Source organism: Chitinophaga fulva (assembly GCF_012927205.1).
Taxonomy (GTDB): Bacteria; Bacteroidota; Bacteroidia; order Chitinophagales; family Chitinophagaceae; genus Chitinophaga; species Chitinophaga fulva.
The window spans coordinates 1,121,855-1,179,525 of sequence record NZ_JABBGC010000004.1; the positions used below are offsets into that span (position 1 = coordinate 1,121,855).

The window sequence follows — 57,671 nt, forward strand, 5'->3', positions numbered from 1 at the left end:
GTAGTGCACAGGACTTTAACGTGATCAACCCACAGACCGGTACCATGATGTTGCCCGGCGTAAGAGCCAAACCCCGCGTAAATGGTTTTGTGGACAGCAAGCTGACATTCGCGCCGCTGAAAAGTTACCAGCCGGGGGGAGTGTACACCATTGTGGTGGCTGACCAGGCGAATTTCCGTAATCCTACCGGCAGTGACAACGGAGAAACTTATCCCACTAAAAACAATGCTTTCCGCATCATTACCGATGTGGAGCCGCAAAACAATACCTATGCCCAGTTACAGGCCATCAATGTGCTGCCTGGTAAATCTATCAACGTAACGGTAGATGGAAATCCGTTAGGCAATACCCTCGCATTTGCGGCAGCTTCCGCCTTTAAGCCTTGTATAACAGGAACGCATGTACTGAAAGTATCTGATGCTTCCGGCGCTGCGTTGGCAGACAGTACTATTTCGCTGCTTCCCGGCGATAACAGCACCCTATGGATATACGAAAAAGATGGTAAAGCCGCCATCAGCGTAGTGGCCAATAACCTGAGCAACACCTTTTATAACGGCGCCACAGAAGATGGCAGCTACAGTACCACTAAAATCGAATTCCCCAGCTGGATACGTTTCATGAACTTTTGCCCTGATCTGCCGGAAGCCACTTTCACTACAGATGATGGGCAGATGCTGGGTAACTCGAATGCCGGTCAGCGCCTGCAACTGGGTATTCCTCTGGTGAAGAACCCTTATGTGATGCTGGACGCCAACTTTTATCAAAGTGTGCTGGCTTATGCCTCTAAGGAAAACGTGATACCGGGCAACTGGTTGAGGGACGTTACTCCCCTGCGGAGCCGGGATTTTATTGCCCGCCCGGAACTGTATCCTGCGGGACAGTCACCCATCAGCGAAGCTGGCGTATACACGGTGGCGTTAGTAGGTAACCTCAATACCAGCAAGCCGGGAAGCGAAAAAGCCCGGATGATCATCATCAAACATAATCAGTAACATGAATAACAGAATTATCCTTTTGCTTTTACTGTGGATAGCTGTGGGCACGGCCTGCCGGAAAACGGAATATACCACTATCGCGGAGCCGGCCTACCTGCGGATATTCAATAACCTGGATTATAATATCACTGTCGATAATAAAGAAGCGCCGCAACCATTCCTCACGTTCCTGATGGACCCTGAGCTGGACGCGAACGGCATTCCCGTAGCCGCCAAAACTACCGGTGATTTCCTCGACAAACGCGCTGCGTGGGCGCGGCCTTATCCGGACGCTGTCAACACTACGTTGTTCCAGAAAGAGTACCCCGGTAGTGCCAAAGTATTGGCTGGCCCGGTGCTCAACGGCTATGACCTGTCCAGCTGGGCACAGGTACCTGCGGGTAAACACCGCATCATATTTGTGAGCCGTCCCATCAGCGAGGTGCCCTTCTTTCAGCTGCCGAAAGACCTGCGCAGCCAGATCATCATTGATACGGTGCTGGACTTCTCCAGCAGGGAAGTATATACCATGCACGTGCTGGAAAAAGATGTGGACACTAAAACACCGGGTATCTATGTACGAAAGGAAACATTTATCAATCAGCCTTTCTCTGATTCGCTGGTATATGTCAACTTTTACAACCTGAGCTCCAGCGGCTTCTTTGAACGCGCGAAAATACGCAACAGCGCAGAGATCTTTAACCTGAAGATACGGGACACCATGAACGTGTTTTACTCGCTGAGCAAGGTCAATGACAGGAATAATCCGTCACCTGTGGCTGGTCACACCGGTGGGTTGATGGGTGCGGTGGTCCGCTCCCATGATCCGGCCGTACATCCTTACTATAGTTACCCTTTATTCCCCGACACTACTGCCAATAAGATATACGACGGAAGGACTGCACAGACCTTTACGTTCCTGTCGCCGGCTTATACTTATGAGAATAATCCTTTTATACAGTACATGGCTGAATCCAATGGCCGCTTTACCGAATTACGGATAGGGCCGGCCAATATGACGGGCAGTGTGGCTTTTCCCATGCTGGCAGACTTGCTCACGGGCATGGTGGTGACCATCCGTTCCGGCAAATATTTGAACCGGTCGTTTGCTACCATCAATACTGTTGAATATGTCAATGGCAAGTTTTATTTAATGACCATTCAGCGTAAGTACGAACCTCCTGTGTATTAAACAGGTCTTAAAAAATGATGACTATGCGATATTATACTTTGTCCTGCTTGTTTTTCTTTTTCCTGTTGATCATGGCAGGATGTAAGAAAGATGATCTGACGCCACCAAGAGATACTGCTCCGGCCCGTGCTATGGGTGATTTTATCCGTAATAACTATGACCTCAGCCTGTTGGCCGCGGCCATGCAGAAAACGGGTCTGCTGGACAGCCTGAACCAACCCGGCCCTTTCACCTGTTTTGCTCCGGACAACAAAGCCTTCAATGATATAGGCATCACCAGTCCGCGTGATTTTGACGCCATGGACCCGGAAAGTCTGCGTATGCTGGTGAGGTACCACGTGTTCAAAGACCGTAAGTATATCTCTGATTTCCCTTTGCAGATGGGTAACAAATACGTGACGCTGGCTGGTGCGGAAATGTTTGTGTCATCGTCCGGTGATCTCAATGCCACTAATACACCGGCTGAAAAAAGAGAGGTATTTGTGAATGGCTCGATGGTATACCCCGATTCCAAACGGAATGTCGCACTGTCTAATGGCGTGGTACATGTGATCCGCAAGCCGCTCAACTTCAACGCTGTCACTATCCAGGATTACCTCCAGGCCGATACCAGCCTGTCCATTTTTGTGACCGTGATGAAGCGCTGCAAACTGTGGGACGGACTGAAGGACAAGGGGCCATTCACCGTATTTGTACCGGACAACGAAGCTTTCCGAAAATACAATATCACGGCAGATAGTGCGGCACGCCTGGACCCGGAGAAATATGAAGCAATTGCCTTTAACATATATCCGTTGGCGTTAAAATCCAAGCGTGTTTTTTCTACCGACTGGGTACAGATCTCGGGTACCTCTGGCCCTATCTCTTCGATGATCAATGTCGGGAATTTTGCCATCAAACCTTTTTATGAGTACAACTGGTACTACAGTTCGGAAAATGCCATTATCGATATGATGGATGTGATAAAGGAAGGGTTCAGCACCAATGGACCGTCTACCCTGCATTACCGGAATGGTTTCGCCATCGGGGCCGATCAGCTGACCAGCAATGGGTTGGTGCATCGTATCGATGATCTGTTACTGGACCCTGCCACTTTACGCAAATAGAACAAACCGTTTAAAAGCTAATTGAAAATGATCGTGTTTACATCTGTTACCATATCAGGCAGGTTGTTGAGATACTGCTTACCTGTGCTGCTGTTGCTGGCTATCGCCTGCCGCAAGCAGGATATAGAACCGGAACCTGTCGGTGATCCTGTGCCTTACACCGGACCGGTACTGAGTTTGAAAGAGACGTTGGAAAAATCTCCCTATACCTGTTTTAAGACAGCATGGAAACGGGCGAAAATAGATGCCCGCCTCGACGCTGCGGCCACCACATCGTTTACCATTTTTGCGCCTACGGACAAAGCATTTGAACAGGCCGGATGGACGATGGAAAAGATTGCACAGGCTTCGCCGGAACAGCTGGACAGCCTCTTGTCTTTCCATATCAGCGTCAATCAGGTACACCCGGCTTCCCTCGCGGAAGTGGCGGGCAATGTTCCGCTGGCAACACTCCTGAAAGCCGCCCTGCCCGGGTTTGAAGGTTTTCCTCCCTATCAGTATATGCTGTATACCGGCGCATATCATGACAGCCTTTATGTCAACGGTCAGCCGGTAAGCAAATGGGGGCAAGCCCTCGAAAGCACTACGGCCACTATCTATCCGACAGACAAGGTGTTGCAAAAGCCGGTGCAGGATATGTTGTCTTTCCTTCAGTCTGACGAGCGATTCAGCTTTTACCTGGAAGCATGCCGCATCAACGACAGCCTTTACCTTGATAAAAATCCCTGGGAAAATGGGATGTTGAACATGACCGTACTTTCCGCTACAGGGTCTTCAGGTGGCCAGTTTACACTAATTGTTCCCACTAATGAAGCATTCCGTAAAAGCGGTTTTAATACGGTAGAGGATATACGGCAATACAACTATCAGTCATTGCCTATTGGCGAGCCTGACTATGATGATAAATTCTATTACCGTTATCCTACCACGGCGATGGACTCGATATTGTTACCTAATCGTATGGATTATGTGGGGCCTGCTGCCGCCTATAATGGAATAAAGAAAATCTACCCGGTGTATTTCGTGAATGAGCTGATGGTCAACCGGAGTATCTCCGGCCTCTTGCTGAGGCCTGGCGCATCGTATGGCAGTCCGCCACTCATATACAGGCTGGATTTTTCCGCCAGTAATAATGGTTTGGGCATAAAGCGGTTGGGATCTGCTGCCGCAAGGCTGCCATTCGCAGAAACCAATGTCTGCCTGCTGAATGGTGTGGTACATGTTGTGAACGATGGATTGTTCATGCCGTAGTCATTCATCTCCCTAAAACAAACAATCATGAAAAAAACTTTCTATACCGGTTTGCTGCTGTTATTGATAGCTGCCTGCAAAAAAGATGAAAAGGCATCACCCGATCAACAACTGAGTAATCGGATCACTTACGTGATCGCAGATAACATGTTTAACTTCTCCAGCTTCAATGCCGTGATAGACCGTACCGGCTATGGTCCCAAACTGGCCGGGGAAGGGCCGCTCACCGTACTGGTGCCGGATAACAATGCTTTTATCAAAGCTGGTTATGCCAACGCCGCCGCCGTACTGCAGGAAAGAGCATTCACACTGAATAACATGATGTCCTATCATGTACTCAGCGGTACCTGGGAGCTGAATAAACTGCCTTTCGCCTTCAACCAGGAACTGACCACCGCCCTCGGTGCTAAAATGTACGCCACCCGCTGGGTAAAAGGTAAAGACACCGTATTGACCATCAACGGCACGCCTGTTGTTTCCTATAACCTGCCGGCCAGCAACGGCCTGATTCAGGTGATGAGCGAAGTATTGCAACCATTGGTGAACCAGACATTGTCCGATGCTATTGCGGCAGACACCGCGCTTACTTTCCTGAATGTTGCGTTGCAGCAGTCCGGCATGAAAGACCTGGTGGCTTCCAAAACAATCTACACCTTTTTTGCGCCCTCCAACAGTGCTTTCCGCAGCAAAGGTTTTCCCTCCGCGGACAGTGTGGGACAGACAGATCCGGCCGTCCTGAAGCGGATGCTGGGTTATTTCTTTTTTCCCGGCCGCCGTTTTGTATATGACTATGTGCTCACCACCGACGCTACTGACAAAAGTGAACAGGCCATGTATAATGGTAATAATATCACCGTGCAGCTGGTGAAGAATGGTGCGAAATATACCGGCATCACCATACAGGGATCTGGTAATACTTCTCCGATAAATATCCTTAAAAGTAATGTGCTGACAGGAAATGGCGTGTTGCATATTACCAGCAGCGTGCTCAGTGAAAACCAATAAATCCAACAAAAGCTTAAAATGAAGCAGGTATTCTACACTATACTTTTACTCCCTTTGCTGCTACTGTCGGCGCTGGGAGGATATGCACAGGAAACCAACGGTACCTGGAGCGGACGGATCACCAACGGTAAACAGGAACAGTTGCCCGGTGTTACTGTACTGGCGGTGCATCTGCCATCCGGTACCAAATATGGCGCCGTTACCGGCGCCGATGGCCGCTATTATTTACCAGGCCTTCGTATAGGCGGTCCGTATAGCATCACCGTCAGCATGATGGGCATGGAAACACAGTCCCGCGACGGTTTTACCGTTCGCCTCGGTGAACCGCTGCAACTCAATTTTGTACTGGCAGACAAAGGGAAACAACTCTCCGAAATAGAGGTGAAAGCCACCCGCGCAGGCGCCAAAGCCAATACCTTCGGCGCAGGACAGCATATCAGCCGCTTGCAGGTGGCCAATATGCCCACCATCTCCCGCAGCATCACGGATATCACCAAGATGGTACCACAAGGCTCTAAGGACAACTCTTTCGCCGGTACCAACTTCCGCTATAACAACGTCACCATCGATGGCGCCATCAACAACGACGCGATCGGCTTCAGTCCTTCCATGGGAGGCATTACCGGCAGCTCCGGCATGCCTGGCTCCAGCACCCGTACCAATGCGGTGTCTATGGATGCTATTGAAGACATGCAGGTGTACCTGGCCCCCTTCGACGTGAAGATCGGTAACTTCACCGGCGGCAGTATCAATGCCGTTACCCGCAGCGGTACCAACAAAGTGACGGGCAGCATCTACGGCTTCGGCCGCAATGCCGCTATCACCGGGAAAGACAAAGTGGGTCATCTCGGTAAAATGGACAAAGATTTTTATGACTATCAGGCAGGCGTACGTGTAGGTTTTCCTATCATCAAAAATAAATTGTTCTTCTTTACCAATGAAGAAATCACCCATCGCCAGGACCCGGCACAGCTGCTGGCCGGCAGCCAGGAAACAGCCCACATCCTGAGCACAAAAGATGCGGAAGATATCCGTAACGCTACCATCGCTCGCTACGGAAAAGATGTGGACCCCGGTACTGCCGGTGCTTATAACGCCTGGTCTAAATCTGTGAAGTTCTTCAATCGCCTCGACTGGAACATCAATGATCAGAACCAGCTGTCTGTCCGTAACAATACTATCCGTTCTTCCGCTATGAACATGGACCGTGATCAACAGGATTTTCGTTTCAGCAGCATGGCTTACGAACAAACCAACAACCAGACGTCTACGGTGGCGGAGCTGAAAACCCGCTTCAATAACCGTCTCTCTAATAGCCTGATCGTTGGGTATACTACGGTACACGATAAACGTGACCCTACTGCCAATCCTGCACTGCCGCAGGTACAGATCATGGGCCGCGCACCCGGCACTACCATCTACTGGGGCACCGACAGGGAAGCCTCTATCTTCGATATGAAACAACGTACTATCGAGGTGACAGATAACCTCACCCTGCGGAAAGGTAAACACACCCTGCTCTTCGGTACACACAATGAATTTTATCATATCGATTACGGTTTTGTAAACAGCTGGAATGGCCGTGTAGACTATCTCAGCATCGATGACTATCTGAATAACGTTCCTTATCGCGTACGTGGCAGCTACAACTTCAGCAACAACAGCCGCGATTATATACTGGCAAATCCAGAAGCCCGTTTCAATGTAAACATGCTTAGTGCCTATGTACAGGATGAAATTCAGTTGACAGAAAAACTGAAGCTGATACCCGGTGTACGTGCAGACTATACGATGTTGCCCAATGCGCCTGCATTGAGTGAACAAACACGTAATGCCTACACCGATGACTACTTCGGTACTACTTATGCCTATACGCCGTTGAACCGTATCACCAATCATTATCTGAACAAAGTACAGATATCCCCGCGTCTGGGATTCCGGTACGACTGGCTGGGTAATCAGCAGTTGGTGCTGCGCGGCGGTACAGGCCTGTTTACCGGCCGTATCCCTTTCGCATGGCTGGCCTACGCTTATTATAACAACGGTATCAATTACGGCTCTTTCGATCAGAAAACAGATACCAAAGTCTTTGTACCAGGTACCGATGCTGTGAAGCCCGGTCAGAATGGTATCGCTGATTTTATTGCCGGTAACGGTACCGTCATCAATAATCGTATGGCTGGTAAAACCCAGGTGGATGTGATTGACAATAACTTCGTCATGCCGCAGGTATGGCGTACCAGCCTGGCGGTGGATTATACCACCGTGAACAGTTATAAATTCACTGTTGAAGGTATTCTCACTAAAACATTGAAGGACGTAATGTTCCAACAGGTAAATATTAAAGATAATCCGCGTTACTACGGTTACGACAGTACGAAACAACAACCTGTTTTTAGTGGTGCCGTAGATCCGCATTTTTCCAATGCCTATCAGTTGAGCAATACCCGTAAAGGTTACCGGTACAGCCTTACCGGCAGTGTTAACCGTAATTTTCCTTTTGGGCTGTATGCTTCACTGGCATACACCTATGGACAGTCCAAAGACGTGTCCAACGGTATCCGTAACTCCATGGAGAGCAACTGGCAGCTGAACCAGGCGCTCAATCCCAACAATCCGGGACTGGCGTATTCCAACTTTGATATCCGTCACCGTGTGGTGCTGAACCTGCAATATGTACGCCGCTGGAATACCAGCTGGGTGAGCACGTTGAGCCTGTTCGCCACTGCGCAGTCAGGTAGTCCGTTTACCTATGGTATTGTGAACAACAGCATTCAGGGACTGCCGCAGCAGGTGAGCCTCGTATATATTCCTGCCGCAGCCGATGCCGTGAAATTTTTCCAGGACTATACCAATAAAGCCGGAGAGACAGTTACCGCTGCTTCACAGGCGGCTGCTTTCAACGAGTATATTGATGGCGATAAATACCTGCGTACCCGTCGTGGGCAATACACAGAGCGTAATGCCGGTCGCACGCCCTGGAACATTCAGGCCGATCTGCATTTTGCGCAGGAGTTCCACTTCTCGAAAGATCCCAACGGTCAGTTCCTTACGTTTTCTCTTGACGTGATGAACTTCACCAACCTGTTGAATAAAAACTGGGGCAGAGCTTATTTTTCACCCAATACTTTCAACTCTACGGCCAGCGTGGGCCTGACGCCAGCTTTCCCGGCAAAACAAAATCCGGGCAACTATCCCGTATACCTATACGAAAATCCGGGCAAGCCTTACGCGATCGACTTTTTTAACTCCCGCGCACAGGTACAGCTCGGGATGAGATATTCATTCTAAAAATGATGACCATGAAATCATTGCTATATTTTTTATGCGGGCTGCTGTTGTTGACAGCCTGTAAAAGAAACCGGGACGAAGGGATGGACATACCGCCTTCCATCAGCTCTTTCTGGCCTAACAGTGGTAAGGCCGGTACTATCGTTACGATTAACGGTGCTGGTTTTAAGCGGAAAGACAACGAGGTGACCTTTAACGGAACAGCAGCTACCGTGCTGGATGTAAACGATACGGTGATGACCGTATTAGCGCCGGCAAGTGGCAGCAGTGGCAAGCTGTCTGTCAAAACCAATGGCAAAGAATTACAGGCAGGTACCTATACTTATCAGAACCTGAGCATGCGTGGCGCCAACCCGCTCAACGGTCCGGCCGGTACCAATGTGGTGATCGTCGGAGAAGGCTTCAGCAGTATCAATGCGCCGGCTAAAGTGCTGGTCAACGGAAAAGAAGCGACTATCACTTCCGTGAATGACACCACGTTGATAGCTTCCGTACCTGTATCTGCTGGTAGCGGCGCCATCAAGGTAGTAGTGGATGGAAAAGAAGTGACAGGTCCCGCATTCTTGTTTCAGGATATCAGCAAAATCAAACCGCTGAAAGGCGGTAAGGGCACACAGGTGACCATCACCGGGGAAGGTTTTAATATCGCGACAGCCAATAATACCGTTGCTTTTAATGGAGTAGCCGGTACCGTGATCAGCGCTACCGCCACACAGTTGGTAGTAGCTACACCCGATGATGTAGCTACCGGTCCGCTGACAGTTACCATCAACGGACAAAAAACAGTTGGCCCCGTATTCACCGTGATTCCTCCTCCCGTACTGGCTACGGTAGCACCTTTGAGCGGTCCTGCCGGCAAAGACGTGACTATTACCGGCGTCAATTTTAGCGGTGTATTAGATGAAAATAATGTGACTTTTAACGGTGTTGCCGGTGTTGTTAAACAGGCTTCAGATAAGGAGCTGATAGTAACCATCCCGGCAGGGGCAGGTACCGGAAATATGAAAGTATGGGTCAATGGGCAGGAGACCGGCGGCCCTCAGTTTAAGGAGCAGAACCTGGGCGTAGTAAGCCTTTTGCCGGATAATGGACTGGCTGGTACAACCGTTACCGTTACAGGTATAGGCTTCAGTGCCAATCCTGCGGATAACATCGTTACGTTCAACGGGGTGACCGCCAATGTGGTGAGCGCGACCGCCACTACGCTGGAAGTAGTAGCGCCGGTCAATGTGACTACCGGCACAGTAAATGTGAAAGTGAGCAGCCTGGATGCTATCGGGCCTGTATTTAAACGTGCCGGTGTGATGACCCTGGCAGGCGGCCCTGGTACCGGCATGTTTGCAGGCGCCACCGGGCTGACAGGCGACCGGAATGGCAACCTGTATTTTCTGCAGGGACAACAGGTAAAGAAACTATCACCCGATGGCACGGTGAGCACCTATACCGGTGGTACTGTTAGCGCTCACGTAGATGGTCCGCTGGCAACAGCGCTCTTTCAAAATCCACGAACTATCACGGTGGATATCTATGATAACCTGTACGTATTGGATGGTATTGGTCAGCGGAATTATGTCCGTAAAATCACGCCTGCCGGTGATGTCACTACCGCGCTGACGGTACTGGATAATATATCCGGCGCACTGGCTGTGGACAATAACGGAACTATCTACGTGGGTAAGGTGTATCAGGGAGTATTTAAAAGCGAAAAGAACGGATCGCTTACTAAGTTCAGCGGGTTTATCCACACTGTTCCGGATAAAATGGCGGTGGATGCATTGGGCAATCTGTATTATGCGGGTGGTGATTATTACAATCCGTTTGTGGTGGTGGTGCCAACATCCGGTCTGAACAGGGTTCTTGCCGGAAGCTTGTTTGATGTCGGTTTTGTGGATGGTGATGGCAGTATGGCCCGTCTCGGCAGCCCGTTGTGCGTGATGATGGATCCTACCAGTGGCAACATCTTTTTTGTGGATAACATGAACATGTCCATAAGGTATGTCACGCCTTCCGGTACGGTGAAAACAGTCACCGGTGCAGGTGGTACCTTTGAATCCTTCAAATCGGGGTATAAAGACGGCACACTTACAGAAGCCTTGTTCAAAAGCATGAACGGTATTCATGTGGACAGGAACGGAAGCATTTTTGTGCTGGACCAGAGTAATAATGCTGTCAGAAAGATATTCCTGAAGTAAAAGGGGGTTGTTAAGCATGAGCGCCCTGTTGCCTGGTGGCAGCAGGGCTTTTTAGATTTAATCCAGGCTGTTTAGATCTGGAAATAACTTTCCAAACAATTCTGCTTCCCGGCTGTTAACATAGCATAAAACGTTATAGTATGAAACACATCATTCTCCTGTTGCTGCTATGGAGTGCCGGCATGACGGCCGTTTATTCACAGGAAAAAGAGCTGAAACCATTTCCTAAAGCCTGGAAAGGGGTGGAGCGCTTTGTGATCCAATTGCCCGCCAAAGATGCGGAAGACAATTACCAGGTGGAAATTATGGCTGGTAAAACGATGAAAGTAGATTGTAACCATCATGGATTGATTGGCAGTTGGGCCGCCAAAGATGTAAAAGGTTGGGGCTACACTTATTATCAGTATACCTCCGCCGGTAAGATAAGGTCTACGCTGATGGCTTGCCCTGATAAAACATTGCAGGATAAATTTATTGCTGATACCAAACTGGTACGGTACAACAGCAAATTACCGATTGTAGTGTACGTGCCTAAAGGGTTCTCTGTAAAATACAAAATATGGGAAAGAGGCAACCAGGAGATGGATGCTGAAATCAAGTAGATTTCGATATTTAGTTATTTTGATATTTAGAAATTTAAAAAGCGGCGGAGGTCATATTTTATGATCTCCGCCGCTTTTAAATAATCAAATAACCAAATAGGAAAATGGCTAAATTTTAATGGGCGCCGTCCGGGCAGATACTCCATTCTCATTAATCGCCTCAATACTGTAGTAGTACGGCAGCTCTTTGTCCATTCCTTTGAAGAAATAGTCATTGGCATTATGTACCATGATGCAGTTGTACAGCTTGTCCGGTGCAATGCCGAAATAGATATTGTAGGCATAGGCATTGTCTACAGGCTGCCATTTGATCCAGGCGCTGCGTTTATCCTTTTCCGTGCGAAGCACCATAAACGATTTTACCGAATCAGGCGCTGGTCCGTTGCCTTTGCCGAATACGCGTAATCCGCTGATGGCGAATTTACCGCCAGGCATGTGAACGTTTACCAGTTTGATGTACCGGGCTTTTACCGGATGAGGGAGTGCTACATAATCATGCGGCACATCGGTGCGGTTGTTGCTTTTATCGACAAGCGGCTGCCATTTTTTTCCATCCAATGAATAATAGACCAGGTATTGGTGGTAGATGTCGGTCTGTTTGCCCAGAAAAGGTGCATCCTGATCGGCATAGTTGATTTGTATGGCATGGACGGTGCTGACTTCTCCGAGGTCGCTTTGAATCCACTCGCCTTTGTTGCCGGTGGCGGCGCTCCAGTAGGTTTTGATATTTTCATCTACGGCGTTGTTGGAGAGATACCCGCCCAGCGTGGAGGAAACAGTCACCGGTTTGTTGTAGTTCAACAACATCCATCCGGTGAAGGAGCGGCTGTCGGCTTCAAAAGAGCGGGTGTTGCTGCCTCTGTTGAGATAATGTGGGTAGTCGCCGAAGGCAGTGTTGCAATACAGTACATCATCTTTATCAAAACCGGCGGGCCAGAAACCGAGTCTTCTTTCAAAACTGTTTTTTACAGAGATGACCATCGTGGAGACATGCCACCAGTTGCCCTTGTTGTCCTGGAAAGTGCTGCCATGGCCTGCGCCACGGGCGAAGCCACCGGGTTTGAAGGAGAATGGGTTGTGAGCTTGTGGTGTAAAAGGCCCCAGTGGACCATCGGAAACCACCACGCCATCGGCGTAACCGCTGAACTCTGTGCCTGGTGCGCCGTATTGCAGGTAATATTTTCCGTTGTGTTTGGTCATCCAGGCGCCTTCAATAAACGGGTCGAGGAAGGTATTATCCATATATTCCCCGAAACGCTGCCAGCCATAGCGCTGATCTTCGAGCAGATACAGTTCTTTCCGTGCGCCTTTCAGTTGTAATGTTTTGCGGTCCACTTCCCCGCCGTACACCGGGTAGCGGTTGCTGCTGCCGTTGTACTGATACAGTTTACCATCGTCGTCAAGGAAAAAGGCGGGGTCCCAGCCACCGGCCTGAAAGGAATCTACGGCTTCTTTCCACTGGTTGCCTTTGGGATCGGTGCTCATCCAGATGGGGAAATTGCTGCTATAGGTGGAACCGAATACCATCATGGTATCGCCCATGACCCATACGGCGGGTGCGCACAGTTCATCGTATACTTTATGCCACGGCTTCAGGAATTTACGCGATACAAAATGCCACTGGCTGAGGTCCGGGCTCCACCAATAACCCCACTGGTTGGTGGAGAAGAGGTAATAGTCCCCTTTGTAGTTCACGATCACCGGATCGGCGGTAGCCCGGTGTTTTCCCCATTCGGTAAAATTAGGGATGGGACAATAGCCATAGTCCACATTAACAGGATTGCAATAGGTGGTTTGTTGGGCGTAGGCTGACTGTAACAGCAGGCATGACAGCAGCGCTGTCAGTATACGTGGTAAATTCAGCATGACTTGTTATTTCAGATGCGGACTGTTGAAGTCCAGTTTCTTTAATCCTGTTTGCACTTCCGGGCAACTCATAAACAGCTTCCATAATAGCCCGCTGCGATAGTTCTCTATCATTCCCACAATAGGGCCCTGATCGATGGCAAGGTGGGAGGTGGCGTACCATTGCTGCGTTTCATTGAAAGCATCGGTAAAACCGTATTCACTCCAGATTTTATTGCCCAATTGATAGTAGAAGTGTTTGAGTGCCTGCATGGAATATTCCGGCGTATAAGGGAAGGCGGACAAAGCGGCGGTAGGTGTGATGGTGCCGTGATCATTCTCCGGGGAGTGGGCATCGTAGCCGTTATACGTGTCGCTGGCGGTAAGGCCCCAGGCGTTAGCGCCATAACCTTTGAAACCTTTCGGGTTTTGCACGCAATACTCGCGGTTAATGAGCGTATGGTTTTTATTTTGTTCCCAGTAGTCGGCATAACGGTCTTTTAATCCGTGTGGATCGAGGCCCAGGAAAGAGTAGTGCGTAAAGAACAGTGGTCCGCCGTAATCCATTCCCAGCGGCAGTTTGATACCAAAGTAAGTACGGTCGTTGCGGAAATAGTAGTTGTTGGCCCATCCGTGATGGTATACAGATGCCGGTATGGCATAGGTAGGAGAGGAGGCGGACAGGATGTAGGTAATCAGGCATTCGTTATATCCCCTGATTTCGTGGTTCATACTCCAGCCGTTGTTGGGGCTCCAGTGCCAGTACAGTACGTTGCGTCCGTCCTGCGTGTACCAGTTCCATTCTGCTTCTCTCCATGTCCAGTTGATTTTGTTGCGCAGCTCTTCTTCTTTGGGTGTGTTGTGGTCGAAATACTGCCGGGCGGTGAGCAGTCCTTCAAAGAGGAAGGATGTTTCCACGATATCGCCGCCATCATCTTTACGGCTGAAGGGAATCGTTTTGCCGGTGGCGCCGTTGAGCCAGTGGGGGAATATACCGTGATAATGGTCGGCTTTCCGGAGGAAGTCGATCATTTTGAGCAGCCGCTCTACTGCCGCGTCGCGGGTGATCCAGCCTCTTTCGGTAGCGACTACAATGGCCATCACACCGAAGCCGGTGCCGCCGGTGGTCACTACTTCATCACCATAGTCGAATGATTTGTTGCTGCGTTCGCGCGCCATTCCCGAAACCGGATGGGCGAAGTCCCAGAAGTAACGGAAGGTTTGTTTTTGAACAAGGTCCAGCAGGGCGCTGTCGCTCAGGTTTTGCCGGATCTGCAGATCGGCTTTGATGGATTGTTGTTTTACCTGCGCCTGCCCGCCAAAGGCGAGCAGGCATATCAGGCATATGATCGTTGTGAGTTGTTTCATAGCATCCAGCCAATTGTTTAGTAACCAGGGTTCTGTGTCAGTTTGTTGGCACTGAGGTCAATTTCTACCTGTGGGATAGGCATCAGTTCATTTTTGCCTGCTTTGAAGCCTAGTGGTCCGAAGATCTGTGGCGCTCTGCCCTGACGGATAACATCAAAGAAGCGGTCACGCTCCATCGCCAGTTCTATTTGTCTTTCGTGATAGATAGCGAGGCGGAGCTGCGCCTGGTCAGTGGTGGTCACATCCGGCAGGATGGCGTTGTTGCCAGCGCGGGCACGGGCCCTTACTGCGTTGAGGGAGCTGAGCGCCTGACCGCTGTTGCCCAGTTCATTGGCCGCTTCTGCGTTCATCAGCAGTACTTCGGCATAACGGATCACGCGTACGTTCTGATCGGCGCCTTCGTTATAGCCGTCGCGGAACAGGCCAAACGGCACATATGACTTGTAGTTGAAACGACGGTTGATACCTACGTTTCTGATGCTGTCACCTTCAGCGTTTATAGTGCCTCTAAACAGGATGGTCGCGTTTTTACGGGGATCACCAGGTTCGTAGGCATCCACCAGTGCCTGGGTGGGGGTATTGAAGCCCCATCCGCCGCCTTGCTGGCTTTTTACGCCTTGTATCTGGGAGTACTGGGAGTTGGAAGCGTCTTTGTTACCGGGGATGATCTGGCATTGTATTTCAAAGACAGATTCCACGGAGTTTTCGTTTGCGATGCGGAACAGTTTTTCGTAGTCCGGGAAGAGGCTGTAGCCCAGGCCCATTACCTGGTTGGTATAGGTGAGCATGTCCTGCCATTTCTTCTGGTACATGGCTACCTTGGCGTGTAAGGCCAGGGCTGCGCCTTTGGTGGCGCGTCCTGCATCTTTGGCCGGATAAGTGGCGGGCAGTACGGCAGTGGCTTCATTCAGGTCTTTTTCGATGGCTGCCCATACTTCTGCTTTGGAGGTACGCGGCAGGTTATATTCTTCCGGGCCTTTCGGAGTATGAAGCCGCAGCGGAATATCGCCATAGGCACGCACCAGCCGGAAGTAGGCATAGGCACGGACAAATTTGGCTTCTGCCAGGTAGCGGTTTTTCAGCGCATCGTCCATCTGGATCTTCGGTACGCTGTCCAGCACCTGGTTACAGAGGTTGACTTCCTGATATTGACCCTTCCAGAAGTCAGCCACCTGGCCGTCTGAAGCAGTTACCGTAAAGTTGTCGAAGTTGTTGAAGAAGCTGGCATCATTGGGATCGCTGCCTTTCTCGGTTTCTTCGGACCCCAGATCTTCCACGGCCAGCGCCGCAAAAGCTACCTGGCGCCATTCGTGCAGGTTGGCATAGATGGCGTTTACTGCTTTGGTAGCATCGGCTTCTGTTTTCCAGAATTCCTCCGCGGGTTGTTGTCCCTGTGGGGGCACATCGAGAAAACCTTTTCCGCAGCCGGCGGTAATGGCCAGCAGCACCGGCAGTGCATAGCCGGCAATACGTTTTATATGTAGTGTGTGGTTTCTTTTCATGGTCGTCATCGTTTAAGTTAGAAGGTCACGTTTACACCAAAATTGTAGGTAGCATACAGGGGATAAACACTCTTGTCAACGCCCTGGCTGGTAGGTATACCGCCGATTTCAGGTGAGAAACCACGGTAGCGGAAGAAGTTGAACGCGTTTTGTGCGCTCGCAAAGAAACGCAGGTTCTGCATACCCCAGCGGTTAGCGATAGTTTTAGGCATGGTATAACCCAGCTGTATGTTCCTGATACGGAAGTAGGAACCGCTTTCCACAAAGAAGGTGTTAGGCAGGAAGTTCTGTCCGCCGCCTACGTTGGCAGAAGGATAGGTGTTGGAAGTACCTTCACCGTGCCAGCGATTGTCAAAAAACTCCTTGGTGAAGTTTTCGTTGCCATAACGCAAAGCGATGTTGGCATTGTATACGTCTACACCGGCAACACCCTGGAACTCCAGGGCCAGGTCGAAGTTTTTATAGTTGAAGCTGGTGTTGATGCCGTAGGTGTATTTAGGATTCGGATTACCAATAGGTACGCGGTCTTTACCATCTATCAGTCCATCATTATTAACATCGCGGTATTTGAAATCGCCGGGTTGTGCTTTTGGTTGCGCAGAAGCGGCCACCTCTGCTGCATTCTGGAACACGCCTTCTACCTGGTAGCCGAAGTATTGGCCGATAGGTTGACCTACCATGGTGCGGGTAAGCAGACCACCACCGGTGGAAGCGTCACCGCCGCCATAGATAGGATAGTCGGTGTTGGTGACTTCCAGCACTTTATTGTTGTTAACGCTGAAGTTGCCGCCGATGGAGTAGCCAAAGCCGCTGGCAGTCTGGTCTTTCCAGTTAGCTGCAAATTCCCAGCCCTGGTTCCGGAAGGTGGCCTGGTTGGCGGTCATCTTTGAATCTTGTGTACCAAGTGACATGAGTATGGGTACATCGAAAATGGCGGACAGTGTTTTTTTGTTATAGAAACCGGCTTCTATATACAGCCTGTTTTTCAACACGCTGGCTTCAATGGCTGCATCAATACCTTCTGATTTCTCCCAGAAAAGTGCCGGAGGCACCAGTGAGGTGACACTCGCACCTGTATAAACGCCACCACCGAAGATAGCGGTCAGGTAAGGCAATTGATTGATCCGCTGAATAGAGAGGGAAGGGGGAACGGAGGCGTTGCCTACCTGGCCCCAGCTACCGCGCAATTTCAGGTTGTCGAAAATACCGGTGTTTTTAATGAACGGTTCTTCACTGAGTACCCAGCCTAAGCCTACAGAGGGGAAGTAGCCCCACTGGTCGCCGGGAGAGAACTGGGAAGCACCGTCTGCACGGATCGAGGCCGTGAGCAGGTATTTGTCTTTGTACGCATAGTTGACACGACCGAAGTAGGAGGCAATGTTGATCAGCTCACCTTCATCGGTAACGGAACGGCCGTCGGTATTGCCCAGCCGCAGGTATTTGGTGCCTTCGCTGTTGTTGGGCACATTGTCTGCGCTGGCGATCAGTTTGTAGAACCGGCGTTGCTGCGCTGCCTGTCCCAGCAACACTTTCAGGCTGTGGTCACCGAATTTGTTGTCATAAGTGAGGGTGTTTTCCACGATCCAGTTCTGCCGGCTGGCAGTGGTGCGGGTCAGTTTGCTCACTTTGTTGAACTGGTTGGTCGTGGCCCAATATTGTGGTGTATAGTTCCGGATGATACTATCACCATATTCGCCGCCTACGCTGCTGTGAAAAACAAAGTGCTTGGCAAAGCGCAGGTCTGCATATACGTTGCCGGTGATCATGCGGCGTTTGGTGTTCTGGTCATAGAAATCCAGGGACACCTGTGGATTTTTGCCTGCACCGGTACCGAGGTTCAGTTTGTCCGGATCGCCATAGGAGCCATCAGGATTGAATACCGGTACGATCGGAGCGGAGGTGTACAGCTGCAGGAAATAGGCGTCCGGAATATCGCTGCTGTTATAAGCTGCAGCGGTAACGGAATAACCTATTCTCAATGGTTCAAACACCTGGAAATCGTTTTGCAGGCGTGCTGTGATACGGGAGAAGTCATTGGTTTTAACCAGACCATCCTGTTTCATATAACTCAGCGAGAAGTTATAGCTGGATTTCTCTGTACCACCATTGATAGACAGCTGATGGTTGGTGGTCAAGGCATTCCGCAGTTCTTGTTTGAACCAGTCGGTGCCGGCGCCATAAGCGCTGGGATCGAAGCGGAGCGAGTTGTTGTTAATGGCGCTCAGTTCGTTGATGATGGTCGCGTATTCGTTGCCATTGGCCATTTTCACTTTGTTGGTGGCCCGTTGCATGCCTACGTAACCGGTATAGTTGATGCTGGGTTTTCCGGCACGGCCCTTTTTGGTGGTGATGAGCACTACGCCGTTGGCTGCCCGCATACCGTAGATAGCCTCGCTGGAGGCATCTTTCAGGATGCTCATGTTTTCGATGTCGCCCGGGTTGAGGAAGCTGATGTCATCATACCAAACACCATCTACTACATATAGCGGACTGGGAGAACCATATACGGTGGCGGTACCGCGGATTTTGATGGTAGGGGCGGCGCCGGGCTGACCATTGTTGACGATCTGCACACCGGCTACTTTACCTTGCAGGCCGCTCATAGCGTTGGTTACCGGCTGTTTGTTGATTTCTTCTCCTTTCACCTGTGCGATGGAGCCGGTGATGTCTATTTTACGTTGAACGCCATAACCTACTACCACTACCTGTTGCATCTGGCTCACGGATTCTTCCAGTGCAATGTCCAGCTGCTGGCGATTGTTCACCGGCACTTCCTGTGAGGTGAAGCCGATAAAGCTCGCTACCAGGGTGGCGTTGTCGGGCACGTTGAGGGTATAGGAGCCATCGGGGCCGGTTACGGTGCCTTTGGTGGTTCCTTTTATGCTGATGGTAGCGCCGGGGATGGGCGTGCCGTCTTTCTTGCTGGTTACTTTACCGGTGACTTTTATCTCCTGGGACATGATCACCACGAGATTGTTTTCCACCAGTTTGTACCGCAGGGAAGTGCCGGCGAAGAGGGTGTTCATCACCGCGTCCAGCCCTGAATTGGTGACGTCTACATTAACTTTTTTCCTGATTTCGGTCAAGGCATTATTGTACAGAAAACGGTAATTACCCTGCTGTTCAATACTACTCAACACCTGTGAGATCTCCGCTTTTTTCAGCTTAAGAGTGATGGTAGCCTGCCCCTTGACGGCGGCGGATACCTGGAGAAAACACGCCAACAATAATAACGTGGTGAGTTTCATAATAACAAGTGCTTTTTTTAGGGCATAGGAGTACCTGTCCCTAAATTTTAGCGATATTTTCATACTTTTAAATCTAGAGGTGAAAGTGATGGAAGCTTGCGGCTTGGCGTGTTGGCAAGTTTCCTGATAAGGCTGAATCTTCGGCGGGAAATGTTAGCGCATTTCCCGTTTTAGTTTTGGTTGGATCACGAGCTGTTAATTAGGTGTGTGTTCATAACGTTGTCAAATTATTCAGTGGATAATGATGGTGTCGTGCTGTATCTCATAACGGAAAGCGGCCGTCAGCTGTAATGCGCTCAGCGCCTGCTGCACGGTTTCCTGTTCAAATATGCCCGTAAAGCGAAGTTGTTGTAACTGTGGATTGTCGAACTGTACACGCACCCCGAAAAACCGTTCCATCTGTTGCGCCAGCTCTGTAAAAGATTCATCTTTAAATACCAGTTTGTTCTCCATCCAGGATGTTTCGGTGATGGCAGTGGTTTGTGCTGCGTAGTAAGACACATGGCTAAGTGTGACCGTCGTTTCTTCCTTCGCTGTCTGTGTTTTGGCGGAGCGGGCAATAGCGGGCAACGGGTTCATCACCACGATTTTTTCGCTGGGTTTAAGAATGATCCGGGTGGCGTTGTGTTTTACAATGGCTTCTATGCTACCAGTAATCAGGGAGGCTTCCGTAGTTTTGTCTTCCGGGTACGACCGTACGTTGAAACTGGTCCCCAGTACACGGATGTCCATCGTTTCCGTATGAATAACAAATGGATGGTCTGCCTGTTTGGCCACATCAAAAAAAGCTTCTCCGGAGAGTGTTACGCTGCGGTCATTTTTACCAAAGTCTTTGCTATAGGAGAGTTTGCTTCCTGCGTTTAGCCATACCCGTGTTCCGTCCGCCAGTTGTATGCTGGTACGCGAACCGTTGCGGGTGGTCACTTCGCTGGCTATGGCGTTGTTGTTTTTTTTAGAAGATGTCCACCACCAGGCGGCCATACAAAGCAGTACGCCGGTAGAGATGGCGGCAGCCCACAGGTAAGGGCGGCGGGACCGTATGGCTGTAAGGGGTGTGGGTGTTTCGGTGAGGGTCTGACCAATTGGAATGCCCATGGCCTGCATCCGGTTGATATGCCGGTCGTGCGCAGCTATGGCCGATTCTTCACTGGCGGCTGCCGTGGTCTTCTGCCACAGTTCATCTACCAACCCGGCCGGCAGTTCTGTGTCAGGATTGTCCCGGAACAGCGCAGATAGCTCCTGCAGTTCTTCCGCAGTAGCTTCGTTCGCCAGTTTCCGTGCCATCAGTTCCCAAATACGTCTCGTGTTCATAACGTGAAATAAGATGCTCTTTTTACAGGATCTCTTTTTTCACAGAATCTACCAAAGGGAAATAAAAAAAATTTTAAGGCTGTAACCGCTGCGGTTTTTTAAGGGAGGTATTGATCGCGCGGGCAATCCTGGCAAGGGCGATGGCCAGTTGATTGTCAATGGTTTTGACAGAGATGTCCAGGATTTCTGCGATCTCTTTATACCGGAGACCGTCTTCCTTAATTAGTTTGAAGATGATTTTGCAGCGGGGTGGGAGATCGCTGACCGCCTGTTCAAATTTCGCCAGCAGTTCGGCGCTGATCAGCTGCTCTTCGGGGTTGTAGTGCGGGCTTTCCATATCCAGCTCCATCTCGTCAAGGGAAAGCGCGTTTTTTTTCTGCTGCTGCAGCAGGTATTTAAGGGCCACGTTTTTGGTGCTCACGTACAGGTATACCCGCAGGTTGTTGACTTCCGTCAGCCGCCGGCGGCCCTGCCATATATTAATAAATACGTCGGACACCACTTCTTCAGCGATCTGTGCTGAGCGGACAAAAGAACCGGCAAATTGTACCAGCGGCTCATAGAAATGCAGGAACAGCTCCTTATAGGCTGATTCGTCGTCATGTAAGCTGATACGGCGCTGCAATTCCTGTATGTTGTTGGCCGGGAGCATCGTGGCATAAGCTGCTATGCGGCCAAGATAAGTTAAAAATCAATACCAGCCTTCAACAAACTCATTGTTCCCCTTTGGGAGATATGCGGTACGCGCATCTTCTGGCGCCGGACAACAGATGGTCGACCCGTTTTACTTCCGCGCCTTCACCGATCACTTCCCGGAAAGTTTCCAGCTCTGCCGAGCAGAAACCCTGACAGGCTTCAGCAGCTACGCAGATGGGGCAGTGATTCTCTATTAACATATATCCTTCTTCGTCTTTTTCCCAGGTGGCCATATAGCCCTCGGCGTCCCGGGTCTCGGCCAGTTTGTTGATTTTGCCTTCCAGCGTATTTTCATGGCTGGTGGCCTGCAAATACTTGTCCAGCCCCACCTTTTTGCTGTTGTCGATGACTGCCTGCAGCGCCTCCGGGCCCAAAGTGTCCCGGATGGAGTTGATCAGGCGGACCGTCAGCTCTGCATGTGAATCAGGGAAACGGCACTTGCCTTTTGTCAGTGACCATATCTGTTGCGGCCTTCCTCTGCCCTTGCGCACTGTGGTTGCCTCTACCCAGCCTTCGTTGCTGAGCTTCAGGAGCTGAAAACGTGCACCCTCCACCGTTATATTCAGGGCTTCGGCTACCACTGTCAGGGGTTGAGGCCCCATCGTCTTCAATACCCACAACGCTCTTTCGTTCTCCTGCAAAATATTATTCATAATAAACAAAGTGTTTATTTGGTTTATTCACAAATTTACTATTTTTGCATCAGATAAACAATTCAATGGCCGGAAATCCGCTTCAGTACTGACGAAGCGCTGGTGTCCAGCCTTCACTCCCGTGCCCATACAAGAATGGCAAGCAACAGCTGCTGCAGCCCTCCTGCTGCGGAAGGGCATCGCCATGCTTTCGTGCGCCGGGGTATCAAAAAACATGATACCATGCAACGAACATTATCCTTTCAAGCTGCTGCCCTGGTGGTGCTTTCTATCCTGACAGCCTGCGGTAGCGGCCATACTGACGCCGGTTACGGCAATGAACCGCAGCCTTATCCTGTGCTGACGCTCAAGACCTCAGAAACCACCCTCCATATGGATTATCCTGCTACCGTGCGCGGTCAGCAGAACATTGAAATACGGCCTAAAGTAGATGGCTATGTAGCCCAGATAATGGTAGACGAAGGTGCTACCGTTAAAAAAGGCCAGCTCCTCTTTAAAATAAACGCTCCACAATACGAACAGGAAGTCCTCACCGCCCAGGCGGCCATCAAAAGCGCTGAAGCGGCTGTTAACACCGCCCGCATGCAGGTGCGTAAAGTAACACCGCTGGTGAAAAAAGAAATCGTCAGCAATTACGAACTGGAAGCGGCTGAACTGGCGCTGCAAGCCCGCGAAGCGGAACTCGCCCAGGCGAAAGCCAGCCTGCAAAATGCCCGCGTCAACGTCGGCTATACGACCATCTACAGCCCGGCTGACGGCGTGATCGGTACCCTGCCTTATAAAATCGGCAGCCTGGTAGCGCCTACCAGCGAACAACCGCTGACCATCCTCTCTGATATCGCCAATGTACATGTGTATTTTTCTTTCACGGAGAAACAACTGCTGGACCTCGCCGGTACAGATACCAACACATCGCTGGACACTAAACTGAAACAACTGCCGCCGGTACAACTGGTGCTGGCTAACGGTAACGAATATACTGAGAAGGGAAAAGTGGAAACCACCGGAGGCCTGATCAACAATACTACCGGCGCTATCAGCATGCGCGCGGTCTTCTCCAATAAAGCAGGCCTCATCCGCAGCGGCAGCAGCGCTACCATCCGCATTCTACAACCAGTCAGCAACGCGCTCATGGTCCCCGCTAAAGCAACGTATGAAATGCAGGGCAAAAAATTTGTCTTCACAGTAGACACCGCCGGCGCCGCCCGCTCCCGTGAAATCACGGTGAGCGATCGCTCTTCCGGCGACGCTTATATCGTCAGTAACGGTCTGCAGGCTGGCGACAGGGTCATCACCGATGGCATCGGCTCCCTGAAAGACGGGACGAAAATAAAACCTGTTGCACCCGCTGCCCCCGGACTGAAGTCCGGGGCCACTGCCGCCCGCTAATCATCGCCCGCGGTTTTACTACGCACGGTACCGGTTACACGCTGGTACCGGTAGCTACTGCTTTGTCCTTTTAAAAAAGATCGTATGCTTAAAAAATTTATCGATAACCCGGTACTATCTACCGTTATCTCCATCATCATCGTGATATTGGGCGTGCTGGGCCTCGTCTCCCTGCCCATCTCACAATATCCTGAAATAGCACCGCCTACGGTGGAAGTGACGGCCAATTACCAGGGCGCCAATGCAGACGTGGTGATGAAAAGTGTCATCATCCCGCTGGAAGAACAGATCAACGGTGTGGAACATATGACTTATATGACCTCCAAAGCGAGCAACGACGGCTCGGCGGTGATCACGGTCAACTTCAAACAAGGCACCGACCCCGACCTGGCGGCGGTAAACGTGCAGAACAGAGTGGCCAAAGCCACCGGCCTGATGCCGGCGGAAGTCATCAAAACCGGTATCACTACTACGAAAAAACTGAACAGTGAAGTATACGGTTTCCTGCTTTACAGTGAGAACAAATCATATGACGAAAACTTCCTGGACAACTATTTCCGCATCAATATCCTCCCCGAACTGAAAAGAATTTCCGGCGTGGGTGACGTACAGGTGTGGAGCGATCAGGCCTATTCCATGCGCATCTGGCTCCGCCCCGATGTGATGGCATCCTATGGCCTCGTTCCCGATGATGTGGTGGCCGCACTCGCGGAACAGAACATTGAAGCGGCCCCCGGTAAACTGGGTGAGAACAGCAAAAAAACGTTCCAGTACGTACTGAAATATACCGGTCGGCTTGAAAGACCGGAACAGTTTGAAAATATCGTCATCCGCGCTACTGCCAACGGGCAGCTGCTTCGCCTCAAAGACGTGGCCGATGTGGAACTGGGCGCTTTCAACTACGCCACAGACCTCACCGCACAAGGGTATCCTTCTTCCGGCGGTGCGGTGAGCCAGACTGCCGGTTCTAATGCCCATGAGGTGATCCAGCAGGTGGAGAAAGTGTTGGAAAAAGCAAAAGCGAATTTCCCGCCGGGTATGAAACTGGCAGTCTTCATCAACGCCAACGATTTCCTGGATGCCTCTATCGCTAAACTGATACAGACCATCTTCGAGGCCTTTATCCTGGTGTTCATCGTGGTGTTTATCTTCTTGCAGGATTTCCGTTCCACGCTGATACCGGCCATTGCTGTGCCGGTGGCTATTATCGGGACCTTCTTTTTCCTCAAAATATTCGGATTTACGCTTAATCTCCTCACGCTGTTTGCATTGGTACTGGCCATCGGTATCGTGGTAGACGATGCCATTGTGGTGGTGGAAGCGGTACACGCTAAACTGGACCAGGGCGCACGTTCGGCGCGGAAAGCTACCATGCACGCCATGAGTGAAATCAGCACCGCGATCGTGTCTATCACCCTCATTATGTCGGCGGTGTTTGTTCCGGTAACTTTCATCACCGGCTCTGCGGGCGTGTTCTACAAACAGTTTGGCCTGACACTGGCAGTGGCCATCCTTATTTCCGCTGTCAACGCGCTCACACTCAGCCCGGCGCTGTGTGCCATCCTGCTGAAGCCGCACGACAAAGACGGTCACACTAAGAAAAGCCTGTTACAGCGCTTCTACGACGCCTTCAACGCTGGTTTTAATGCTGTAACGGCAAGGTATATACGTATTGTAAAATTACTGATCGCACGCAAGTGGCTGGCGCTGGGAGCCATCGCCGTATTTGCCGGTATCCTGGTGTTCCTCCTGAGGACAACGCCTACCGGCTTCGTTCCCAATGAAGATTCCGGCGCCATCTACGGCGATATCATCCTGCCGCCAGCATCCACACTGGAGCAAACCAGCAGGATCGCCGACCAGGTAGACAGCATTGCCCGGGCCATGCCGGAAGTAGCGGTTACCTCCCGCCTTTCAGGCATGAACCTCATCAGCGGTTTTGGCGGCTCCTATGGCGCCATGTTCATCGCGCTGAAACCATGGAAGGAAAGGACCAAACCCGGACAGGACATCAACAGCCTCGTAGGAAAACTGTTTGCCCAAACAGCCGGTATCAAGGGCGCACAGATCATCTTCTTTGCGGCGCCCACCCTACAGGGATTTGGTAACAGCAGCGGTTTTGAAATGCAGTTGCTCGACAGGACCGGCGGCAGCTACAAGGACTTCGGTAATACCGTGGACAAGTTTATGGAAGCGCTGCGTAAACGCCCGGAGATCATGTACACCGCTACGCCGTTCAATACCAACCTGCCACAGTACGAAGTACAGGTGGATGTGGCGCATTGTAAAGAAGCAGGGGTGGACGTAGGTGGACTGCTGCGCACTTTACAGGGATACCTGGGAGGTATCTATGCCTCTGACTTCAATCGTTTTGGTAAACAGTATAAAGTCATGCTGCAAACCAATCCCCGCTACCGTGCAGAAGAGGCGGACCTCAACAAAATATTCGTCCGCAACAACAAAGGTGAAATGGCGCCGGTATCTGCTTTCCTGAACTTGCAGAAAACAAGCGGGCCTGAGTTCATCAACCGTTTTAATCTCTATACATCCGCTGCCGTAACAGGCGCTCCCAATAAAGGCTACAGCTCCGGTGATGCTATCAAGGCATTCCGCGAAGTGGCCGCCAGCACGCTGCCGAGAGGCACGGACTTTGACTTCAGCGCGCTCACCAGGGAGGAAATTTCCAGCGGCAGCCAAACGTTGCTCATCTTCGCATTGTGCCTGTTGTTTGTGTATTTCCTGTTGAGCGCCCAATACAGAAGTTATATCCTGCCTTTCGCCGTGTTGCTGTCATTGCCCATCGGGCTGGCTGGTGCATTTGTCTTTGCACGCCTGGCCGGACTGGACAATAACATCTTCCTGCAAATCAGTCTCATTATGTTGATCGGGCTGCTGGCGAAAAATGCTATCCTGATCGTAGAGTTCTCCGTACAGCGCCGCAGGAGCGGATTAAGCCTGGTACGTGCCGCTATATCCGGTGCGTCGGCCCGCTTACGGCCTATCCTCATGACCTCTTTCGCTTTCATCTTCGGCCTGATGCCGCTGATGCTGGCGTCCGGCGTGGGAGCGCTGAGTAACCGCTCCATCGGTACTGCGGCCGTTGGTGGTATGCTGATCGGCACCGTGTTCGGCGTGTTTGTGATACCTGCGCTCTTCGTGATGTTCCAGGCATTACAGGAACGCATTGGTGGCGCCGCCCATCAAAAAGTGGAAGAACATGAAGAAGAACTGGAGGAAATGGCTGTTTAATTTTTCTGAAATAAAAAAGTAAAAATGATACACAAGAGATATATCTGGCTGCTGGCACTCGTGACGCTGGCAGCCGCCTGCGGGATCACAAAACCTTACCGGTCACCGGAAGTAGATACTAAAAACCTGTTCCGCGATCCGCAACGCAGCGATACCAATACCATTGCCGCAAGGCCCTGGCAGACCTTCTTTACCGATACGCTGTTACAGCAACTGATTGCCCGCGGTATCCGTGAAAACCTCGATCTGCGTATAGCCATGCAGCGTATCGTGGCAGCACAGGCAGCGCTGAAACAAAGTAAGCTGGCCTTCCTGCCCGATGTAAATGCCAATGCTTCCGTTAAACAAAGCCGGTTGGCCTTTCCGCAGGGTTATGGCCTCATCAACACTGCTACACAGTATGATGTGAATGTGGCTGCCAGCTGGGAGGTAGATGTATGGGGCAAACTGCGCAGCGGCAAAAGAGCTGCACAGGCGGCGTTGTTGGGCACCGTTGCCGCGCAACAGGCGGTGCAGAGTAGCCTGGTAGCCGATATTGCAGCGTCTTATTATTCATTGCTGGCATTAGACCAGCAACTGTTGGTACTGCAACAAACGTTGACCAACAGGGGAGAAGATGTGAGCAGTATGAAGGAACTGAAAGCTGCCGGCGTGGTGAATGGTGCTGCGGTGGTACAGAGCGAGGCTAACCAATATGCCGCTGCGGTGGCTATTCCGGATGTGAAAAGGCAAATCCGGGAAACAGAGAATGCCCTTTCTATTTTACTGGCACTGCCGCCGGGCCCTGTTGCCCGTGGCAGCATCACCACGCAACAACTGCCGCAGGACTTGTCTACCGGCATTCCGGCGCAACTGCTGCAATACCGCCCCGATGTAAAAGCAGCGGAATATGCTTTTCGCAATGCCTTTGAAAACACCAATATTGCCCGCACGGCCTTTTATCCGTCACTTAATATCACTGCCGCCGGAGGCTTTACCAGCTTTGACTTCAGCCAATGGTTCACGGATGCCGGCCTGTTTGGCAACGTGGTAGGCGGACTGACACAGCCCATCTTCAACCGTGGCCTCAATAAAGCCCGGCTGACCACCGCAAAGGCCAGACAAGAGGAAGCCTTGTACAACTTCAGCAAAACCATGCTGACGGCAGGAAAAGAAGTATCGGATGCTCTTTACTCGCTGACATCTGCCTCTGAGAAAAAGGAAAGCAGGGAAAAACAATTGGCGTCTCTCGAAAAAGCGGTGGACTTCACCAAAGAGTTGCTGCGCTATAGCTCCAGCACCAACTATACAGATGTACTGACTTCAGAGCAAAACTTATTGAGCGCACAGATAGGAAGTATTAATGACCGGTTGCAGCAATGGCAGGCGGTGATTGCATTGTACCGCGCCCTCGGCGGACGTTGATAGTCATGATTACCACTGATTTACCTGATTGAGCGAAGACATAACTGTGATAGCCATGATGATTGCTGATTCGCCTGATTGAGCGAAGATCAATACGAAGATTATAGCAAAGAAGAACATAGATAAATAGCATTGGTATTTTGAATAATATTTTGGAAAATACATCCGCTATAATCTTCAATGTTGATCTTCGCTCAATCAGGCGAATCAGCAATCATCATGACCATCCATGTCAATCAGGAGAATCAGTAATCTTCATGGCCATCATAGTTTCCAGGTGGTCTATTTCATAGGATTCCAGTTCAAGCGATTTGACATAGCTTTTCAGTTGGCCCATATTCTCCTCCGTTTCCAATGCCTTTAATTCCTTGATGGGTTTGATATCCTGTGCACATCGCAGTACGTCCACGATCGTGGGAATAGTGCCGGCGTTAACACCGTGCTGTTGTATGAACTGTACCAGGAAATGATTTTGTACAGACTGATGTTCATCATCTATCACATCGAGGTACTGTTGCAGCAACGGGAAATAACGGGCGTCTGCCAATGCGAGGCCGAATACGGCGTAGGTGCCGGGCCGTGCGCATTGTTCCGCTTCCACATCTTCGTACCATTCAAATTCGTGGCGGATCGCCAGCTGTACATATTTTTCCAGTTGCGGGTACAGTGCAGGGTATTGCAGCGCATTGGCGAAGAAACGCTGTGTGGCGGATTTGCCGAGGCCTTTAACAGGAAGCAGGTTTTTGGCTTTGGACTTGCACTTGATTTCGTAGCTCGGTGGAAAGTCTTTTTCCAGCAGGTGACAGATAAAGTCCAGCGCTTTGCCATAGGCTGCTTCGGTTTCGTTTTTAAAATTGATCTCGAAGGTGGCAAATACATCATTGGCGGTGCAGGTCACGTCTGCATCTTTGTATTGAATATCGGAATCGCTGAAGGTGCCGCTGCCTTTCTTCAGGATTTGGGTGGCTTTGGTGCTGCCCAGCTCTTTCGCTTTTTCGATGAAACCAACGCCGGTAGGGCGGCTGTAGTTGGGCTCAAAGCGGATGACGGTCACACCGGCATGTATCAGCAGGTCCAGCAGGTTGTCTGGCGGTGTGGATCTTTCACGCCCTTCTTTCAACGCAAATTCCGGTAATCCCCAGGATGGTTTATGCACGTTGTAATAGGCTGGCAGGAATATCTCCTCTGCCCATCTCCGCAAGGCGTAAGTAATATGATACTGATGTTGTTGCAGGGATTCCTTGTTGTTTTTATTGAGTGTTCTGATCTTCTCAAAAACAGCGATGGTGCCGGGCACATCTGTCTCCGGGTATAATGCCGGGTTGATCAGGTGTTTGGCGAGGAAAAATGTTTCCAATTCTTTGGTAGGGTATTGCCCTTCGTAGATTTTTTGGGTGAGATACTGATCGATGGCTTGCAGCAGCTTTGTTTTTTTAACCTCGCTGGTGGTCCTCAGTACCGGCAGTTTGTAGAATTTCTCGTCTATCCTGAATTTGCCGTCTACCTCAAACTGATAATCGAGTATGGGATTGTTGTCGTAGGAAAGATACAGCTCCGTGAGCTTCTCCTGTAACAATGGCAACAGTTGATCGATTTCTTCTTTTGTGAGTGGTGCATCGGGGAAGTCGGTGCCTTCATACTTCACATCGGGGCGGTCGCTGCCACCGCTGTCCATAAAGCAGTGTACCTGGCCTTTGTAGTAAAAGAAGCGGACATAATCGTGTATGCCTGCCTGTAAGGTGGTGCGGCTGGCAATGCTGACTGCGTCTTTTGAAGCATTTATTTTTTGCAGCAATTGGCTTGTTGCAATAGTGATATCGTTGACAATCGTCTCGAAGCGGTTCTCCATGCGGGTTAATTTGAATGACAATGTTGAATCGGCGGCAAATTAGGGAAAAACAGTGAATTAAGGGTTGCATAAGGGGCAGGTATTTCGTATATTTACAGATGCTCAAAAAACCATGCACAACAGCGGATACAGCATGATTCTCAATATTCTGTAACATCATATGGATAGTTTCCACAACATCTGTTAATAGCAGGTGCAGGGGATTTTTTGGGGTACCATTGGAAAAAACGATGCAAGAGATATGAATGTGAACAATCAACAACAGCGGCCTTCTTTCGGGGAAGCGCTACGGTTCTGGTTTAAACTGGGATGGATCAGTTTTGGCGGTACGGCGGGGCATATTGCGATTATGCATGAATACCTGGTGGACCGTAAGAAGTGGATTAGTAACAGCCGCTTTCTGCATGCGCTTAATCATTGTATGATATTGCCCGGACCGGAGGCGCAGCAACTGGCCACCTATGTGGGCTGGCAGCTGCACGGTAAAAAAGGGGGACTGGCCGCGGGAATATTGTTTGTGTTGCCTTCCATGTTTATCCTGCTGGGTTTAAGCATGATGTATGTATTGTATGGGAATGTGCCCTGGATTTACGCCATGTTTAATGGCCTGAAACCTGCGGTGGTAGCTATTATTATCCTGGCCATGATAAGAGTGGGGCAGAAGGCGTTGCATACGCCGCTGCATTATGTGCTGGCTGCTGCGGCTTTTGTGAGCATCTTTTGGTTCAATTTGTCCTTGCTGGTGATTATTGCCGGTACTATCGGCATCGCGGTGCTGCTGCGGTATGTATGGCCTTCGCTGGTGGAAAAGGACGTCCATCAGGAGGAAGCGATGGCAGCAGAGGAACAGGGGTACTACCTCAATAAATATACGAAGTCACCGGCCGGAGGAAATGCGATGCTGCGTCTTGGCAAACAGGTAGGCATTGCGCTCTTGTTGTGGGTATTGCCTTTTGCGCTCTTTTTCTGGCTGGCGGAAGATTTCCGGTTCTGGAAGGGCATGGTGTTGTTCTTTACACAAACGGCTTTTGTGACGGTAGGTGGCTCTTATACGGTGTTGCCTTATGTGGCGCAGTTCAGTGTGGGGAAACTCAACTGGCTAAGCAATATGCAGATGATTGATGGTTTCGCTCTAGCGGAAACCACGCCGGGACCGCTGATCATTGTATTGTCCTATGTAGGTTTTATGGCCGGGTACAATCATTTTGGCGGTTCGTTGTGGATGGGCACCCTCGGATTGCTGACCACCACATTTTATACTTTCCTGCCCTGTTTCCTGTTCATTTTCGCCGGCGCGCCGCTGATCGGGAAAACGCAGGAGAACAAATCGATTGCCGGGGTGCTGGGATTTGTGACCGCTGCGGTGACAGGTGTTATCCTGAACCTGACGCTCTTTCTTGGGAAAGATGTGTTGTTTCCCAGCGGGGTGACTTTCGGTAACCTGGATTATACAGCTTTATGCTGGATGTTGCTGTCACTCTTCCTGCTGATACGGTACCGGCTAAACGTAGTATACCTGATCGGCATGAGCTTGTGTTTCGGCGGGCTACATTACCTGCTGACAAAATAAATAAAATATCCTGATATTTATCAGTTGGGCGTGTAGCTGCAATACCTACATTTGTAGATATAATCCTGTCGTATGTTACTACCTGCTGTGGTGGCGGCCACTATTTTTGTGATTCTCTCCGCTATACATTTTTATTGGGCTTTTGGTGGCCAATGGGGCGTGGGCAAGGTGGTGCCGGTCAATACCGCCGGTGAACCGATGTTAAACCCCGGTGCTGCGGGTACTTTTGTTGTGGCGCTCGGATTGCTGTTTTTTGCGCTGGTGCTGACAGCCAATACGGGCGTTTTTGATAACCTGGTAGGCCGCCAGGTGGTGATCTGGACCTCCAGGGGCATCGCTGCTATTTTTGCGCTGCGGTCAATCGGGGACTTTAAATACGTAGGTCTCTTCCGCAAGGTAAAAACAACGCCGTTTGCCCGCAAGGATACGCTTCTTTTTACGCCGTTGTGCATCGTATTGTGTGTACTATGCCTGCTGGCCGCGTAAATCATTTGGTTATTTTGATATTTGGTTATTTACTTATTGGGGCGATGCCTATTAATAATAGGTTCTCTCTTCATAGAGCACCCACTAAATAACTAAATAACAAAATATCAAAATTCCCAAATGCTTGATGTAAGCTCCCGCAGCAGCTGAACGGTTTCCGTTAGCAGATCGGCGACGAGCAGGGCTGGTAATTCCGCCATACTGATGATGACGGTGAGGATACTAAAGTTGTGCATTATAGAATTTACGGTAATAAGCGAATTTTTGCGTCATGCCTTTCCGGGTTTCCGGTAACCCTTCCACTGACAGTTTTTTAAACCAGCTGAGCACCATTTCGCTGAACTGGTCAAACCCCTGCGATTGTGTGATGGCATCTGTGAGCTGTAAGGTGGCGGCATCGTCCTGCTGCCAGTAGAGCGCTATCGCCTGACACAGACCGGTTGTTAGCGCCGGGTCGTAGCATTTCTTCAGGCAACGTGCTGTTGCGGCAGCCCTGTCGGGGTAATTCATCAACAGAAAAAACAGCAAATGTTTGAGACTGGTCATCTCTGCGGTTGTCAACCGGAGGGCGGCCAGATCGGGCCTGTGCGCCAGCTTCTCTGACCCGGTGGGGTCTTCATACTTATTCAAAGCATGTCTTTCCAATAACGCCGCCAGATCGGTGAGTGCGGGCATAGCCTGTACCGGCGCCGCCTGACAGTCGGACATCAATTGTTCGAGTAGTATTTGCATAACCTGATTTATTACGGTTCCGTTCTTTACCTTTACAAAGAAAGAACATTTTTCCGGTAAAAACAACGAAATCGTTTTTAATTATAACGAAATCGTTTTATTTTAAAATAAGTACTTTTTCAATAAAATATTTCTAAAGATGACTCCTTTAGTGGAACTGATCACAGCATGGGACGCATATGCCGGTCAGGCTGATAAGCCTGCCGTGGCGGACTTTTGCGCTCAATACCTGCGGAAGCAGACAAAGAAAAAAAAGGACAAATCCGTGGAAACCCCGGCGCCGGACATGGATGGCCTCATTTCGGAACTGATCGGCAGAATGAGCGGCATGCACACCATCTACGCTAAAATGATGATGAAAGAATGGCCGGACATCGAACTGGAATGGTTTTATTTGTTGAATGTGATCAAGTACAAAAAAGAAGCAAGGAAAACGGATATTATCAGTCTCTGTATGATGGAGCAGTCCACCGGCATCGATATCCTTAACAGGATGAAGAAGAGAGCCCTCATCACGGAGAAAAATGATCCGGCCGATAAAAGGGCGAAACTGATCAGCATCACAGAGAAAGGTAACGCCCTGCTGTACAAAAGCGGCAGCAGCCTGTTCAAAGTGTCCTATATTCTTTACCATGATGTGGAGGAAGAAGACAAACAGGCGCTTATCCGTATCATGGGGCAGGTACATAACCGCAGCAGGCCACTGTTGGCCGAAGGCAAACAACTTAAATTAGACGACATCCTGACGGAACGTTACGGTAAAAATGCGTTGGCAGAAGTGGAGGTGGCTTTCGCCCGGCTGGTAAAAGAACGCGAAAAAATGCTCGCCGAACGCCGAAAAGAAGAGCCTATAGACGATATTATCCGGTCACTGTATAAATAACCTGGAAATGCCTGCCAACACCTCCCGCAAAGAAATACCGCAATACGGACTGGAAGATTCCCGGCAACTGCACCGCGTGCCCGGCAATACTTCCGCATTTGGATACAACAACCTCGCCCCGGCTGCGCGGATAAAGGGCTTTGAACTGTATTCCAGCGAAGGCGTGCGCGCGCAAATGGGGCCACTGAAATCGGACTATTACCGTATCAGCATCTCTGTGCGCGGCACCACGGAAATACAATTAGGACTGGAAGACTTTACCCACAGCAATGGCACCATCAGCTTTACTTTCCCGGGCCAGATATTCAGTAAACGGGGCCTGAGCGATGATGCCTTTGGTTATTACCTGTTGTTTGAACCTGGCTTCCTGGAAGATATTATTTCCCCCGACCGTATCCCGGTGGAGTTCCCCTTTTTTGCCTTTGCAGGCGTACCGTTTATGCAGCTGTCACCGGCTGAACTGGAGATGACGGTTGATTTTGCAGCACGGATGAACGCAGAACTGCAACGGCATCAACCTGGCCATGATAAAGCGGTGCGCATGTACCTATACCTGATGTTGCTGGAGCTGAAGCGCAGTTATCTGCGCCAGGGCTTTGGTGTCACGGAACGGGATGACAAACCTGTTTACCTCGTGCCGCGTTACAGGAAGTTGGTCAGCGAACATTTTCTCACCAAACGGAAAGTGGCAGATTATGCTGCCATATTAGGCGTAACACCCAACCATCTGAACAGGGCTATCCGGGAACATACCGGTCATACCGCCTCCGAAGCCATTACAGATATGCTGGTGCGGGAAGCCAAGGCGGCCCTGCGTTATACGGATATCACCATTGCCGGCATATCCGATCAGCTGCATTTCAGCGACCCTGCGGGTTTTAACCGCTTCTTTAAGGAGAAGACAGGGCTTACGCCACTGGCTTTCCGGAAAAATGCCGTATCCGGTTAATTTAATGCAGCATTGGGTTAACGATGCTCCGCCTTTTATGCGCCAATTTTACAGCATAAAAGAAACCCGATATGTCTGCTTCATTTGAAAATTCCCGTGTAATCATTGCCGGAGGTTCTTCCGGCATCGGACTGGCTACCGCCGCTTTACTGACAGCTGAAAAAGCCCATGTGACCATCACCGGACGTACTGCCGGACGTTTGCAGGAGGCGGCCAAAGCCGTGCCCGTGGCGGCTACCGCGGTGGTGGATGGCAACGACCGTTCTGCCCTCGATCAGTTCTTCGCTGCACAAAATAGTATCGATCACCTGGTGATCGCCCTGAGCGGGGCCAAAGGCGCCGGTATGTTCAAAGACCTGTCGCTGGACGATCTGCGGGCCGGCTTTGAAGGCAAGTTCTGGCCCCAGCTGCAAACCTTACAGGCGGCACTGCCCTATATGCGCCCCGGTGGCAGCGTTACCATGATCACCGCCATCAGCGCTATCTCCAAAAGTCCCGGTACGGCCGGACTGGCGGCCATCAACGGCGCCATCGAACTGATGGTCCCGGGGCTGGCAAAAGAACTGCAACCTTTACGGATCAACGCTGTTTCTCCCGGTGTGGTAGATACGCCGTGGTGGGACTTCCTGCCGGCAGATGCCAAGGCGGATACCTTCAACGCGTACGCTGCGCAACTGCCTACCGGTAAAGTGGCCGCCGCAACCGACATTGCGGAAGCGGTGCTCTTTCTGATGCACAACAGCAATACCACCGGCACCATCCTCCGTTGCGACGGTGGGTTCAGCCTATAACAGCAAAAGGTCAGGGGAAAACATCTTCCCCTGACCTTTTTTATCAACAAAATGTAAGTAGTTGGCCGGTATCTCCCTGAACACCCGCCTCTCTTCCAGCTGATCAAACAGCTGGTTAATCATGATCTTGTTTTGTTGCCCCTGCCTAATATGTTGAACGGGTGAGGGCTTTAACAGCAGAAACCGCTTCCCGGGGATAGCTTCCGGAACAGGTTCCTGTCCACCGCAAACCAGCTGGTTACCACGTTGATGGATAATCGTTATAGCCCGGAAACTTATCTTCTTCTTTGAACATAATCCCTTTTTTACTGTTGTAGTATTTGCAATGATACTGCAGTGAAGCCGATGTATGTAGTGGCAGGTATCATCCCCGAATTCTCAGGACCGACATGCATTATAGCGCAGCAATACTAAATCGGATGCAATGGAGCATGCGCGGGATTTCTTTTCTCCGGTTACCACCTCGCGAAACCCATTATCCCCACCAGCTATAGGTATGTTGGGACTCTCCGGCAATGAAACCAGTTTATTGTACAAACCCAGCTATTATGGTAAAGAAGCTGTCCATTTGTGTAAATGTTCAGAGTATTATTTTCCGTGTAAAACAATGGTGTTGTGTGCTGCTGTTGCTGTTGGCAGCAAGTCGTGTGAATGCTCAGCAATGTACCGGATCTTTAGGTGACCCGGTTTTTAAAGAGACCTTCGGCGAGGCGGCTACGGCAACCAAGCCAACGCTGGGCCCCCCATTGCCGGCAGGGATTACCACCTATACCTATTACGCGCCCGGCGTAGGTTCAAGGCCTACCGGCCCTTATCCCGGCCAGTATACCATCAGTAACACCACGCGGGGGTACAACAACATATACTTCGTGGACCGGCTCGACCACACCAGTACTGATGGCCGGGGATTTTGTATGGTGGTGGATGCCAATGCCACCCCCGACAAGTTTTATGAACGCACTATCACCGGCCTTTGTGCCGGCACCACCTTTGAGTTCTCCGCCTGGATCATGAACATCAACCCCAGTGGGGGCGTAGCGCAGCCCAGTCTGCGTTTTGATATCGTGGATGCCAATAATCCCAATGGTGCGCCCATCGCATCGGTGTCTACTGGGCTGGTAGCGTACCAGTCGCCCGGTACCTGGGTGCGGCTGGCAGGCATTTTCCAGATGCCGTCCACTACCAGCGCGGTGATCCTTCGTATTTTCAGCAATACCCCCAACAGTAATGGTAATGACCTGGCCCTGGATGATATTGCCTTTGCAGCTTGTGGCCCCCCAATATCTTTTGGCCAGACCACCGGCGTGGTTTGTGCCGGCGGCACCGGCGGTTTCTCTGTGAGCCTCCCTGCCGGAAGTTATTCCAATTATTATTTCCAACTCCAGAAAAGAGCGCTGGGCACTACCGCCTGGGCTAACGATGGTGGGGTGATCAACAACCTGGGCAACAACCAGTATACTTTCAGCGTGCCTAATGCCCGGGCAGGTTTTGAATACCGTGTGGTGGCAGCAGGTGGCATGGCTGAAATGAACAACGCCAGTTGTCGTGTGGTGTCTAACCTAGCCGAACTGAAAGTGATCGATTATACCGCCAGTGTCAGCGGGCCTTCCACGATCTGTTATAATACCAGTGGTACGCTGACAGCCAACATTATGCCTAAGGCCGGTACCGGTACGCCGGCCACCGGTTTCACCTATACATGGGAAACCAGCGCCGATGGCGTTAGCGGATGGACCGTCGTGCCCGGCCAGACCGGCGCTACGCTGAACACCGGCGCGCTCACCGCCAGCCGCTATTACCGGGTAACCGCCACCGTGAGCGGATGTTCCGGCGATGGCGCCTCCAATGCGTTCCGGGTGATCGTCAATCCCAATATCACCGTCAACATCGGTACGGTCAACCCGGTATGCCAGGGTACTGCTTTGTTCAGTATACCCTATACCGTAACTTCCGGCAACGCCAATACTTTTAGTGTCACGTCTGCGGACATGCCCGGCTTTAACCCCGTGACCAACGCCGCTTTGGGTGGCTCCCCGATCAATGTGGTGGTCCCTTCCAATGTGGCGCCGGGGACGTATCATTTTACCGTTACCTTCAGGCATCAGGCCAGTGGTTGTTCGGCATCCTATCCGGTTACGCTGGTGATCAGCCCTGCGCCCACCACGGCTGCTGTAGGACCTAATCAACAGCTGTGCGGTACCGGCAATACCACGCTTACCGGTAATACTCCTGTCAACGGCACCGGTACCTGGACGCAGGTGAGCGGCCCCAACATCGCCACGTTTGACAACCGTCAGCTGCCTAACGCCAATGTATCCGGACTAGTGACCGGCACTTACACGTTCCGCTGGACCATCACCAGTGGCGCTTGTCCGCCGTCATATGCAGATTTGCAGGTAACGGAATACGGCAATACCACCCTGCCGGATGCCGGGCCTGACTCCACCCAGTACAATTCCGGTATCTTCCATATGCAGGCCAATACGCCGTCTGTAGGTACTGGTAAATGGGTGGTCATCAGCGGCAACCCGGTGATTGCAGATCCTACTGATCCACATACGATCATTACCATACTTCCCAATACCAGCGCCACATTGGCGTGGACGATTACCAACAACGTATGTCCGCCACTGCCGGACCAGGTAACGATTACCTATGTTAGTCGTGCTGACATCAGGGCCACGAAAGAAATACTGGAGCAAGGCCCTTATATCGCCGGCCAGCCCCTCGTATATCGTATGGTGATCACCAACGCCGGTCCGAGCAACGCCACCGGCGTGAAGATCACAGACCCGCTGCCCGCCGGGTTTACGGCCAGCAATGTTAGCGTGACGAACACCGGCGCGGCACAGATCACACAGAACAACAGCACCAATACCAATATTGATGTGACGGCAGACATCCCCACCGGCAATGCTACCATCACCATCACCGTATCCGGAAAGATCAACTCATCTTTTGACGGGGACCTGACCAATACCGTAACGGCCGTATCACCGGTAGTGCCCGACCCTGATGGCGCCACCGCCACAGTAACGGTGACGGTAGTACGCAGGCCTTACTTTGAAGTGGTGAAAAGCGCCCCTGCCATGGCCGTTGCCGGAGAATCCATCCGCTTCGGTATCATTGCCCGCAACAGTGGACTGGGAGATGCCCGCGCCGCCGTGCTGACAGACGTGATTTCTTCCAAACTGTCTAACGTAAGCTGGACCGCCACTGCCACCGGTAAAGTGACCATCACTTCCGGCGCCTCCGGTACCGGCAATAACCTGCGCATCGTAGCGGATTATCCCGGTGGTGAAACGCCTGCCGATACCGGCAAGGTATATATCAGTGTAACCGGCACCGTGAATGCCAGTGCCACCGGCAGCATCGACAACGTGGCTACTGTTACGCCTACTGAAACAACGGTCGGTAATTTTACGTCCAATACTACCAACACCATTATCAGCAGCACCCCCGGCCTGGTGATAGACAAGAGCCGCACTACGCCGGTGATAGCCATCGCCGGTACACCTGTGCAGTATGTGATCACGCTGATCAATAACGGTCCGAGTGATGCGGTAGGCACTGTTATTACCGACGCTGTACCCGCCGCCGTGCAACAGGTGACCTGGACTGCCACGGCACAAGGCAGCGCCGCCGTAACAGCGGGCAGCTCCGGCACCGGTAACCAGATAAACGTAACCGGCAACATCCCTGCGGGTTCTTCCAATATTATCACCATCCGTGTTTCCGGTGTTATCAGCGCCGACTATTCCGGCACTCTCTCCAACACGGCCACTGCTAAACCTGCTGAACCCGGTGTGCCGTCGGTATCAGATACCGATGTGGCCACCGTGCAGAAAGCCGTGAAATTCACGATCGTGAAAAATGGTCCGGCGACAGCCGTTCCAGGTGGGCAGATCTCCTACACCATCAATGTGAAAAACGAAGGACCTTCCAATTCCACCGCCACCACGATCAGTGATATGGTCCCCGCTTCGCTGTACAATGTGACCTGGACCACCAGCGTGGTAAGCGGCACGGCCAATATCACCAGCGGCGCCACCGGCACCGGTAACCAGTTGAGCGTGACCGCCAGCATGGCGGCGGAAGCCACTATCCGGATTATTATTAATGCGACCATTTTACCACCTACCTACAACCCTATTCACAACACCGCGGCGGTAACACCGTCTGAACCAGGCTTCCCGCCGGTGACTTCCAATGAGGTGATCACCACGGTAAACCCCCAGGCGGCGCTGGCCATCAGCAAAAGCGGCCCGGATACCGCTACCGCCGGTAGTTCGGTGTCCTATATTATTACAGTAGGCAATAATGGCCCCAGCAATGCCCGTAACATGCAGATCACAGATGCAGTTCCGGCAACCCTGCAACAGGTGACCTGGACTGCCGTGGCCAATGGTAATGCTACTATCGCCAGTGGTGTTAATGGCAGCGGCAACAACATCGCCCTCAGTGGCGATATCGCCGCGGGCAGTGGGAATAATATAGTGATCACCGTTAGTGGTAAACTGGACCCTGCTTTCTCCGGCACATTGACCAACAGGGCCATCGTAGTGCCTTCCGAAGCCGGCAGCACCGGCGATACCGCCACCAAACAAACGGTGGTTAAACGGCTGCCGCAGATCACCATTACCAAATCCGCGGTTGACGGCGTACTGGCCGGCGACAGTGTGACATATACGATTATTGTAGGCAATACCGGCGCTTCCGATGCGCTGAACCTGGTGGTGACCGACGTCGTCCCTGCTGCGCTGAGTGGCGTGCAATGGTCGGCCAGGGCGCAGGGACTTGCTACTATTACTGCCGGCGGCACAGGTACGGGCAACAATGTACAGGTGACCGGCAATATCCCCTCCGGCAGCGCCAATCAGCTGGTGATCACCGTAACCGGCAAAACAGATCCGGGCTTCTCCGGTAGTATTGTCAACCATGCAACGGCCACGCCGTCTGAACCGGTACCACCGGTAACGGCTACACAGACGGTGGTGGTGAAAAAGCTTCCAGCCATTCGGGTAACCAAGGCTGGTCCGGCTTCTCTCAGTGCAGGTGACCGTATTACCTACTCCGTGATGGTCACCAATACCAGTGTCTCCAATGCGGATAATCTGGCGATTGAAGATATTGTACCAACAGCGGTGACACAGACCACCTGGACAGCCACCGCCGGTGGCAGCGCTGTGATCAACAGTGGCGGCACCGGTACCGGCAATACGGTACAGGTGAATGCCAATATCCCCGGCGGCGGAAACAGCAGCGTACTGGTGACGATCACCGGTATTGTTGATCCTTCTTTCTCCGGTAGCTTCACCAACGTAGCGAGTGCACAGCCTTCCGAAACAGGCGCCCAGCCGGCCGTATCCGGGCCGGTGGTGACTACTGTCGCGCAGCAGCCATCCCTGCATGTGGTGAAAACCGGTCCGGCTACCGCCAACGCCGGTGAAAATGTGCGTTATCTGTTGACCGTAACCAATACCGGTCCTTCCAATGCACTCAGCGCGGTGATCGCTGATCAGCTGCCGGCGCTGCTGACCAACGTTAGCTGGAATGCTACCGCTGCCGGTGGGGCGGCTATCCTGTCCGGCGCCACCGGCACGGGCAACAGCCTCCAGGTGACAGCCAATATCCCGGTAACAACCGGTACGGTGAATATCGTTGTAATGGGTACCATCCCTGCTGCGACGCTCGCAGGCACCATTAAAAACGTGGCGACCGCAGATCCTAAAGTATCCGGTTTGCCGCCTGTGGCTTCCGATACCATTACGACGGTGATCAGCCAGCGGCCGCGGCTCATTATTCAGAAAAATGCACCGGCCAACTGGAGCGCAGGTGAGTATATCATCTATGGTGTAAAAGTGGAAAACGCCGGTCCGAGTGATGCACGGGCAACCGTGATCACAGACGCCATCCCGGCTATGATACTTAATCCTACGTGGACGGCCACCGCCAATGGTACGGCCGTTGTTACCAGCGGTGCTACCGGTACCGGTAATCAGCTGAACGTAGTAGCGGATATACCGGCAGGCAGCGGCAATAGCGTGACCATCCTCATCGCAGGCAGGGTGCAGACCGACTTTGCGGGAGTGATCACCAATACCGCCACGGCTACGCCTGCTGAGCCTAATGTGCCGCCGGTGAGTTCCAATGTGTCCACCAATATCAGTCGCAAAGCGAAACTGAAAATCCATAAAACCGGCCCTGCTGCTACTACGGCAGGTAACAGCATCGCCTATACGCTGGAAGTGCTCAATAATGGTCCGAGTGATGCGAATAACATCACCATTAAAGATGCCATTCCTGCGGGCATACTGAATGCCACCTGGACAGCCACCGCATCCGGCGGCGCCAGCCTTACTTCTGCGGCTTCCGGTACACAGGATGTACTGGTAACCGGCAACATCCCGGTTACAACAGGTGCTAAAATCATCGTACAGGTAAATGGTAAGGTGGACCCTGATTATGCTTTGCCGAACATTACCAATGTGGCCATAGCATTGAATGATCCATCATTTGCCACACCGGTGGGTGATACCGCCTCTGTGGTAACGACCATTAACCGGGTAGCCAATCTGCGTATCGTGAAGAGCGGCCCTGCTAACCAGGGTGCGGGTGAACCAATGCAATACACTTTGCTGGTGCAAAATGATGGACCGTCTAATGTGCAGGGCGCCCGTATCCAGGACGCACTGCCGGCATCCCTGCTCAACAGTGCCTGGGTGGTGACCGGCACCGGTGGCGTGGCCAATATCTCACCTGCCAGCGGCAACGGTGATGTGAATGTGACCGCTGATCTGCCGGCAGGCAACGGTATCCTGCAGGTAACGATAACGGGCAGACTCGATCCGGCTGTTGCGAATGGTACATCTATCACCAATACCGGCACGGTATCACTGCCAGCCGGCAGCCCGATTACAGACCCGAACCTGGCGGACAATACCAGCACGGTAACAATCGTGGCGGACAATGATCCGGTGGTGCGTATCGCCAAAACCGGCCCGGCCGTGGTGAGTGTGGGTGATTCTATCCACTACCGCATCGTGGTGACCAACGGCGGCTCCGGCAATATCACCAATGCCCAGATCACCGACCAGGTGCCGTCAGATGTGACCGTTACCTCATGGGGCGCCGCTGCCACCGGCACGGCCACCGTAACAGGGGCTACCTCCGGTAATAACAATACCATTAGCACCACTGCTGATATCCCTGTGGGAAGCGGTAACATGATCGTCATTTTGGTGAACGGCGTAGTCAACCCAACATCCAATACTTCCTTCACCAATACAGCGGTAGTAGTAGCAGGCGCTAATAAAACAAGCTCCATTACCACTACCGTCAACCAGTCCACCGATGTGAGCATTGTGAAGAGTGGCCCGCAACAGGTGATTGCAGGCGAGACAGTGAACTATACCCTGCAGATATTCAATGCCGGCCCGGTGAATGTGCAGTCCCTCGTCATCACTGACCAGGTACCGGCTGTCATCACCAACGTCACCTGGAAAGCAGTGGTGACCGGCACCGGTGAGGTCATCGGCGCGCAGGAAATAGACAGCGCCGGCAGCAATATCATCATCCCCGGTAAACTGTCCGCCGGCAGCAGCAATTACATCACGGTATATATCAGTGGTACTGTCAGCGGTAGCGCTACCAGCGGCAGTATTACCAATACCGCCAATGTGGCTGTCAATGGCGTGACCGATTATAACCCGGCCAATAATACCAGCACGGTCACTACCACGGTAGGCCGCAATACTGGTTTACAGATCCGTAAGAGCGGCCCTGTACAGGCGCAGGCTGGCAATACCATCACCTATCAGGTGGTAGTCACCAATAGTGGCCCATCTGATGCCAGTGGTGTGAACATCGCTGATGCGGTGCCCGCCATCGTGCAGGGAGTGAGCTGGCAGGCCGTGGTAACAGGTGCTGCCTCTATCACCGGCCCTTACAGCGGCACCGGCAATAATGTGGCCACTACGGCCAATATTCCTGGTGGCGCGGGCAACAGCGTGGCGATCACGATCACGGGCACACTGAATGATGATTTCTCCGGCAATGTGCTGAACGTGGCCACGGCCAGCAGCAGCGAATCACCAACCGTAAATGACCAGGTGAACACCGTTGTAACGAAACAATCAGATGTGCAGATCCGTAAGAGCGGTCCGGCCACTATCACAGCCGGTGACAAGATCAGTTATCTGATCACCGTAACGAATAACGGTCCTGCGTTCGCACGCGGCCTGCATATTACCGATACCATCGACTCCCGCATCACCGGCGTGACCTGGACCACCAGCACCACCGGCAATGCTAGTGTGACTGCCGGCGGTACTGGCAGCAACAACCAGATCAGCGTGACAGCCGATATCCCGGCCAACGACAGCGCTGCGGTGACCATCATGATCACCGGCACCGTGAGCGCTGATGCTACCAATACTATCAGCAACACCGCCACCGTTACTTCTCCGGACCCGCAGACACCTACGGCGGTAACACCACCGGTGATCACAGTGGTAGAACAACATCCTGAATTGACCATCAGTAAGAGCGGCCCGCAGGCACTGAACGCCGGCGAAATGATCAACTACTGGCTGGAAATCACCAATAAAGGCCTGAGCAACGCCACCCAGGCGGTTATCAGCGATCAGGTGCCTGCTATGGTGAAACAGGTGAGCTGGTCTGTGCAGTCCACCAGTCCTGGTACGACTGTCACCAGCGGCGCCACCGGCACGGGCAACAATGTACAGGCGATAGCCAATATCCCGGCTGGCGGTATTCTCCGGCTGATGATACAAGGCAAGGTAGATTCTACTTTCTCCGGTGAGATTGTCAATACCGGTATTGTGACACCGGCAGAACCAGGCAATGAACCGGATTCATCTGAAGTGGAGACAGTCGTAGTGTTGAAACCATCTGTACAGATCACCAAATCCGGACCGGCATCTTTACAATCGGGTCAAACGATCACGTATACACTGATTGCGAAAAACGATGGGCCGAGCATGGCTACCAACGCCAATATCCTCGACGCGGTGCCTGCGGCAGTCAATAACGTGAGCTGGAGCGCGGTGGCAGCAGGCAATGCGCAGATCGTTGGCGCAGCTACCGGTACCGGCAACCTGGTGAGCCTGACGGTGAACATTCCGCCGGGCGCATCCAACAGTGTAACGGTGACGGTGAATGGCACGGTGAATCCTGCTTTCCGCGATACGCTGAATAACACCGCGATCATTACACCTGCCGAAACCGGCGCCCTGCCGGATACGTCAGCACTGGTGCAGACCGTGGTAACGGCCATGCCTAAACTGCATATCCAGAAAGATGGTCCGGCTACCGCCACTGCCGGTCAACCGATAAACTACACGATATTGGTAAACAACAGTGGCCTGAGCAATGCGGTGAACTTCACCGTGGCAGATGTGGTGCCGGCCACGCTTACGCAGGTAAGCTGGAAAGCGGTGACCAACGGCACCGCCGTGATCAAGAGCCCGACATCCGGTACCGGCAATAACATCACGCTGACTGGTGATATGCCGGCCGGTAGCGGAAACAGTATAGTCATTACCGTTACCGGCAACGTAGCGGCTAATGCCAGCGGTACTATTGTAAATACCGCCACGGTGACGCCTGCTGAAACCGGTACCACACCGGAATCCGCTACGGCTACCACCCAGCTGGTGACCCAGTCGGCCGTGAGGATCAGTAAAACCGGTCCGGCTACGATGATACGCGGCGATCAGGTGACCTACGTTATCAGCGTGATCAATAGTGGTCCGAGTGATGCCATCAATGTGGATATCACCGACCTGGTACCGTCTGTGCTGACCAATGTTACCTGGAGCGCAGCGCCATTCCGCAGCACCGTTATCAACAGCGGTGCTACCGGCAGCGGCAATAATGTGAAAGTAAATGCGAACATGCCGGCAGCAGATACCAGCGGACTGACCATCCAGGTGAAAGGCACCGTGGCACAGAATGCGCCTTCCGGCAGCATCAGCAACACAGCACACGCCATCCTCAATGATATGGGCGGCAAGGATGTTCCTTCCAACACCGTGGTGAGCACCATCGGCAGCGCTACCGATCTGACCATGGTGAAAACAGGCCCGATGGAAGTGTTTACCGGCAGTCAAACGGTCTATCAGTTGACCATCAGTAATAATGGCCCATCTAACGCTGACAATGCAACGGTAACGGATATACTGCCTGCCGCCTTAACGCAACCGGCAGTGACCGTACTTTCCATGTCTGGCGGCGCAGCCAATATACAGGCAGCGGTGAATGGCAATACTGTGAATGCTACACTGGGCACTTTCCCGACCGGCGCTAAAGTAGTATTGCAGGTGACCGCCACCGCCGCAACACCAGGCAGCATACAAAATACGGCCGTGGTGAATACCCCTGCCGGCATAACAGACCTGGACAGCACCAACAACAGCAGCACGGCCACTACCTTTATCCGGGCCAAATCCAAGCTGGACATCGTGAAATCCGTGAACCCGGCCAGTGGTCCTTACAGCATCGGCCAGGTGATCAGTTACACGCTGCGTATCAGCAATACCGGCACTGCCGGCGTAAACCCTGTCGTGGTACTGGATACCCTGCCGCCTGCCGGTCTGGTCAGTGATCCGGTGTATAGCAACCCGCCTTCCGGCAACATCGTTTATAACAGCACCACCCGTGTGCTGCAATGGAACGCCGGACTGCTGGGAGCGGGCGAAACACGCAGCTGGAGCTATGATGTAACGATCACCGGTACAGGCAATGTGCGTAACATCGCCGTAGTGACTGGCCCGCCGGACGTGAGCATCCCGGATACGGCCATCGTTACCATCAACACAGAGAAATTCACTAACCTCAAAGTGGTGAAACAGCTGACCAGCACACCGCCGTTCAGTGTTAATAATACATTGACGTTCACCATCACGGCTACCAACAACGGGCCCAATAAGGCTACCGGCGTAGTGGTACAGGACCGCCTGCAAAGTATGCTGGGCAGACCGCTCACGCTCAATGCCACAGCGGGTACGGCGACTTACGATATCGCTGCTGCCACTATCAACTGGCAGATACCGGAACTGGCTGCCGGCGCCAGCGCTACACTTACTTTCACGGTGAAACTGATGAGCGCAGATGATATCGCCAATACGGCCACCATCAGCGGTAATGAGAAAGACCCCGATATCAGCGACAATACATCGGTAATAGGCCCGATAAAAGTGACAGGGGAAGATATCTTCATTCCGAACGTGGTAACGCCTAATGGTGATGGTAAGAATGATAATTTCTTCATACCGGGACTGAGCAAATTCCCTGGATCAGCGCTCTACATCTACAACCGCTGGGGCAACCAGGTATACCAGAGCAAGAACTACGATAACAAGTGGAATGGCTATGGCCTGAGCGAAGGCACTTATTATTACATACTGGAACTGCGCACCGAACAAGGTGTAAGGAAATACAAAGGATGGGTCGAATTAATGAGGTAAGTACATTTACAACAAAAAACAAAGAGGCAGCAAGGATTTGCTGCCTTTTGTTTTTACATCTATCTAAAACTTACAACGAGGGGATATTAACAACATCTTCTTTTACGGGTTCATAGTTGATCGCTGTGGCGACTGCTTTGAATTTTTTGGAGTCTACTCCCAATACAGCGCCCTCCGATGTCCAGGTGTGCAGCGGCCCGCCTCTGAAAGGCAGTTCCGATGTCACCCACAACGTGAGCGGACCAGTTTTGCTTTGTACGTTTACCTCTTTGCATACAAAACCCAGGATGGTACGTGTGTTTTTACCAGCGCGGATTTTATCGGCATCAGGATGTTCTTTTTGTGTGAGGACTTTTTTACCACCGGCTTCTGTCAGCGCCCATGCTTTGCCACTGGCGCCATCTTCATAAAAGGCGAGTTCGTTGTTGCCCATTTGAATTTTTACATTGGCTCCTTCTTCTGTATGAAGCTCCTCCGGTTGTTGGCGGCTGATCTTCGATTTGTTGCCCTTGAAATACAACACTTCCTGGCTGTTGGCCGTTTCCGGTATCATGTCTTTATACTGAAGCTGGTCAGGTTTGAGAGATGCGTGCAGGAACATGGTCAGATCATAATGTATCACGCCCTGTGTTTTGTCTTGTGCGGTGGCTGTGAATCCGGTGAGGAAAAAAGCCGTGAGCAGGATAAGGTGAATGCCTTTCATTGTTATTTGTTTTTTGATTTAGGAAAATGTCTGAATTTATAAATGCCGCTGAGCAGGAAGTACTGGCCCAGCGCGTTGTTTTTGCGGTCTTCGATATAGCCGTTGCCGGTAATACGGTTAATACCGGCGTTGTTGTTCAGCAGGTCTTTGGCTGCCAGTTGCAGGGAGAAGTGTTTACCGATTTCTTTGTTGAGGCCAGCATTCAATAATAAAATGGTGTTGTTGTACCCGGCCGCCAAACCCAGTGCAGAGAAACCTTCCAGGCTGGTTTCGAATGTCATGTTCCACGGCAGTACAACGATGCTTTCGACGCTGTAATTGAGCAGCCAGTTCTTTTCCGGAAGCCCGTTGCGGATAGCAAAGCGGCGGTTGTTCCAGGTGGCGCTGCCGGAGGCATTGATGCTGACACGGTCTGCCGGATAGTAGTTGATATGTACATCAGGCGCCAGTGTGAGGATGGTGTTCGTGTTAGCTTCACCGTTATTATACAACGTATTGCGGGAGTAGGTGCCGGTGAAACCCAGTGATACCGATGAGTTGCGCGGAGCGATCGTAATGCTTTTGCCGGCAGAAAAATTAGCCTGGTAGTTACCGCGCACGTTCACCGGAATAATTAACTGCTGACCGGTATTTTTATCGATGCTGGTGCTGTCGGCCACCTGGCTGCTGTACCAGTTAAAACCGGCCGTGGCATACACGGAATTACCGGAAGTGGGTGCTACCTGGTTGAACGACAGAGACCATCGATGGCTCTTCTCCTGGTCCAGCAGCGGATTACCGCGACGGACATACAACGGGTCGGTGTTATCTGTCAGCGGCTGGAGATTGCTGACAGCAGGCGTAGTAGCGACGGTGTTGTAGCGGAACGTCAGTCTTTGTTTGTTGTTGGTTTTGTATTCAGCGTAAGCTTCCGGCAGCCATGCCTGAAACTGCCGGTCGATGTTGTAGCCTTTCAGGCCGGAGTGCCCGTTAATATTGCTGCGTTGCCATCCGGCGCCTACGGTATAACGGAAACGCTTATAGTTGCCGGCCAGTACTGCTTTGGTGGTGTGCTGCCATTTGCGGGTGTTGTAGTTGTCGCTGTACAACGGGTCGATGTCATCGTAAGCACCGCTGCTGCTGCGGTTGTTGGTCTGCCTGTCGTACGCGCCGTCGCTGTAGTACAGCTGTTGCCCCAGCTGAAGGCTCTGCGTCTTTGATAACGGCTCTGTATACACGATGTTTCCGCTGATCGCTGATACCTTGGATTTGCTGATCATTTGTTGATCTGTATGGCTGTTTTTTTCGCCTGTAGGGAGATGAAAGAAGGTGCTATTGAACTGGTTCTGTAAGGTGGTGCTGTTCTCATAGTATTCCGGTTTGGCGGTGAGCATCAGCGTACGGCCCGGCTTCGCAAGGCGGTGGCGGAGTTGTACTTCCATGGAGCCGAGGCGGTTGTCGCCGGTGCTGTGGGTATTTTGACTACCGTCATTCAACAAGGTGACACCGTCGGCGGTGTAGGAACGGAACGTGCGGTCCTGGCTGTTATTGAAATGGTTCAGGTCTGCATGTGGTATCAGTTTCAGCGTGGTGCGGGAGTTTAGCGGTGTTTCCACAGTGAAGTCAATACGCTGGTTCATATTGTAGTTAGTGGTGTTGCCGTTCTGCAGATAGTTATAGGCCGTATCGGTAAGCCGGTATTGCCGGGCGTAGTCGTAGTTGTTGCGTGAATTGCTTTCATTGAAGAAGTAGCTGCTGCGCAGTTTGAATCCGTTATTCCAGTCGTTGTTGAAGTTGGCGCCGCCGAAACGGGTATCGGTGAGGCCGATGGGACGGGCTATTTCCGCGAGGGCTTCGGGCGTGCCCATAATTTTCACGCCACTCATGTTCATGAGCTCCGACAAGGCGGCTGGTGGCAGGTTGTTGAACATATCAGGATTGGAGCCGGCCATTTTAATTAGTTCAGATGCGCTGAAGCCGGATTTATTCACATTGTTGCCTTTCAACAGGAGCGACAGTTGCATGTCATTGAGGAAGCTGTTAGCGTTGATGCCGCCTTCGTAACGGTCCATGGTACCGATGCCGGCGTTCACGTTGCCGAAGTAGCCACGTTTCCGGTTCTTTTTGGTAACGAGGTTGATGGTCTTCGCCTGTTTGCCGTCGGCCACGCCGGTGAATTCGGCCATATCGCTTTGTTTGTCCAGTATCTGCACTTTATCGATCATGTCTGCGGGCAGGTTGCGCGTAGCGATGGCGGGGTCGCTGCCGAAGAATTCTTTACCGTCCACGAGCACGCGTTGTACGGTCTCGCCTTGTGCTTTGATGCTGCCGTCGCGCTCTACCTGTACGCCGGGCAGTTTACGGAGCAGCTCTTCTACTACGGCATTATCTTTTGTTTTGAATTTATTGGCGTTGTATTCAATGGTATCGCCTTTCATCTGTACCGGCGGTGTATTGTCTTTGATGGTGACAGTCTGCAGCTGTGTGCTGCCGGCCTGCAACGCAATGGTGGCAGGGAGCGTGGGAAAACGTCCGGCAGGTATGCTGAACGAAAGGGTGCTGTCGGTGTAACCCAGACTGTGCAGGTATAACTTATAGTGACCATCAGGAAGTGAGAAGGATATTTTTCCCTGTGTATCGGTCATGACCGTACGAATAACAGCAGTATCACCCAGGGAAGTAATTTTAACAGATACACCGGCCAGTGCTTTGCCGGTAGCGGCATCGCCGATCTGTGTTTGTTGCTGGCGTTGCTGGGCTGTTGTTGTAAGGAAAGACAATAACAGGATGCCCGGCAGGTATATTTTACGCATCAATTTTTTCATGCGGTAAAATTACCAGGCTGTATGCGGGGAATTGGTTAACGAATATGTATATACTCTTAATGAGTGTTAAAAAATCAGACGAGTAGTTTAAAGCCGCGGCCGCGTACGTTCACGATCTGGATGTTTTCATCCTGTTGGAGGTACTTGCGCATACGGGTAATATATACGTCCATATTACGGGCATTGAAAAAACTGTCGTCGCCCCAGATGCTGAGCAGCATGTCTTTGCGGGAGGTGATGTTATTGACATTGTCGGCCAGCATCTTCAATAGATCGGCTTCCCGCTGGGAGAGGCGCCGGGTCTCGCCGCCATAGTGCAGTTCCTGCCGGGGATAGTCGAACAGGTAGTTGCCCAGCCTGAGCTGGCCCTGACTGGCAGCAGGTGCAGCCGGGGCGAGGGTCCGCTTCAGCAGGGCATGAATGCGGAGTATCAGCTCTTCCATGCTGAACGGCTTTTTGATATAATCATCGGCGCCGGCATGAAAACCTTTCAGCACGTCCTGTACTTCACTTTTAGCGGTGAGGAATATCAGCGGGGTATGGGTATCGGTGGCACGGATCTCCTGTACCAATGTGAGGCCATCTTTGCGGGGCATCATCACGTCTATCACACATACGTCCGGCTGGTGCTGACGGTAGAGCTGCCAGCCTTCCTGTCCGTCGGCGGCATAGATCACTTCAAAGCCTTTCATTTCCAGCGTTTCTTTTACAACGCCGGCCAGTACTGTTTCATCTTCTACCAGTAGTAAACGTATCTGTTGTTTCATCGTTTTGCCAGTTCAATGGTAAATGTGCTGCCCTGCCCCGGGACGCTGTCTACGTTAATGGTGCCGTTTATCCTGTTCAGCAGGCTTTTCACATGGCTCAGCCCCAGTCCGTAACCTTTGACCGTATGCAGGTTGCCCTGCGATACGCGGTAAAACTTATCAAAGATGTATGGCAGATGGGCCTTGTCGATGCCAATGCCATAGTCCCTGATGATGAACCGGTAATGTTGCGGCGACTCGGTGACGGTCAGCATGATCTTTTTAACATCCGAGGGTGTGTATTTGATCGCGTTATCCAATAGATTGGACAGCACGGTACGTAAGGCGGCCGGTTGGGTCAGCAGCTCTTCCCGGGCCACCTGTATGGCGGTCTGTATTTGTACGCCGGGCAACCCCGAGAAGCGGGCCCCGACTGTTTTCAACAGCATGGGGATGGATACCAGTTCCAGGGTTTCCTGTGGCTCGTCGTTATGTTCCAGTCGGGTGAGCGCCATGATATTGTCTACCAGTCCCTGTAGTTTATGCAGCTCATCCTGTTCCAGGCGCAGGTACCGTTCTGTTTTTTCCGGGTCTTTGCTGCCGCCGAAGGTCAGCAGTGCCTCGTTGGTGGCGGTGAGGATGGCTACCGGCGTTTTCAGTTCATGGGTGATATTGCTGATGAAATCGTTTTTCATCGTCTCCAGTTTTTTCTGCCGGATGATGATCCGCCACAATATCCATATGCAACCGGTGATAAGTAATATCAAAAAGAAAGACAGCACCAGCGGCCAGAGTATTTTAACCAGCAGGAAGGTAGCGGCGCCCTCGAACTGTGCTGCGATGGTGCGCCGCGATTGAAGGGAGGTGGAACGGATAACGGCCATGTGCTCGTCTGCCGTAATAGTGGTGTCTTTATCTATAATATGAATAACAAAAGGCAGGGAGATATGCCGGTTGTTCAGTTCTTCCTGATAATATTTATTCAGCAGGGCGGTATCTATTTTAGCGATGTTGCTGAAGGCAAAAATACTGGCGAGGAACTGGTTCATGTCCGCCCCTACGTCCTGTAGCCGGAAGTTCTGTTGAAATACGGTATTGTCTTCCTTGCGGTTGGTATCTCTGGCGATGACTTTCACCAGGCCTGTGCTGTCGGAGGAGAGAGGGATGGTATCGGTGAAAGTGCCGGTGCTGAACTGGAATGTCCGCTTATTGGGCTGGACCCGTAAGGTGTCTTTTTTTTGTAGCTGGCCTTCGAGTTGTTTAACGGAACCGATCACGGCACGGTCATAGGCTTTTTGCAAGCCGTCAGACACCACCTGCACAAAGGCGGTCTGCTGCCCCAGCCAGGCGGTCCGCAGCCAGTACAACTGAAAGGCCAGCACCGCCAGCGCGGTAGGGATGGTGATCCACCATATCCGTTTAACAATAAAATCCATCTTACAAAGATAGCCGAAGCCACTATGCCGGCAAGGCCGGATTAACACTCATTAACACTTTTGCAAGGATGGTTAACAGAAGAAAAAGCCGCTCTGTCCGTCCCGCTGTTTAACACGCCGTCCCATTACTTAGTCATCCGTCCCAAAGGCTTGTTGTTTGTCATAACTAAATGAAAACCAGTGTATGATGATTTAGTATTGTGTCGTGTCCATCAGGGGGCACCGACAAAATACAAGACATATGTACCGCAGTTTTTTCCTGTTTTTTATCTTTTTATGTGTGCGGCTGACCGGTCAGGGGCAGCAGCAAATTGCCGGCATGGTGACCGATGTTAAAGGTCAACCGGTGGAAGGCGCCAATATATATATTACCGGTACCCTCGACGGGGCCTCTTCCGATAAAACGGGGAAATTCAGTTTTACGACCACACAAACCGGCACCGTAACATTAGGGGCCAGTTATGTGGGGTATAAAGATTTCCGGCTGACTGCGCCGGTGGACCAGATGGGACAACTGAAAATCCTGTTGTCCGTCCGGGAGAAAGCACTGGAGGAAGTAGTGGTGCGCGCCAGCACTTTCAGTCTTGGTAAAAGCCGCACACTGGAAAAGCTGGACGCACTGGATGTGGTCATGACCGGCAGTTCCAACGGTGATATCTATGGCGCGCTGATGTCGCTGCCCGGTACCCAGAAAGTAGGGGAGGACGGTAAACTGTACATCCGCGGAGGTGACAACCGCGAAACACAGACGTTCATTGACGGGATGCACGTATTAAGCCCTTATTCCGTTACCGCCCAGGACATGCCGGCCCGTGGCCGTTTTTCCCCTTTTCTTTTCCAGGGAATCAATTTCTCCCTCGGTGGTTATGAGTCGGAGTTTGGGCAGGCCTTGTCGGCCGTGCTGCCTATGGACACCAAAGACGTGGCCGGAAGCACCAAAGCGGGCATCAACTTTTCACCGCTGAGCGCCGGTGGCGGTGGTTCAGTGGCGTTCCGTAAAAGTTCCCTTTCTGCGAATGTGAATTTCACCGACCTCACATTGTACAATAAAGTGCTGCCCGACCGCTATGCCTGGAAGAAGCCCTACCAGTCGCTCGCCGCAGAAGCGCAATATAAAACTACTGTCGGCGCCAGGGGGATATTCAAACTATACACCGCCTATGACCGCACGGCCTTCATCCGCACGTTTGCAGACACCCTCAATAATGTCCCCGAGCGGGATTTCCGGCTGCAACAGGACAATTATTACCTGAACGCCACCCTGAAGACGAAGACACGCCACAACACCCACTTATTCTTCGGCGCCGCAGGGTCGTATGTGGCTAACCGTTATGACAATGCCCGGTTTCAGCGCGACAGCTATCATCAAAATGAACAGGAGTTGCACCTGAAAGCGAAGCTGGAGAAAAACATTGTGCCTGGTTATCGCCTCAGCACCGGCATGGAAGCGTATCTGCGCGGCTACCGGGCCATTTATCATGATACGCTGCAGCACCGGTTGCAGGACCAGCAGGTTAATTATCAGCTGTATGCCGCGTTTGTGGATAACCAGGTACGGCTGTTGCCGGGGGTATATGCCAATGCATCCGGGAGAATGGAATATGCGCAGTTCAGCAGCGCGTGGAATTTTTCGCCGCGTGTTTCGCTCAACTATCTCGCTGATCATTTCCAGGTATCAGCTATCTGGGGCAGATATTACCAGATGCCCGATAACAGCGTGCTGGCAGCGCCTCACGAAAACATGCAGCAGTCGATAGCCACCCATTATATACTGGGCGCATCGTATGAATACAGGGGGCGGCTCGTTAAAGCCGAAACTTATTACAAGCAGTACGACCAGCTGGAATTATTACAGCAACAGGTGTATCACGCCAACGGCTATGGCAAAAGCGCCGGTTTTGACGTGTATTTTTCGGATGAGACCTCGGTGCCACACCTGAAATACAACGTATCTTATTCCTACAACGACGCCGCGCGGCTGTACCGGGATTTTCCTGTGATGTCCACGCCGTTGTTTGCCTCGCGGCATAATGCCCGTATGTCGGGCAAGTATTATTTCCCGGCACTGAAGACCTATGCCGGCGTTACCACTACCTACGCCAGCGGCCGGCCTTACCGGGACCCTAACCGCGACGGCTATATTAACGCCATTGACAAGGACTATTTCAGCCTGGATGCCAATCTCACTTTCCTGGTCAGCAAGCAGGTGATCCTGTATACTTCCTGTGGCAATATTACCGGCCGGCAAAATACCTATGGCTACCGCTATGCGCCGTTGCCCGATGATAAAGGGGTTTACCAGGGCGCGCCGGTCATGGCTTCACGTAACAATTTTTTCTATATCGGGGTATTTATCTCGCTGAAGAGCAGCTCCGCTTATGACGTTTCCAGTTTTTAATCAACCTAAAAAAGATCAAAATGAAAAACATGTTCGCACTTTGGATTTTTTTAACCATGATGATATCCGGTTATGCTCAAAACACGATCAACTGCGAAGAGCAGTTACAACTGGTGTTAAACAAAGTGAAAGCAGAGAAGGATATGAGCGGATTGTATAATCATGTGAATACTTTAAAAAGATTGTCGGGCTTGTGCCCCGGAGAATGGTTGCCGGACTATTACATCACTTATCTTGACCTGAAGCTGGTGCTGAGCAAGGCTACAGACAAGCCGGCGGACCTGTTGCAGGAAGCGGCCGAAAAACTGGCTGTGCTGAAAGGCAACGCCAAAGCCAACGCTTCCGAGGTATGTACACTGGAAGGCTACTATTATTACGCCATGATAGCGCAGGACCCTGCTGTGAACGGACAGAAATATTATCGCGAGGTGGTGGCCGGTTATGAAAAGGCTATCCGCCTGGATCCTTCCAATCCGCGGCCACAGCTGCAACTGGCTATTTTCCAAAACTTGATGGCAGCCTTTATGAAACAAACAGACAGCGGTTTTTGCGATAAACTGCAAACACTGGAACAAACTTTCCGTGACTTTAAGCCTGCCAGTGCTGTGGCTCCGGGCTGGGGATTATCGGAGTTGTTGTACGTGCGGGAAAACAATTGTCACTAGTGGATGATCTCCTGGAAAGCGGGCACAAAACTCCGTGACACCGGAATGGGATAGTGCTCGTAATCTTTTAGGATGATCTTATAGCCGTTGGAGTTACCGGTGGCGGTCTTGATGTGACTGAGGTTTACCAGGAACGAACGATGGCAGCGGAACAGCGTTGGCGCCTCCACCGTTTCAAGGATAGTGGTGAGGGTATTACGGATAACCGTAGACGTTACCTGCCCGTTTACATAGAGATATACATGCACATGGTTTTTCACCACCTCGAGAAAAAGGAAATCGTGAAGGTTTATCCGCAGCGGTGTTTCCGTGATATTGGCAGATGGGAACACCAGCTCCTGTGTGGGGTTGGTTTCCTGTAGCTGCTGATCGCTGCGGATGATGCTGTCCATATGGTGGCGCATGGCCCGGTGGTAGCGGATAGCAATAACTGCTGTCACAGGGAATATGCCTACCGCGACAGTGATCAGTAATACGCGGAGCAGGATCTCCAGCCGAACAAGCAGGCCACTGCTTCTAAAAGTATCGATGTCTTCAAAAAAGAAAAGAAATATCAGGGTATTGCAAAAAGCCAGCACCAGGAAGACGGTGAGGATATATACCGCCTCATGGAAGATGGTCCATCTGCTAATCCGGGGTTTTAATATTTTCCCTTTGAGGATATAGTTACAGCAGAACAGGCTGCCGAAAGTAGCAATGCCAAAGGGAAGAGCGCCCAGCGGTTTGTTGCCCTGGTACTGGCTGAAGCCGAAAGGCTGGTAAATAAAAATGATAAGGCTGACCAGGATACTGATGACGAGGATACTGTTGAGCCTGACGAATTCAAAGGGATATTTTCTCCGGAGCATTTGGTTGATCTGCTGTAGCATGCCGTAAAAGTAGGATTTCTTGCCAAAATAGCACAGGTGGTAGAATTTTATGGGAATTTCATCTGCCAGATGTCGGTAAGCAAAGAATTTTCTGCATCTTGTCCTTATGAATCCATCAAAGGTAAAATCAGTACTGGAGCAATCGCTTGCCTGGAGGATGACTGTCGGCCCCCATACCTACAACGCTTTTATGCTGGTGCATAGCGACCCGAAAAATGTCCATTGGGAGTTGTCTGCCGGCAGTAGCCACCACATGGACACAGACCCCGCGCAATCCTGGCATACGGCCAGCATCGGCAAAACTTTTACGGCGGTGATTGTGATGCAGCTGGTAGAACAGGGCCGGTTGAATTTGAATGACCCGCTTGACCGTTATCTGCCGGCCTCCCTGTTACAGGGCCTTCATGTGTATAAAGGGGAAGACTATACGGACCAGGTCACGCTGGACCACCTGCTGTCGCATACTTCCGGGCTGCCGGATTTTTATGAAGACAAGCCCCGCAGCGGGAAGTATTTCCTGGAGATATTACTCGAAGAGCCCAATCACCGCTGGACGCCGGAGGAAACCATTGAGTGGACCAAAACGCATATGGCGCCGTTGTCCCGGCCCGGTAAAAAATTCCACTATACCGATACCGGGTATAATTTACTGGGACTGGTGATAGAAAAGGTAACAGGCCTGCGTTATCATGAAGCGTTGCGGGAGCACCTCTTTGTGCCGCTGGGCATGCAGCATACTTATTTGTTGCATTATAATACCCCGGCCGTATGGGCACCTGGCCGTGTAGCCAATATAATATTGGGCAATCAGCAGATTGATGTGGAAGACTATCCCAGTCTTACCAGCATCTTTGCGGCTGGGCAAACCGTCAGCACATCGGGTGATCTGCTGCTGTTTATGCAGGCGCTGGTAGCAGGTAAAGTGGTAAGCCCTGCCTCCCTGGAAAAGATGATGACATGGAAGGGAAGCCGCTATGGTGTGGATTATGGCATGGGGCTGATGCGGGTGCGGATGTGGCCTTT

At 51.6% G+C, this 57,671-nt stretch carries 34 protein-coding genes (2 of these 34 running past the window's edge); 20 read left to right on the plus strand and 14 right to left on the minus strand.

The window, feature by feature from the left end; all coding sequences use genetic code 11:
* The 8 genes from HHL17_RS33010 to eco all read left to right on the plus strand — a co-directional run.
* A protein-coding gene (locus tag HHL17_RS33010; RefSeq protein ID WP_169229052.1) for a DUF4397 domain-containing protein crosses the window boundary here: on the plus strand, positions 1-992 show its 3' portion. 712 nt of this gene lie to the left of the window's left edge; the window shows 992 of its 1,704 coding nt (coding positions 713-1,704); the start codon falls outside the window, past its left edge; its stop codon occupies positions 990-992.
* Between the two features lies 1 nt (position 993).
* Positions 994-2,166 carry a hypothetical protein gene (locus HHL17_RS33015; RefSeq protein WP_169229053.1) on the plus strand — a complete coding sequence of 391 codons (1,173 nt, stop codon included), beginning with the start codon at positions 994-996 and terminating at the stop codon, positions 2,164-2,166.
* 23 nt (positions 2,167-2,189) lie between these two features.
* Positions 2,190-3,272 (plus strand): fasciclin domain-containing protein, encoded by a 1,083-nt coding sequence (locus HHL17_RS33020; protein WP_169229054.1) that lies wholly within the window; start codon positions 2,190-2,192, stop codon positions 3,270-3,272.
* A gap of 27 nt (positions 3,273-3,299) precedes the next feature.
* Positions 3,300-4,523, plus strand: a complete 1,224-nt coding sequence (locus tag HHL17_RS33025) for a fasciclin domain-containing protein (protein ID WP_169229055.1) — start codon at positions 3,300-3,302, stop codon at positions 4,521-4,523.
* 27 nt (positions 4,524-4,550) lie between these two features.
* Positions 4,551-5,528, plus strand: a complete 978-nt coding sequence (locus HHL17_RS33030) for a fasciclin domain-containing protein (RefSeq protein WP_169229056.1) — start codon at positions 4,551-4,553, stop codon at positions 5,526-5,528.
* 18 nt (positions 5,529-5,546) lie between these two features.
* Positions 5,547-8,819: a TonB-dependent receptor gene (locus HHL17_RS33035; protein WP_169229057.1), complete on the plus strand. Its 3,273-nt coding sequence runs from the start codon at positions 5,547-5,549 to the stop codon at positions 8,817-8,819.
* Between the two features lie 11 nt (positions 8,820-8,830).
* Entirely contained in the window at positions 8,831-11,011 is a 2,181-nt protein-coding gene (locus HHL17_RS33040) for an IPT/TIG domain-containing protein (protein WP_169229058.1), read from the plus strand.
* 140 nt (positions 11,012-11,151) lie between these two features.
* Positions 11,152-11,613 (plus strand): serine protease inhibitor ecotin, encoded by a 462-nt coding sequence (gene eco, locus HHL17_RS33045; RefSeq protein WP_169229059.1) that lies wholly within the window; start codon positions 11,152-11,154, stop codon positions 11,611-11,613.
* A 108-nt stretch (positions 11,614-11,721) separates the two neighbouring features.
* Here the strand turns inward: eco and HHL17_RS33050 are convergent, their stop codons facing one another.
* The 7 genes from HHL17_RS33050 to HHL17_RS33080 form a co-directional block, all read right to left on the minus strand.
* The gene (locus HHL17_RS33050; protein ID WP_169229060.1) at positions 11,722-13,479 is read right to left on the minus strand and encodes a family 43 glycosylhydrolase; all 1,758 of its coding nucleotides are present in this window, start codon (positions 13,477-13,479) and stop codon (positions 11,722-11,724) included.
* A gap of 6 nt (positions 13,480-13,485) precedes the next feature.
* Positions 13,486-14,826, minus strand: a complete 1,341-nt coding sequence (locus HHL17_RS33055; RefSeq protein WP_169229061.1) for a glucoamylase family protein — start codon at positions 14,824-14,826, stop codon at positions 13,486-13,488.
* Between the two features lie 17 nt (positions 14,827-14,843).
* Entirely contained in the window at positions 14,844-16,328 is a 1,485-nt protein-coding gene (locus HHL17_RS33060) for a RagB/SusD family nutrient uptake outer membrane protein (protein ID WP_169229062.1), read from the minus strand.
* A 17-nt stretch (positions 16,329-16,345) separates the two neighbouring features.
* Positions 16,346-19,576 (minus strand): TonB-dependent receptor, encoded by a 3,231-nt coding sequence (locus HHL17_RS33065; RefSeq protein WP_169229063.1) that lies wholly within the window; start codon positions 19,574-19,576, stop codon positions 16,346-16,348.
* A 231-nt stretch (positions 19,577-19,807) separates the two neighbouring features.
* A complete protein-coding gene (locus HHL17_RS33070) occupies positions 19,808-20,887 on the minus strand; it encodes a FecR family protein (RefSeq protein ID WP_169229064.1) in 1,080 nt (359 codons plus the stop codon).
* Between the two features lie 73 nt (positions 20,888-20,960).
* Positions 20,961-21,539 carry an RNA polymerase sigma factor gene (locus tag HHL17_RS33075; protein WP_169229065.1) on the minus strand — a complete coding sequence of 193 codons (579 nt, stop codon included), beginning with the start codon at positions 21,537-21,539 and terminating at the stop codon, positions 20,961-20,963.
* Between the two features lie 61 nt (positions 21,540-21,600).
* Positions 21,601-22,236, minus strand: coding sequence for a helix-turn-helix transcriptional regulator (locus HHL17_RS33080; RefSeq protein ID WP_169229066.1), 636 nt, complete (start codon positions 22,234-22,236; stop codon positions 21,601-21,603).
* Between the two features lie 222 nt (positions 22,237-22,458).
* On the opposite strand from HHL17_RS33080, the gene HHL17_RS33085 reads away from it, so the two are divergent.
* From HHL17_RS33085 to HHL17_RS33095, 3 genes are all read left to right on the plus strand, one after another.
* Entirely contained in the window at positions 22,459-23,625 is a 1,167-nt protein-coding gene (locus tag HHL17_RS33085) for an efflux RND transporter periplasmic adaptor subunit (RefSeq protein WP_169229067.1), read from the plus strand.
* An 84-nt stretch (positions 23,626-23,709) separates the two neighbouring features.
* A complete protein-coding gene (locus HHL17_RS33090) occupies positions 23,710-26,874 on the plus strand; it encodes an efflux RND transporter permease subunit (protein ID WP_169229068.1) in 3,165 nt (1,054 codons plus the stop codon).
* Positions 26,875-26,898: 24 nt separating this feature from the next.
* Entirely contained in the window at positions 26,899-28,278 is a 1,380-nt protein-coding gene (locus HHL17_RS33095; RefSeq protein WP_169229069.1) for an efflux transporter outer membrane subunit, read from the plus strand.
* Between the two features lie 232 nt (positions 28,279-28,510).
* Here HHL17_RS33095 and HHL17_RS33100 read toward each other — a convergent pair whose 3' ends face one another.
* Complete coding sequence (locus HHL17_RS33100; protein ID WP_169229070.1) at positions 28,511-30,127, minus strand: DUF6138 family protein; 1,617 nt, start codon at positions 30,125-30,127, stop codon at positions 28,511-28,513.
* Between the two features lie 241 nt (positions 30,128-30,368).
* Here HHL17_RS33100 and chrA point away from each other — a divergent pair, with 241 nt between their 5' ends.
* On the plus strand, positions 30,369-31,697 hold the full coding sequence (gene chrA, locus HHL17_RS33105; RefSeq protein ID WP_169229071.1) for a chromate efflux transporter: 1,329 nt from the start codon (positions 30,369-30,371) through the stop codon (positions 31,695-31,697).
* Positions 31,698-31,769: 72 nt separating this feature from the next.
* Entirely contained in the window at positions 31,770-32,183 is a 414-nt protein-coding gene (locus HHL17_RS33110; protein WP_169229072.1) for a DUF3995 domain-containing protein, read from the plus strand.
* A gap of 222 nt (positions 32,184-32,405) precedes the next feature.
* Here HHL17_RS33110 and HHL17_RS33115 read toward each other — a convergent pair whose 3' ends face one another.
* Complete coding sequence (locus HHL17_RS33115; RefSeq protein ID WP_169229073.1) at positions 32,406-32,915, minus strand: hypothetical protein; 510 nt, start codon at positions 32,913-32,915, stop codon at positions 32,406-32,408.
* Between the two features lie 139 nt (positions 32,916-33,054).
* Between HHL17_RS33115 and HHL17_RS33120 the strand changes: the two genes are divergently transcribed.
* The 4 genes from HHL17_RS33120 (at position 33,055) to HHL17_RS33135 (ending at position 47,027) form a co-directional block, all read left to right on the plus strand.
* Positions 33,055-33,798 carry a MarR family winged helix-turn-helix transcriptional regulator gene (locus tag HHL17_RS33120; protein WP_169229074.1) on the plus strand — a complete coding sequence of 248 codons (744 nt, stop codon included), beginning with the start codon at positions 33,055-33,057 and terminating at the stop codon, positions 33,796-33,798.
* 7 nt (positions 33,799-33,805) lie between these two features.
* Positions 33,806-34,747 carry a helix-turn-helix domain-containing protein gene (locus HHL17_RS33125; protein WP_169229075.1) on the plus strand — a complete coding sequence of 314 codons (942 nt, stop codon included), beginning with the start codon at positions 33,806-33,808 and terminating at the stop codon, positions 34,745-34,747.
* A gap of 71 nt (positions 34,748-34,818) precedes the next feature.
* The gene (locus HHL17_RS33130; protein WP_169229076.1) at positions 34,819-35,538 is read left to right on the plus strand and encodes an SDR family oxidoreductase; all 720 of its coding nucleotides are present in this window, start codon (positions 34,819-34,821) and stop codon (positions 35,536-35,538) included.
* 548 nt (positions 35,539-36,086) lie between these two features.
* On the plus strand, positions 36,087-47,027 hold the full coding sequence (locus HHL17_RS33135; RefSeq protein ID WP_169229077.1) for a T9SS type B sorting domain-containing protein: 10,941 nt from the start codon (positions 36,087-36,089) through the stop codon (positions 47,025-47,027).
* A 70-nt stretch (positions 47,028-47,097) separates the two neighbouring features.
* Here the strand turns inward: HHL17_RS33135 and HHL17_RS33140 are convergent, their stop codons facing one another.
* The 4 genes from HHL17_RS33140 to HHL17_RS33155 form a co-directional block, all read right to left on the minus strand.
* Positions 47,098-47,730 carry a hypothetical protein gene (locus HHL17_RS33140; protein WP_169229078.1) on the minus strand — a complete coding sequence of 211 codons (633 nt, stop codon included), beginning with the start codon at positions 47,728-47,730 and terminating at the stop codon, positions 47,098-47,100.
* Positions 47,731-47,732: 2 nt separating this feature from the next.
* A complete protein-coding gene (locus tag HHL17_RS33145; protein ID WP_169229079.1) occupies positions 47,733-50,534 on the minus strand; it encodes an outer membrane beta-barrel protein in 2,802 nt (933 codons plus the stop codon).
* A gap of 74 nt (positions 50,535-50,608) precedes the next feature.
* Entirely contained in the window at positions 50,609-51,301 is a 693-nt protein-coding gene (locus HHL17_RS33150; protein WP_169229080.1) for a response regulator transcription factor, read from the minus strand.
* Positions 51,298-52,716 (minus strand): sensor histidine kinase, encoded by a 1,419-nt coding sequence (locus tag HHL17_RS33155; RefSeq protein WP_169229081.1) that lies wholly within the window; start codon positions 52,714-52,716, stop codon positions 51,298-51,300. The genes HHL17_RS33150 and HHL17_RS33155 overlap by 4 nt, the downstream gene beginning before the upstream one ends.
* Before the next feature lie 241 nt (positions 52,717-52,957).
* Between HHL17_RS33155 and HHL17_RS33160 the strand changes: the two genes are divergently transcribed.
* Both HHL17_RS33160 and HHL17_RS33165 read left to right on the plus strand, forming a co-directional pair.
* The gene (locus tag HHL17_RS33160; RefSeq protein ID WP_169229082.1) at positions 52,958-55,114 is read left to right on the plus strand and encodes a TonB-dependent receptor; all 2,157 of its coding nucleotides are present in this window, start codon (positions 52,958-52,960) and stop codon (positions 55,112-55,114) included.
* A 20-nt stretch (positions 55,115-55,134) separates the two neighbouring features.
* Positions 55,135-55,779, plus strand: coding sequence for a hypothetical protein (locus tag HHL17_RS33165; RefSeq protein ID WP_169229083.1), 645 nt, complete (start codon positions 55,135-55,137; stop codon positions 55,777-55,779).
* On the opposite strand, the gene HHL17_RS34005 is transcribed toward HHL17_RS33165, so the two are convergent.
* A complete protein-coding gene (locus HHL17_RS34005; RefSeq protein ID WP_394353310.1) occupies positions 55,776-56,183 on the minus strand; it encodes a LytR/AlgR family response regulator transcription factor in 408 nt (135 codons plus the stop codon). The genes HHL17_RS33165 and HHL17_RS34005 overlap by 4 nt on opposite strands.
* Before the next feature lie 571 nt (positions 56,184-56,754).
* Here HHL17_RS34005 and HHL17_RS33175 point away from each other — a divergent pair.
* Positions 56,755-57,671 carry the 5' portion of a serine hydrolase domain-containing protein gene (locus tag HHL17_RS33175; RefSeq protein WP_169229085.1) on the plus strand. Its footprint extends 175 nt past the window's final position, so only the first 917 of its 1,092 coding nucleotides appear in the window; it begins with the start codon at positions 56,755-56,757; its stop codon lies off the right edge, out of view.

What these genes read in the sequence shown, in the direction of transcription:
- HHL17_RS33015 (WP_169229053.1), top strand. Translation starts at nt 994, where the DNA reads ATGAATAACAGAATTATCCTTTTGCTTTTACTGTGGATAGCTGTGGGC.
- HHL17_RS33020 (WP_169229054.1), top strand. Translation starts at nt 2,190, where the DNA reads ATGCGATATTATACTTTGTCCTGCTTGTTTTTCTTTTTCCTGTTGATC.
- HHL17_RS33025 (WP_169229055.1), top strand. Translation starts at nt 3,300, where the DNA reads ATGATCGTGTTTACATCTGTTACCATATCAGGCAGGTTGTTGAGATAC.
- HHL17_RS33030 (WP_169229056.1), top strand. Translation starts at nt 4,551, where the DNA reads ATGAAAAAAACTTTCTATACCGGTTTGCTGCTGTTATTGATAGCTGCC.
- HHL17_RS33035 (WP_169229057.1), top strand. Translation starts at nt 5,547, where the DNA reads ATGAAGCAGGTATTCTACACTATACTTTTACTCCCTTTGCTGCTACTG.
- HHL17_RS33040 (WP_169229058.1), top strand. Translation starts at nt 8,831, where the DNA reads ATGAAATCATTGCTATATTTTTTATGCGGGCTGCTGTTGTTGACAGCC.
- eco (WP_169229059.1), top strand. Translation starts at nt 11,152, where the DNA reads ATGAAACACATCATTCTCCTGTTGCTGCTATGGAGTGCCGGCATGACG.
- HHL17_RS33050 (WP_169229060.1), bottom strand. Translation starts at nt 13,479, where the DNA reads ATGCTGAATTTACCACGTATACTGACAGCGCTGCTGTCATGCCTGCTG.
- HHL17_RS33055 (WP_169229061.1), bottom strand. Translation starts at nt 14,826, where the DNA reads ATGAAACAACTCACAACGATCATATGCCTGATATGCCTGCTCGCCTTT.
- HHL17_RS33060 (WP_169229062.1), bottom strand. Translation starts at nt 16,328, where the DNA reads ATGAAAAGAAACCACACACTACATATAAAACGTATTGCCGGCTATGCA.
- HHL17_RS33065 (WP_169229063.1), bottom strand. Translation starts at nt 19,576, where the DNA reads ATGAAACTCACCACGTTATTATTGTTGGCGTGTTTTCTCCAGGTATCC.
- HHL17_RS33070 (WP_169229064.1), bottom strand. Translation starts at nt 20,887, where the DNA reads ATGAACACGAGACGTATTTGGGAACTGATGGCACGGAAACTGGCGAAC.
- HHL17_RS33075 (WP_169229065.1), bottom strand. Translation starts at nt 21,539, where the DNA reads ATGCTCCCGGCCAACAACATACAGGAATTGCAGCGCCGTATCAGCTTA.
- HHL17_RS33080 (WP_169229066.1), bottom strand. Translation starts at nt 22,236, where the DNA reads ATGAATAATATTTTGCAGGAGAACGAAAGAGCGTTGTGGGTATTGAAG.
- HHL17_RS33085 (WP_169229067.1), top strand. Translation starts at nt 22,459, where the DNA reads ATGCAACGAACATTATCCTTTCAAGCTGCTGCCCTGGTGGTGCTTTCT.
- HHL17_RS33090 (WP_169229068.1), top strand. Translation starts at nt 23,710, where the DNA reads ATGCTTAAAAAATTTATCGATAACCCGGTACTATCTACCGTTATCTCC.
- HHL17_RS33095 (WP_169229069.1), top strand. Translation starts at nt 26,899, where the DNA reads ATGATACACAAGAGATATATCTGGCTGCTGGCACTCGTGACGCTGGCA.
- HHL17_RS33100 (WP_169229070.1), bottom strand. Translation starts at nt 30,127, where the DNA reads ATGGAGAACCGCTTCGAGACGATTGTCAACGATATCACTATTGCAACA.
- chrA (WP_169229071.1), top strand. Translation starts at nt 30,369, where the DNA reads ATGAATGTGAACAATCAACAACAGCGGCCTTCTTTCGGGGAAGCGCTA.
- HHL17_RS33110 (WP_169229072.1), top strand. Translation starts at nt 31,770, where the DNA reads ATGTTACTACCTGCTGTGGTGGCGGCCACTATTTTTGTGATTCTCTCC.
- HHL17_RS33115 (WP_169229073.1), bottom strand. Translation starts at nt 32,915, where the DNA reads ATGCAAATACTACTCGAACAATTGATGTCCGACTGTCAGGCGGCGCCG.
- HHL17_RS33120 (WP_169229074.1), top strand. Translation starts at nt 33,055, where the DNA reads ATGACTCCTTTAGTGGAACTGATCACAGCATGGGACGCATATGCCGGT.
- HHL17_RS33125 (WP_169229075.1), top strand. Translation starts at nt 33,806, where the DNA reads ATGCCTGCCAACACCTCCCGCAAAGAAATACCGCAATACGGACTGGAA.
- HHL17_RS33130 (WP_169229076.1), top strand. Translation starts at nt 34,819, where the DNA reads ATGTCTGCTTCATTTGAAAATTCCCGTGTAATCATTGCCGGAGGTTCT.
- HHL17_RS33135 (WP_169229077.1), top strand. Translation starts at nt 36,087, where the DNA reads ATGGTAAAGAAGCTGTCCATTTGTGTAAATGTTCAGAGTATTATTTTC.
- HHL17_RS33140 (WP_169229078.1), bottom strand. Translation starts at nt 47,730, where the DNA reads ATGAAAGGCATTCACCTTATCCTGCTCACGGCTTTTTTCCTCACCGGA.
- HHL17_RS33145 (WP_169229079.1), bottom strand. Translation starts at nt 50,534, where the DNA reads ATGAAAAAATTGATGCGTAAAATATACCTGCCGGGCATCCTGTTATTG.
- HHL17_RS33150 (WP_169229080.1), bottom strand. Translation starts at nt 51,301, where the DNA reads ATGAAACAACAGATACGTTTACTACTGGTAGAAGATGAAACAGTACTG.
- HHL17_RS33155 (WP_169229081.1), bottom strand. Translation starts at nt 52,716, where the DNA reads ATGGATTTTATTGTTAAACGGATATGGTGGATCACCATCCCTACCGCG.
- HHL17_RS33160 (WP_169229082.1), top strand. Translation starts at nt 52,958, where the DNA reads ATGTACCGCAGTTTTTTCCTGTTTTTTATCTTTTTATGTGTGCGGCTG.
- HHL17_RS33165 (WP_169229083.1), top strand. Translation starts at nt 55,135, where the DNA reads ATGAAAAACATGTTCGCACTTTGGATTTTTTTAACCATGATGATATCC.
- HHL17_RS34005 (WP_394353310.1), bottom strand. Translation starts at nt 56,183, where the DNA reads ATGCGCCACCATATGGACAGCATCATCCGCAGCGATCAGCAGCTACAG.